The following is a 57,671-nucleotide window of genomic DNA, read 5'->3' on the forward strand; positions in this document are numbered from 1 at the left end:
TCAAAGACATGCGCCGCGCAGCGGTCGCCCGGGCTCACGCCTTCAATGACGAGGTGGTCGTTTCAAAGTGGGGGGCTGCCATGCGGGACGCGATAGAGCGAAAGCTGTGGGCCATGCCGGTCCCTCCGGTTGCAAAGGTCTCCAGCTAGGCACCATCGCCGGCGACTGGACGGCGCCGAAGTCCCATGTGGCTGGACGGCGGCTGACCCCCTCACACGAGCCTGCGCAAAATTTGCGCCTTCCCTGCGTCTCCTCTGGGTCCGCGGTCGATAACATCATCTGGCTGCCTGCCGACAGTTGATGGGAAAGGACCTGCCAGGTTCTTCCTGCAACGTCGTCAGGAGTTGGACGATGGATCACTTCGGGACATGATTCCGGCGAGGGTGATCCCTATTTAAGGGTGTCAGATGCAGACCAAAGGCTTGACCCAAGCGCTTCGGAAGTCCGCTATCGCGGGACTGACGGCGCTCCTGCTCTTCTCCAGCCTCGCGATCGCTCCCGCAGCGGTTGCCTACGATCCTGCGTATGCAGTGCCGACGGGACTGAAGAGCACGGGGCAGACGGATACGACGGTGAGTCTGTCCTGGGACAAGTCGGTGAATTTGCCGCGGTACCGGGTGCAGGTGTACACGAAGCCGGATATGAGCGATGCGGTGTACTACCGGTTCACTGATTCGGCCGTGGTGATTCCCAATCTGGTGAAGAGCACGGAGTACAAGTTCCGGGTGCGGGGGATCAGTGCCGACGGGCTGGTGTCCCTGACGGCGTATTCCGCGGCGGTCACCGCGACGACGGCGGCTGCGCCGGTCTCCACTGCGCCGACGTATGCGGTGCCCACGGGATTGAAGAGCACGGCGCAGACGGATACGACGGTGAGTCTGTCCTGGGACAAGTCGGCGAACGTGCCGCGGTACCGGGTGCAGGTGTACACGAAAGCGGACATGAGTGATGCCGTGTATTACCGGTTCACAGAGTCGTCTGTGGTGATTCCCAATCTGGTGAAGGGCACTCAGTACAAGTTCCGGGTGCGGGGGATCAGTGCCGATGGGCTGGTATCCCTGACGGCGTACTCCGCGGCGATCACCGCGTCCACTGCAGCTGCGCCTGCCTACACCGTGCCGACAGGATTGAAGAGCACGGCGCAGACGGACACGACGGTGAGTCTGTCCTGGGACAAGTCGGCGAATTTGCCGCGGTACCGGGTGCAGGTGTACACGAAAGCGGACATGAGTGATGCCGTGTATTACCGGTTCACAGAGACAGCGGTCGTGATTCCCAATCTGGTGAAGGGCACCCAGTACAAGTTCCGGGTGCGGGGGATCAGTGCCGACGGCCTGGTATCCCTGACGGCGTACTCCGCGGCGGTGACCGCAACTACTGCCGCCGCGCCCGCTGCCGCGTACACGGTGCCGACAGGGCTGCAGGCAACGGCCACGGGTCCGGACTCCATCGCCGTGTCCTGGAACCCCGTGGCCAACGCTCCGGGATACCGGGTCCAGGTGTACAGCAGGTCCGACATGAGCGACTCGATCTACAAGAGGTTCACGGAAGTTTCCGGGACCATGTCCGGGCTGTCCCCCAACACCGCCTATTTCGCACGGGTCAGGGTCATCGGCCCGGCGGGCGAGAACCTCACCGCCTATTCCCCGGCTGTTACGTTCACCACGCCGTCTGTTTCCCCGACGACCCCAACGGCCCCTACGACCCCCACTGGATTCACCGGGACTTCAACCCACCGGACGGTGGACCTGAGCTGGAACCCTGTCCCCAACGCACCGGGTTACCGGCTGGCAGTGGCAACCAAAGCTGATATGTCCGATGCCTCATGGCACCGCTACTATGGAATCAATACTGCGGAAATCCGCGGGCTGAACGCGCTCACCGCCTACTACTTCCAGGTCAGAGTGATTGACGAGGCCGGAACCAGCCTTAGCGCGTATACGCCGGTACTGAGCCTGGCCACCAAAGCGGAGCCGCCGGCCCAGCCCGCACTCAGCAACCCGTTGACGGTGGCAAGCTACAACGTGATGTGTGCCAACTGCGTCGCCGAAAGCGACAGCAACACCAACGCCCTTCCCTGGTCCGAGCGGCGCAGCGCCGTCGTCGAGAACATCAAGTCACGGATGCCGGACATTATCGGCGTCCAGGAGGCTTCCCAAGGCTGGCTGAACGAGCCCGGCCAGACAGGCGGGCTCTCGCAGTTCGAGGATCTTCAGCAGCGACTCAACAATGCCGGAGCCAACTACGCGATCAGCAACAATAAGCGCAACAACTGCATCGACTCCACCACCCCCACCAATTGCGTCTATGCAGACCAGGGCGCCTCTCAGGGGACCCGGATCTTCTATAACGCTGCGACCGTCGAACTCGTCAAGACGGGAAGCAAAGCACTTCCCCTGGCAAGCGTCCCCGAAAACCCCCGGTTCTTTGCCTGGGCAATTGCCAAGCAGAAATCCACGGGAAAACTCTTCTTCTTCGGCGACACACACCTGTCCACCAGTAAGGCCGACGGATTCTACGAGCTCCGGAAGCAGCAGGCGGAAACAATCGTCAGCGTCATCAAGCAGGAGAACTCCGCTGGCCTGCCGGTCCTTATGACCGGCGACTTGAATTCGAGCAAGTGGCAAAAACCGTCCAACGCCCCCTATGACGTCTTCACGAACTTCGGACTCGTCGATCCGCTGGGCAACGACTACTGGGAGGATTTCCCGAGTATGGCGGCCACTGCTGAGAAGCGGATCAACGCGCACCTGGACAGCTGGAACGGTTTTGCGACCCTTGCACCGGGCGTAGGCGACAAGTCAGCAAACGGCTCCTACATCGACTACATCCTGACGTCCAAGATGCGCGTATCCCAGTGGGAAACCGTGGCCAACATCGACAGTGCCGGCAACTTCGCCGGAATCATTCCCTCGGACCACAACATGCTGGTGGCGACGGTGGGGCTTCCCTGACCAGGCCTACAGAGTCTCCGGACAGCTAGAATACCCGGCGTACTCCAGGTTTGAGCTCCATGTCGTAAAAGAGCATATTCATTAGCATAGCGGCGGTGTTCAACGATTTCGGGCTTACATCCGGATGGTCAGAAATCTCTGGATTGATGCAGTTGAAGAAAGCTGCGCGTCCTTGGAGTTTTCCTACGGCTATCTCCTGGATCGCACCATATTGCGGAGACCTTTCGGAGTAAATAACAGCGGTTTTGGTACCTTCAGCACTAGTTTTTGAGTCTGAATCGAGGGCATGATCTATGATGCGGGCAAAGACATCTTGTTTACGCTCGGGAAACACACCGTCGGTGGTAAAGTGCGAATCCTGGTACGTCGATACATAATAATCGTCGGAGATGACCGGATCCACGGCAAGGCACTTGAAGCCTCCGGTCAGGCCGTGGTACAGAGCCCCGGTCCCGCCCTTGGAGGCGCCGTAAAGCACAACATCGCCAAAAGATACCTGGTGGGCTGTGGCCGTTTCGGTGATTAAGCGGCGGATCCTCTCCGTATTATTTGGGTTTCGCACCGTGTTGAGATAAAAAGCGCCGACAACGCCACCAATGTCAGCTATCCGGAGTATGGCGGTATTCGGTGGAACATGCTTCTGTGCAGATCGAAAATTCTGTTCAAAGTAGCGCATCATGCTCGGAGTGTAGATACTCGTGTTCATTGAAGAAAAGATCACCAGGATCCGCATGAAGTTTGACTTCACTGCCGGGAGGGTGAGGGAGTAAATCAGGCCATCCCCGTTTGTCGAGAAATCGCCGTCTTTCACGCGGTGCCATAATTTGGATATAGTGTGGTCCCGGACAAAACGACTGCCGTTTTCCGTAACCCTGTACAGATAGAACCCATTCATTGCCAGATGACTTATCAGTCTTTTAGCAGCCGGGTCCCGCCTGGATATCGTTATCAGGTTTTCTCCCGGCGCCGAGGAGGGGCCGTGATTTACAAGAACGTAACTGGTCGACGGATCGATCGCTGCCGTCCCGTCGATGACCGGACTCAGGTCATCTGCCAGGTCTAGAACAAGGTCATTCAATGAGTCGACTCCTAAGCAGCAAAATAATCAGTCCTTGATTTGTCGCACGCACTCGCGGCACTTTAGATCCAGGTGTCAGGCGAGGCCGCGTATCTTATGAGCGCGTAAGTGCAACCCGCTCGAATTTTTTTATGGCTTCTTTTTGGTACGCATCGTAGTCGAATACGGGCGTCATGAGCCGGCCATCAAGAAAATCGTGCATACCAGCCACAAGCCCTTGAACGCTGTTTTCAACCAACATACCGTGTCCATTCTCAAGCACACTTCTCGGGCCTACAACATCCGTCGAGATGACAGGCTTTCCAAGAATTAGCGCCTCGAGCACCACGAGTCCCTGCCCTTCATAATCAGACGAGAACACGAAGCAGTCGGAACGCTGAAGCGCAGGGAATGGATTGATGCGTAGCCCGGCGAGGAGCACGTTGGACCCCAGCGACAACTCGTCGATCAGGAGCTCCAGGTCTTCCCTTAGTGGGCCATCACCAAGAATTGTGAGTTTGCAGTGGGGATGCGACTTGATCACCTTCGCGAATGCCCGTATGAGCTTGGCGTGACCCTTCTCTGGCGAAAGACGGCCGAGGGTGACGAATTGCGTGGACCCAGCGTCCATCCATTGGTGCAGGTCATCGTCAAGCCGATCAGCGGCGAATTCCTTCGCCTCTGCGGCATTGACCACGTTATTGCAGTAGTCAAAGTTGCGCAGCGGAAGGCCGAACGCTTCCGACAGTTGCCTGACGTTTTCCTCATGGACGCTCTTGGTCACGGACACGAGTTGGTCGTACTTCCGGTAGAGCCGGAACATCGACTCCAGGTAACGGAAACGATGACGCCATTCGCGGTGCATGTCGTTGTGAAGGTAGATGGACTTCTTGGCAGCCGGGTTGGTCGTGTTTGCGAACAGGGCGGCCCAGTACCTTGCGTAGCCCTCGAAGCAGACGACCGAATCAAAGGTCGCGTCTCCGAATATACGGCGGAATTCCCGGTTGAAGGCACCGTTGTAAATGTCCCAGAGTTCAGGAGAAGCGAGATCGCCTGTGGCGTTGAACTTGTCGATCACCCAGCGTTCTTCCGCCGTCATGAGCTGCGTGCCCACCCGTCCAAGGACCTGGACATGTTCGGGATGTTGGGCGAACTTTTCCAGTCGTCGCTCCTCGGACTTGACGCTGGCCGGCTCGACCGCGAGGAACATGCGGGTGCTGGAGGCATCCAGATTGCCGACAAGATTCAGGTAGGAGGTGGTTATGCCGTTTGGGATGAATGAACCCTGATAGAAGAGCACCTTGCGCTTTTGGCTTCGCTCCGGCTGGACGACACAATCAGTCGCATCGAAGAAGAAGAATTCGATCGCTCGCTGCGACGACGATCCGTCTTCCATGGTGCAGAAAGTGTCCCTGCCGCGTCTGTACTTCTCGTCGGGAGATCCGTCTTCCTGAAGGGCGGCGGTCACTTCAGTGAGCAGCCCCGCGGTTTCAGCACACACACGACCGGGCAAGGACTCCAAGTCGAAGTACATCCCACGCTCTGAGGCGTATTCGTCGAGATCGTAGGCAAAGTAGACGATGGGTCGTCCAGTGGCCATGAAATCAAAGAAAATACTGGAGTAGTCGGTGATGAGCACGTCTACTACGGCGAGTAGGTCATTGGTGGGAATATCGTCCGGGACGGCGAACTCGTCCAGGGATCCTGCGGCCCCGGCCGGGGATGTCAGCGCGTGCCCCCGGTAGAGCGGCACACAGTCCAGCGTCGCGAGTTGCTGCATGACGCTTTTGACGTCGACACCGCTCGCTTCCTCGAGCGTGCCAAGGGACCCGCGCCACGTCGGTGCGTAGAGCACCACCTTTTTGTCATCCTCGATCCCCAAATGATGCCGCAGCTCCCGCCTTTGCTGTTCACTGGCCCCAAAGGTGGCGTCCACCCGCGGATAACCCGTGACTGCAAGTTTGCCGGCGAAAATCCCTCTGACGTCATACTTATCTATCAGGCACTCTGCGGTGAACTCGTTCGGGGCAATCATGTGGGTGGTATGCAGGAAGTTCCTGGCGGCATTCCTGTGATCCATGAAGCCATTCTGGATGTCCCGGCCCAAAGTCTTTAGCGGCGTTCCATGCCAGGTGTTCAGATATTTCTGGCCCGAACGTCGAACGAAATAGGGCGGGAAGGTGTTGTTGTTGATCAGGTACGTCGCCGTGGAGAGGTATCGCAGGTAAAGGTCGCAGTCACGGGCGACAAAAATAACATTCGGCCGCCCGGCCAACTCGTACGGGACCCGGTCCTTTTCATTGAGTACCCAGATGTGGGTCCAAGAGTCGAATCGCGGATCCGCCATCATGTTTCGGAAAATCTGCAGTGGATTGCACGAAACAGAATTGCCGTGACTGCTCTCGTACAGCACCGTAGTGGGCGCCAGAGGCAGTGTCTCCAGGTACTCCGTGTAAATCATCGACTGCTTCAGCTCTCTGTTCTTCAGATAAGCAGAGGTATCGACGCCGTGGGCCCGCTTGAATAACCGCGTTTCCAGGTAAGCAGCGCAGGCCGCCTCAAAGTCCCCAAGGTCCTGAAGTGCCCGGCCCAATCTGTAGTAAGCAGTGGGGGAGTGGCTCTCCAACCGCTTGACGCTGGCGTTGAAGGCTTCCGCCGCATGGGAGTGCATGCCGCGAAGCTCCAGGCGTTCCCCGGCTTCAAGGCACCTCTGAGCCGACTGTGATTGCAGAGCTGATTCGAAGCCGTCCAGCAGAAGTCTTTCTTCATACGTGCTGACAGCTTCGCTGTCCCCCACAGCGCCAACGCGGGATTTTGACTTAAGTGTGGCGGCGAAAGCTTTGCACGCTCCTTCGTAGTCTTGTGCCTGCGTGAGGACATAGCCCAAGCGATAGCACCAGTACGAGGGGGCCGGACTGCTCCGAAGAATCGCATATTCGTAGGCGGAAGCAGCCTCCGTCCACTCGGCGAGACGTTCGTGGGCAAAACCCAGGCGGTAGTGCCACTGCGGAACGGTTGGGTCCATGGCTACGGCGGCGCGGAGCGATTCAAGCGCCTCCGGCCACTTGTAAGAACGCATGAGGGCATTGCCGAGCTTGTAGTGCAGTTCAGCGGAAGTTCTCTCATGTCGAAGGGTCTTCGTGAATGCAGCCGCTGCCTCTACCCACCGTCCTCTCTTCTGGAAAAACACTCCCACTCCGAAGACTTTTGCCCCCAGGTCCGTATCAGCGTTGATTGCCCGTTGGTAGGCGCGGCGGGCAATCAACGGCTGTTCGAGGAGCTCCCAGCACCAGCCTGCGCGGAAGTGGAGATCCGCCTGCTCAGGTTTAAGTCGTGCCGCCGCCGCATAGTTTTCGGCGGCTTCGGCGAACCTGTTCATGGAGAACTGAGCATCAGCCAACTGCATAAGCCAGGCAGGATCGTCGCTGTTGGCATGCAGACCGTCATTAAGCGCGTCGAGCCGCTGCCACAAAGGTGCCTTGCCGGCAACGAGTTCCTGGACCCGTTCCCGGTGGCGGCGGCCCTCAGAGCGCCGAATCTCGAGAGCTGCTGCTGCGGCGTCTTCCGCCATCGGCTCTACTTCGGCCAACCGACGCGCCCATCGGGTGCGGCCAGGTTCCAGAGCGAGCGAGGATCTGTACGCCGCCAAGGCGGCGTCGTAGTTTGCCAATTGCTCCTGGACGAATCCAAGGCGGTAGTGCCATGCTGCTACGCCGGGTTCTTGCGCTGTAGCTTCCTGAAGCCGGGTCGCCGATTCCTGATACTGCCCCAGGTGGAAGTGAGCATGCCCCAGACGGAAGGCAAGTTCCGCATCGGCACCGTTTCCGCCGTCGAGCAGTGCTGTGTATACCTCGACGGCGGCCGTCCAGTCTTTCTGCTCCTCAAGAAGAATGCCGTATTCGATTGTTTTGTGCGCGGAACTCATGCTGTTTAGTGCGTCCTAATGTTGTAGCTGCCAGGTGGCAGAGCCGGCTGGTGCCTGGCAATGCGTGCTCAGTTGTAGAGGCCTCGGCCGCTTAGCCCTCCGAGGGCGTCGATGATGATGGGCCCGATTCCAGGGCCAGGGGACGTTCCGCCCCGTCCGGCCACAGCGCATCGAAGACCCGGCTGGTGGCGTCCCCGTCGCAGTACGGCGCGAACATCTTCACGAACGCCGCATACTTGGGCTCGTAACGGCGCGAAACCGACGAGATGTTCTTGATGGACCGCACGACTTGCTCGGTGGTGTTGTGCAGCGGGCCGGGCGCCTTTTCCTCCAGGTCGAAGTAGAAGCCCCGGGTCTCGTCGCGGTACTGGGCGATGTCCGGTGTCAGGAAGATGATCGGTTTGCCGGTCACACAGAAGTCGAACATGACGGATGAGTAATCGTTGACCAGGATGTCCGCGGCCGTGTAGAGGTCGTTGACCTCCGGGTACTCGGTCACGTCAATGACAAACTCGTTGGCCGCCGTCTGCCGCTGGCCGGCAATGTTGTGGTGCCCGCGCAGGAGCAGAACGTAGTCGTCGCCGAGCTGCTGCTGGGCTTTCTCGAAGTCGAGGTACGTGACCATTTCGTATTGCCGCGAGGCGTTTTTGGCGTCGTCGCGCCAGGTGGGTGCATAGAGAATCGCGGTCTTGCCCGCAGGAATGCCGAGCCGGCGGCGGATTTCGGGCCGGTCCTGTTCCATCCGTTCGCGGGTGAGGCTGTCATTGCGGGGATAGCCGTCGGCGACCACACGCCCGTCAAAGCCGAAGCATTTGGCCAGAACGCCGGCGGCGTAGTCGTTCTGCGCCAGCAGTGCATCCCAGTACTCCGCCTCGCGCCACATGAGGTTCCAGTAGGACAGCGAGAAGTTCGTGCGGGCGACGTCGTTGCCCAGCTTCTTCAAGGGTGTTCCGTGCCAGGTCTGGATGTAGACCTGTCCCTCGCGCTTGCGGAAGTAGAACGGGAAGTTGTTGTTGTTGATCAGAATCCTGGACTCGGTCAGGAGCTGGTACCACCGCCGGGAACCAATGAGCACCGGCTCGGCTCCGGCGGGCACCGGCACCGAGAAATCGGCAACAGCCCAATACATGGGCCACAGGCTTCCCCGGCGCTGGAACTCCTCCAGCAGGCGCCGCGGGCTGTCCGTGGCGCGACGTCCGCCGAAGCACATGAACAGGATGGCGTCCCGGAGTTCGGCTTCACCGCCCACCGTTACGGGGGTGCGCAGCCTCTGCTGGCCGAACCGTCCCACCTCATCCGCTGCCAAGGGGGGCCGCAGGTGGATGGTCAGGGCAGCGTTTTTGGGGGTGCGGCTCACGCCGACTTCCACCCGGTCTGCCGCGATCCGCCGGGGCATCTCCGCTTGCAGCCCGGACGACGCCGGGAACCAGTACCCCTGGTGGTCGGCGACCCCCGGGGGGACAAAGCGCACACTGTACGCGCCGGCCTCGGGCATCACTTCCTCGCCGCCCCACGGCTTCCGGGGCAGCAGGAAATCGGCCGTAAAAACGTTGCTCCCGTCGTTGGTCCGCACCGTCAGCGCGACGTCCGTTGCGGGGATGACTGCCTTCCCGCTGGAGAGGACAAAACGGGGAGCGTGGATCACGGGCAGATCCGCAGTGCCCTCGATCCGCAGGGTGCGCTGATCCGCTGACACCTCAACGGAGGAAGCGATAACGCGGGTCCTGCGCTCCTTCAACGTCACAAACCCGTATCCGGTCAGGCCCAGCCTAAGGCTTCGGGTCTGGTCGGACTGGGCTTCGAGCTCCGAGGAACCTTCCGGCCAGGCAACCGGCTGCGGGGTTTTGAAACCGCTGTCCAGCCGCAGCCGCCATTCGTACTCGGCCGTCGCGGCGGCGCCGGCTGCCAGGTCGGGCACATCGATGACGTAGAGCGCCGTGGCGCCATCCACGCCAAGGCAGGTGGCCGTCTCGCGGATGCCGAACTTGGGCGACTCGAGGGAGACCTTTGCGGCCACCGGGGCGGAGTGGGCTTCAACTGTCAGCTTCAGGACCCTTCCCGTCAGTTCCAGTGAGGTGGCAACGTACAGGGGGGTGACCGGGACAAAGGTCAGGCCGGTCGTGGCGGGCCGCATTTCCACGGCCATCCGGGATGAGTCCACCATGGGGCCTACGGGCAGGCTGCCGGTGGAGCCGTTGGCGTCCCGGCGTGTCAGAGGCGCCTCGAAGGTCCTGCCGCCGGCAGTGACAGTCAGCAGCACATGCCACTCCGAGGGGCCGTCGGACCCGAGTCCTTCCAGCATCACAGCCGGGTCAATGATGGTCCGGAATCCGGCGTCGGCGTAGGAGGTCCAGTTGTCATTGGATTCCCAGTCGATGGACGGGTCCGTGTGGCGCTGCACCGCCAACGGGACCGTCTCCCCGCCGTCGGCGTTCACCAGGGACGCCAGGATGGAGAGGTTCCCCTCGACGGGATCCACAGACGAGATGTACGCGTGACCGCCGATTTCCAGCCGGCCGTCAGCCAGCCAGACGAAGTGCGTCATTTTGCTGACAAACCGCAGGTCGATCTCGCGGCAGGGCAGGAGCTCCGGGTCATAATGGGAAAGTTCGACCAAATACTTGGGTTGCGCCAACAGGACGGAGCCGGTGGCCTGGGTGGGGAAGCTGGAGTTGTAGTCGCTGCGGTGGTGGCAGATCCGAACGACGTCCTCCCGCCGGTCTGCAAGGACAGCCGAGAGGATCAGCCGGTTGTGGATTCTGATGCCGTCCCAGTCCAGCTCCAGGCCTTCGCTGAGGCGGCCGACCGTCGTGTGGAGCATCTCCCAGTAGGCCTGATCGGTGCGGGGAACTACTTCGTAGAAGCGGAAGAGTCCGTTGCCCAGTTCATTGGAAAGCACACGCCGAAAGGTCTCCGGGGCCAGGATGGGGCGCAACCCGGCGGCGAGGGACTCAAGCCTGCTGAGACGGTCCTTCAGGTACTGCCCCTGGCAGAGCAGCTCGCGTGCCAGGGGCCGGACGGAGGCGTCCGCGGAGGTGGAAACGACCTTGACGTCGAGGATGTCAAAAGCGTCGGCCCGGGAGTAAAGGGTGGGAACGGCCTCGTACTGCCAGTGCTCCCGCTCGGTTGCGATACCGGCGGTGGCGTAGGTCCAGAAATCCCGCCCGAATACCTTGTTGCCGAGGGCGCCGTCACGCAGAATCCCCGGAAGTTCCGCAACAGTCACGGCCGGCCGAGGTTCTGAATGGATGTCCTGCTGCCACGCCGGCGTGGAGCTGGTTTTGCCCTTGACGATTCCGGTCATACCGACGGCGAAGGACGAGCCGGTCTGACGCAGGGACCGGAACATGGGATCCAGGCTTGCCTTTTCGACGACGTCCCCGGCATTCAGGAACATCAAATAGGGCGCCCGGCTCTGCGCGACGGCGCCGGCACGGGCTGCCTCTTCACGGGAGCCTGCCAGCGCGAGGTACTTGACCCGGCCGTCCCGCTTGGCGAAGTCCCGGACCTGCCCCCGGCCCAGCCCGGCCAGCGAGGTATCCACGACAATCATCTCCATGGCCGCTGGCTCTTGGCCCACCAGGCTGCGCAACGTCACGGCCGGGTCGCCGGCGTCGTCGGTCAGAAGGACGATGACGGCGAGCTGGGGCCGCTGCAGGGGCGCAACGGGCTTCGCCGCGGCGGTTCTCTGGAGCTTTGCCACACTGGCCGGGTGCGCCACCTTGCGGATCTGCTTCCGCTGCTCCGGGGGCAATGCCCGCCACACCCGCCGGAGATTTCTCTCAGCGGCAGCTTTCATCGCAGCTATTGCTTGGCTCTGCTTGGGACCTGGCATTCTTGGATTCGCTTCCCTCGTCTGTATCCAACCGGTGGTTGATGTGTCATTTCTCATTTGCTGCAAGTCAATGGCGGTGCTGGACGCCGTGGGCCGCCGCTACCTGCGTCGTGCCACTGGCCCTACGCATTCCGTCAATAGTGGCACGGCCCCGCGCCCAGACGCCCGCGGGGCCAAGGTCAAAAAGGTTTCCGCAGTACCAGGTCGACGTTCTGGTCCCCGGCCGATCCCATCACTTCAGCGAGGTCGAGGCCCGGCCGGTTCAACACCAGTTCAAGGCTCAAGGCAGCCATGGATGCCGGGGTGTGGATTCCATCGTGAACGACGCTCTCCGGCGCCGAATGGTCCACCAGGGTTGCGGCAATGGATAGTGTGCCGTCGCCGTTGTCCAGGAGTTCAACCACTCTCGATTGCTGCGGATAATCAATGAGCGACGCGGTCGTGATCTCCCAGAAACCGCCCCGGTCAAATTCCGGGGTGTGTGGTGTCACCTGGTGCCTGTGCGTGTGGCCATTCAGCCAGACGACCACGTTCGGAAATCGGGAGATGAGCTGCAGGACGGCTGCGCGGTCCAGGGGAGGCTCGCCGCTGCCCGGCGAACGCGTGTCCTCGTCGAAGTAAGGCAGCGGGTGATGGCTGAACAACACCACGAGACGGTCGTCCACATCCCTTGCGGAGGGGTTGCCCTCCGGATCATAGGACCTCCCGGATACGCCCTCAAGTTGTTCCTCCAGCCACGCCGCCTGTGCAGCGTCCAGCACGGCCTTGGCGCCGCCGTCGGGGCTCGCCGTGTTCAGCATGACGCCGAGAACCTGCGGCGATATGTCAAAGGTGTAGTACGGCTGGCCGTCGGGGCTTTGGCGTAAGCCGGACGCCCCGCCATCGCGCCGGCCGTTCCCCGCTATGGACTCCATGAAGTCCGCCGTGCTGAACTCGCGGCGGAGCTTCGAAGCCTGCACCTGTCGCGACGGCATGGACGCCATGAGGGTCCGGCGTTCGTTCGCGCTGGAGTCCTCGACTGTTTCCCAAAAGTCCAGTTCGTCGATGCCGGGAGGCAGCCGCATGGGAAGCCGGTCGCCGATACGGAGCGTGTCGACGAAGTCGGTTTTCGCGGAGACCGGATCCCCCCCTGAACGCCCGGCTTCGTCGTGGTTTCCGACGCCGACGTACCAGGGAAAGTCGGAGCCCTCCGCGTTTACCGGTCTAATAGCCGCCTCGAGAAGCCCCGGCACTGTGGGATAACCGTGAACAGCTTTCCAGTCATCCCGGGGTGCGAGCGAGGGCTCGGGTTCCGGGTGCCAGATGTGCCGGGACAGTTCGAGGGGGGCCGGTCCGTGATCCTGGACACCCTCGTACCTGTCGGTCGGGTGCGATGTTGCCGGGACGCCCTTGAACACTCCGGCCGCAGCGGACAATTCGCTGAGGGCAAAGGCGTTCGTGAGATCTCCCGTGGTGACGAGGCAATCCAGAGGCCGTTGACTGAGGGGGCCGCGTCCGACGGCGTTGAGCCTCCGGATTGTCGCGTCCAGCACATGGACGGTAAGCAGGTCCTGCGGCCGGAACAACCCCGAGGGCGGAAACCCGTCCGTGAAGTCGAAGTACTGCCAGAAGAAGGACAATCTCCCCGGGTTGGCCGCGTCGAGGACGTGGCTATCCGTCAGGTGCCCAAAAGCAGCCAGCCCCGTCCGCTGGGTGTCGGCACTGCTGGTGCGCTCGCACAGCTCCTCACGGACCTGGGTCGCGAGAGCCGGCCCCAGGGAAAGCCGCCGGTAGGGCAGTTGAGGAACAGGCTGGGGACCGAGGACAACTGTGGCGTCCAGGGTCGTCAGCGGTGACACCGGGGATGATTTCAGGTGCGCACCACCGGCAGGCCCGGAGCCGGCGGTGCCGGTGGAGTCGGACAGCGCCAACAGGGTGGCTCCGGTCGCGCCAGTGAGTGACCACTTGATGGCGTCCCGTCGCGATACTTGGATCCTGCCCTGTTGTCGCACTTGCTGGTGTGGCCCTTTGCTGTTGGGGTCGGCTGGGCAGTGGCGTCACGCACGGTGTCCGCCATACGGGGCCCGGTTGTTCTGCGGGTGCCCCTAGATGCTTGCGTTGGCCCTGACCAGGTCGTCCGGGAAGTCAACTTCGACGGCGTAGAAATCGCTGATGTCCACGGGCGTCCACTTGAGTTCGTCCTGCTTGATGGTCAGTTCGATGGCCTTCTCGAAGTAGTCCTGGTCATCGACTTCAATCAGTCGCTTGAGGAGCTTCTTCTTGTCTTTCGAGCTGACATAGTTGATGCCGACAGCCTCGCCGTGGGCCACGTCGGCGGGGACAATCTTGGACAGGTCCAGGATTTTGCCGTCCGTGTCGGTGGTGTACTTAACTTCCTCGTCCGAAACCGAGGAAATGTCGACGGTGATGAACGACTCGTCGCGCTGGATGTAGGGCAGCAGCATCTCGAGGATATCCGGGTCAAAGACGACGTCGCCGTTCATCCACAACACACCGCCCTTGGCGGAATTCCGGATTGCCTTCAAGAGGCTCTTGGAGGTGTTCGTCTGGTCAAAGTTCTCGTTGTACACAAACGACGCGTTGGGTACGTGTTCGAGGATCATCTCCAGCTTGAAACCGACCGCAATGGTCAGCCGCAGCTTCTTGCCAAACTTGTTCTGCAGATTCTGGACCTGCTGGTGCATGATGGTCCTGCCATCACTGAGTTCCGTCATGGGCTTGGGGTGCGGGCGCGCCAGGCGCGTGCCCATTCCGGCAGCCAGAATTACGGCTTGAATTTTCATTAGTTTTCCTCTTCAACGAGTGTGCTGTGGGACGGGGAGCGGCGAGCCGTAGCATCACTCGAGCGGGCGCCTCGGTCCCGCAATACGGGCCAAGGTGAGCATCCCCCGCAGCCAAGCATAGCCGCTGGACCCCTGCCCACCCAAGAAAGCCAGCAACCTTACGTTAACTCTGTATTAACTTGCCCGAACCCTGCGTTAGCCGGCCAGCCCGTGCCGTCCGGGCGTTGCGGCACTACCCGCCGGCGAACTCGCCGATGCGGGATCCGACGCCGAGAAGCTCTGCAATGGCCGCTACGGTTCTGCCGGCGGCTTCGCCGTCCCCGTAGGGATTGACGGCGTTCGCCATGGCGGCGAAGCGCTCGGGGTCCTTGAGCAAGCGGGTTACCTCGGCAAAAATCCGGTCCTCGTCCGTGCCGATGAGAGCCACGGTCCCTGCCTTGACGGCCTCCGGCCGTTCGGTGTTTTCCCGCATCACCAGCACGGGCTTTCCGAGGCTGGGAGCTTCCTCCTGCACGCCCCCCGAATCCGTGACCACAAAGTGCGCCAGGGACAACAGCCGGGTGAACTCGCCGTAGGGGAGAGGCTCGGTCACAATGACGTTGGCTTTGCCTTCAAGTAACGGCAGCAACGCTTCGCGCACCACGGGATTCTTGTGGGCCGGCAGGACGATCACCAGTTCGCGCTCGGCGTCGGCGATCCGGGCCAGCGCCCGTGCCACGCCGCGCATCGCGTGTCCCTGGTTCTCCCGGCGGTGGGTCGTGACCAGCAGGATTTTCCTGCCGCTGGCCGCCAGGTCCTCGAGCTGCGGGTCGGTGAAGGTGACGGACTTGCCCACGGTGGTGAGGAGGGCGTCTATGACGGAGTTGCCCGTGATGACGACGTCTTCCGGCCTGATTCCCTCCGCAACCAGGTTGCCTTTGCTGACGCTCGTCGGCGCCAGATGGAGGCTTGCGATCTGGCTGGTGAGCTTCCGGTTCGCCTCTTCCGGGAAGGGGGAGCGGAGGTCACCGCTTCGGAGCCCTGCCTCGACATGCACCACCGGAATCCCGTGGTAAAACGCTGCAATCGCGGCAGCGGTGGAGGTCGTGGTGTCGCCCTGGACCACCACGGCATCGGGCCGGGTGTGGGCGAACAGCTTCTCCAGCCCATCGATGGTCCGCGTCAGGATGGCGGACAGGGACTGGCCCTGCTGGAGGATATTGAGGTCGTGGTCGGGAACGATTCCGAAGAGTTCGTTGACCTGGTCCAGCATTTCGCGGTGCTGGCCCGTCACCGTCACGATGCAGCGAAAATGCGGTGAGCTTTCAAGGGCGTTGATCACGGGCGCCATTTTGATGGCCTCGGGCCTGGTGCCGAAGATCGGCATGATGCTGTGCATGGATGTTCCCCCAAGAGACGCGGGCGGTGCGGTTTGGCAAGACTAGTCGACGGGGGCTAGCCCAGGAGCAGGAGGGCGATGATCAATGCGGGCACGGTGACGGCGACGAGGATGACTGCTGCCAGCGCCGTCAGGCGCTTGCGGCGGTAGGCCACTTCCTCGTCGTCGGGGTCCAGCTCGGCAGCACGCTTGGCTGGGGCCGCGCTTCGATGGGCCGGAGGCAGGGGTGCCGCATCCGGAACCAGGAGCGTGTCCGGAATCTCCTTGTGGAAGGCACGCCGCCGCAGGTGGCGGGGGGCTGCTACAGGGCGGGGAGCATCCTCGGCAGGATCATCCAACAGCCGGTCCTCCTCGCCTTGATACATCGTCAGTAGGCTGAGGGTCTCAGCCTGATCGCCTTCAATTCTTACATTCCCGTCCGCTGATCCGTGCATTCCGGCCGCAGGGACGCATCGATCAGGCCCCCGGTTTCAATGACAAACCGCCGCAGCCACTGCCCCGGGCTCAGCGCGGGGTGGGATGCGACCATCTGTACGTCCGCCGTCGTGCACTGCTTCAGCAGCCGTCCGGCCCGGGTGACGTGGTAGCTGGACGTCACGACGCTGACCGACTTCCACCCGTTGGCGTCAGCAAGGTCCGCAATGATGACTGCTTCACTGCGGGTGTCCATGCCACTGGGGCGGAAACAGACCAGTTCGGGGCGGGGGAACGTGGCCGAGTTGCAGATGTCGTCGGCCGCCGCATTGCCCAGGGTGTCCGTATGGGACAGGACCAGCACGGGAACGTTGTGCTCGCGTTGGAGCTTTTGCGCCACCGGCAGGCGTTCGGACGCGGCCCCGCCCAGCATGATCACGGCGTCCGTGCGGTGCACGCCCAAGGGATCCACGTTGACGAACAACTGGACTGCGACCACCAGCCACAGCATCACGGCGCCGGAAGCTGCCGCCAGGGCCCAGCGGAAACGCCGGGGTGCGGCGTTCAGCGCGGGCAGTGGCGGGGGCATGCCTACGAGTCTCGCACGCCCGTGAGGGAGCGGGGAAAACGCGGCCACCGCGGCGTTCCAGGGCAGCTTTGCCAGGCCATCCCGCAACAACCAGCCTCCGCCGTTGTCTGCCCCTCGCGGTAGCGTAGGGCTGTGCCTGAACACGAGACTGTCCCCCCGCCTGGAGCAACGCCGCCTGGAGCGACGCCGCCTGAAGCGACCCCGCCTGAAGCGACCCCGCCTGAAGCGACCCTGACTGAAGCGACCCTGACTGAAGCGCCCCTGACTGAAGCGCCCCTGACTGAAGCGCCCCTGACTGAAGCGCCCCTGCCCAAAGCGCCCCTGCCCAAAGCGCCGCTGACCGTGGCGGAACTTTCCGAATCCCAGCTCCTGGAACGCATTTTCCCGCGCCTGCATTACGGCCAGGAACACAACCCGTCCCTGATCCTGGGCCCGGGCGACGACGCCGCCATCGTGGCCGCCCCGGACGGACGGGCAGTCCTGAGCATCGACACCCAGGTGGCCGACCAGGACTTCCGGCTCGAATGGAACAACGGCTACCGGACCACCGGCTACGACGTCGGCTGGAAGGCAGCCGCGCAGAACCTCAGCGACATCAATGCCATGGGGGCCCGCGCCACGTCCCTCGTCGTCAGCCTCACCATGCCGCCGGAAACCCGGGTCGCCTGGGTCGAGGACTTCGCCGACGGACTCAGCGCCGGCATCCGGGAACTGGGCGCCCCGGACTGTGCCGTGGCCGGCGGCGACCTCGGCCGGGGTCGCGAACTGGCTGTCAGTGTGGCGATTCTCGGCACCCTCGACGGCGGGTCACCCGTGCTGCGCTCCGGCGCCCGGGCGGGGGACACGCTGGCGCTGGCCGGCACCGTGGGCCGTGCCGCGGCGGGTCTCGCGCTGCTGGAATCGGCAACCCCGGTCGAGGCACTGACCAAGGACCAGCGTGCCCTGATGGACACCCAGTGCCGGCCCCGGCCGCCCCTTGCGGGGGGACCGCTGGCCAGAGATTCCGGCGCCACAGCCATGATGGACATTTCCGACGGTCTGGTCCGCGACGGCAACCGGATGGCGTCCGCGAGCCACACCGTCCTGAACCTGGACGCGGCGGTACTGGAGCAACTGGCGGTTCCTCTTCTGCCCGCCGCCGGACTGCTCGGCACTGATCCGATGGCCTGGATCCTGGGCGGCGGGGAGGACCATGGACTGCTGGCCACTTTCCCCCCAGGTCTTCAGCTGCCTCACGGTTTCACTGCGATAGGCTCGGTAGAAGCCTCTGCACCAACGGACAGCACGGGCGTCAAGATAGCGGGCAGGCCCGTTGACACTGTGGGATGGGATCACTTTGCAGACTAAAATTGCCGCCAACGCGCAAGCGATGAAGCGGTGGTTGAGCAAGGCAGAAACGACGCTTGGAAACCACAGCGACCGCCTGAACGCCATCAACATCTTCCCCGTCGCCGACGGCGACACCGGCACAAACCTGTATCTCACGGTGCGCGCCGCCGCCCAGGCACTTCACTGCCTGGATACCGCCGCGATCCCCCAGGTCACCGCCGATTCGTCGGTCCATTCCGTTGGGTCACCGGATCCGGCCCAGAACGACGTCGGCACTGTCCTCGCCCGGGCTGGCCTGGCCGCCATGGAAAAGGCCCGGGGCAACTCCGGCACGCTGTTCGCCGTATTTCTGTGCGCCGCCGCCGAACCCCTCGCCGGCCACCCCCGGCTCAGCGCCCCGCTGCTGGCCGCCGCGCTGAACCGCGCCCAGCTCCGGGCCTGGTCCGCGTTGAGCGACCCGGTTCCCGGCACCATGCTCTCCGTGATGGAAGCCGCCGCCCGCGCCGCGGCCGCCGTGGATTCAGCGCACGACGGCGACGACAGCAACCACACCCTGGGCCTGGCCCTCGATGCCGCCGTGGAAGCCGCCCTCGCGGCCGTGGTCCGCACCGAGGACCAGTTGGAGGCGCTGCACGCCGCCCACGTGGTGGACGCTGGCGGCGTCGGGATGCTGCTGATCCTGGACTGCCTCCGCTCCGCTATCCTCGGCGAGGAACTCCAGGACCAACTGCTGGACGGACTGCACGGCTACGACGTCCAGGACCCGCACATCCACGCCGGCATGCCGCGGGATGAGGGCGTGGAAGTCATGTGCACCATCACCCTGTCACCGCTCGACGCCGCCATGATGCGCCAGCGGCTCGACGAAATGGGCGACTCCGTCATCATGAGCCAGGTCGGCGGGGCGGCCGACGCCGCCGGTGCCTACCGCTGGCGTGTCCACGTCCACGTCCCGCATGCCGAGCCCGCCGTGGCCCTGATCCGTTCCCTCGGCGAACCCTCGGACATCAGCGTCAGCGAGCTTGCTGTGCCTGACGCCGAACCCCTCAACGCCGGTACCCGTGAACCCGCAGGACAGGTCCCCGACGGACATGAACGCTAATCCGGCCCACGCCCAACCGGGCGTCGCCGAACTGGGGCTCGGCCTGGAACGCCGGATCGGCAAGCGCTCCGCGGCGCCCATTGAAAAGCACCTCGGTATCACCACTGTCGGCGGTCTGCTGGACTACTTCCCCCGCCGCTACCTGAACCGCGGCGAACTCACCCCCATCAGCGAGGTTCCGCTCGACGAAGAGGTCACCCTCATCGCCCGGGTGGTCTCCAGCAGCACCCGGGCCATGCGCGCCCGCCGCGGCTCGCTGACCGACGTCGTAATTTCCGACGACTCCGCGTCCCCGGGCACCGGGACGGGCAGCGGCACCCTGAAGGTGAGCTTCTTCAACGGTTTCCGGGCCAAGGCCGAGCTGCAGCCGGGCCGCCGCGCCCTGTTCTCCGGAAAGATCACCCGCTACGGCGGCGCCCTGGGACTGACCAATCCCGACTTCCTGCTGCTGGACGAGGACCCGGACAACGCGAAGGACCCGGAGGAGCTCGCCGCCATGCCCATCCCGGTGTACCCGGCGACCGCCAAGCTGACCAGCTGGTCCATCCATAAGGTCATCACCACGCTGCTGGACACCGCGGACCTGGACGCCCTGCCCGACCCGCTGCCGGCGGAGATCACCGCACGGGAGAAGTTCCTGGCGGTCGCGGAGGCCTACCGGCTCATCCACACCCCGCAGACCCCCGCCGACTGGCAGCGCGCCCGCGACCGCTTCCGCTACCAGGAAGCCCTGGTGCTCCAGTCCGCCCTCGCCCGGCGCCGCGCCCAGCTCGCCGCGGAGGAGGCCACCGCCCGCCGGCCTGCCGCCGAGGGGCTGCTGACCGCCTTTGACCGGCAGCTGCCGTTCACCCTGACCGCAGGCCAGGCCGCCGTCGGGAAGACCCTGGCCGCGGAGCTCGCCGAGGACTCGCCGATGAACCGGCTGCTCCAGGGCGAAGTCGGCTCCGGCAAGACCATCGTGGCCCTGCGCGCCATGCTGCAGGTGGTTGACGCCGGGGGACAGGCCGCCCTGCTGGCCCCCACCGAGGTCCTCGCCGCGCAGCATTTCGAATCCATCCGCCGCACGCTTGGGCCGCTGTCCCGCGACGGCATGCTGGGCGGCTTCGGCCCCGACGCGGTCCAGGTCACGCTGTTGACCGGGTCAATGCCCACCGCGGCCCGGAAACAAGCCATGCTGGACGCCGCCTCCGGAACCGCCGGGATCGTCATCGGCACGCACGCCCTGCTCAGCGACAACGTCTCTTTCTACGACCTCGGCCTGATCGTGGTCGACGAGCAGCACCGCTTCGGCGTCGAACAGCGCGATGTGCTCCGGTCCAAGGCCAGCAAGCCCCCGCACCTGCTGGTCATGACGGCCACCCCCATCCCCAGGACCGTGGCCATGACCGTGTTCGGCGACCTCGAAACGTCCGTCCTCGACGAACTGCCGGCCGGGCGCGCGCCGATCACCACCCATGTCGTCGGGCTCGCGGAGCACCCGGCGTGGGCCTCGCGGATCTGGAGCCGCGCCCGGGAAGAGATCGACGCCGGCCATCAGGTGTACATCGTGTGCCCCAAGATCGGTTCGGACGACGACGGCGATTTCAGTCCCGGCGAGGCCGAACCGTCCGCCGCCGACCTGGACGGCGAGAGCGGGGCGCGCGAGCTGGCCTCCGTGACCGGTGTCGTCGAACTCCTGCGGGACGAACCCGCCCTGTCCGGTGTGCCCGTGGCGCCGTTGCACGGCCGGCAGGACCCGGTCCTGAAGTCCGAAACCATGGCCTCCTTCACCGCCAACCAGACCAAGCTTCTGGTCTCCACCACCGTGATCGAAGTGGGCGTGGACGTTCATAACGCCACCCTGATGGTGATCCTGGATGCGGACCGCTTCGGCATCTCGCAGCTCCACCAGCTGCGCGGCCGGGTGGGCCGCGGCGGGCTGCCGGGCACCTGCCTGCTCGTCACCACGCTGGAACCCGGCCACCCGAGCCGACGCCGGCTCGACGCTGTCGCGGCCACCACCGACGGTTTCGAACTCTCCCAGGAGGACCTCAAGCTGCGCCGTGAAGGCGACATCCTGGGCGCCTCCCAGTCCGGCGGCCGGTCCACGCTGAAGCTGTTGCGGGTCCTTGAACACGAGGACGTGATCGCCCGGGCCCGGCAGGATGCGCAGGCGATCGTGGGCGGTGATCCGTCACTGGGCGCCCACCCCGTCCTCGCCGCGGCGATCGACGAATACCTCAATCCGGAAAAGGAGGCGTTCCTTGAACGCGGCTAACACCATCCATGCATGCAGTGAGGCCCGGCCATGAGCCGCATCATTTCGGGGGCCGCGGGCGGAACCACCCTGGTCAGCGTCCCGGGATCCCTCACCCGGCCCACCACGGACCGGGTCAAGGAGGCGCTTTTCTCGCGGCTGGACGCCTTCGAGGTGATCGCGGACGCCCGCGTGCTGGACCTCTACGCGGGGTCCGGTTCCCTCGGGGTGGAAAGCGCGAGCCGCGGCGCGCTGAGTGTGGACCTGGTGGAATTCGACGGCAAAGCCAGCGAGGTCTGCCAGCGCAACGCGGACCTGGTCAACACGGTGGCCGGGCGCAAGGCCGTCACCGTGCACCGCTCCAAGGTCGACTCGTTCCTTGACCGGACCCAGGAGGCCGTCCGCTGGGACCTCGTCTTCCTCGATCCGCCCTACCCCCTCGACGAACCGGCGCTGGCCGGGGTGCTGGCCAAGCTCCTCCCGCATCTGGCCGAGGGCGCCGTCGTCGTGGTGGAGCGATCATCCCGGACCCCCGAGCCGACCTGGCCGGACGGGATGGAGCGGTTCGCGGAACGGAAGTACGGGGAGACGAAGCTCTGGTTCGCCGAACCCGGCGTGACCCCGGCAGCGGACCCCGACGCGGACCAGGAAGCGGAACCCGACTCTACCTAGGCCGGGAAAGCGTCCAGCGCGACGCCGGAGAGCACCTTCGCGGGGTGTGGCCCGCGGGCGGTGAGCGCCGCGGTCCACACCTCCGGCCAGGGTCCCTGCGTCCCGGTCAGGATGATGTTGCCGGGGTAGCGGCCGCTGAACATGCCGGCCTCGGCAAAGGCGGACACATCGGCGATCGCCCGGCGCAGCGCGGCCACCTGGCTCCGGACCAGCGTGAGCCCGGGTTCATCGCCCACGTTGACGATCAGCACCCCGCGGGGGCTGAGCTTCGCCGCCGCCTCGCGGTAGAAGTCGGTGCAAGCGATGTGCTCCGGTGCCTCCGGCCCGGAGAAGATGTCCAGGATCACGACGTCGAAGCGCAGTTCCGGCGGCAGCTCGGCCAGGGCGTACCGGGCGTCGCCGATGAGCGTGTGCAGCTGCGTGCCTTCGGGCAGCGGGAGCTGCTGCAGCACAAAATCCAGCAATTCCCGTTCCAGCTCCACCGCGTACTGCACCGAGCCCGGCCGGGTGGCCTGGATGTAGCGCGCCAGGGTCAGCGCCCCGGCCCCGAGATGGAGGGCTGTAAGGGGTTCGCCCCATGGTGCCGCGAGATCCACCAGGTGGCCGATCCTGCGCAGGTACTCATAGAAGATGTCCGAGGGGTCCGCCAGATTGACGTGCGACTGTTCCGCCCCGCCAATGCTGAGCACAAAGCCGCCCTCGGTGAAGGCGTCGGGCTCGATCGTGGCGTGCTGGCCGGTGGTGCGCAGGAAGCGCGCAGCGGCAGGCGTGTCCGCCATCAGAGCCTGTCGCGGAGGGTCGCGAGCCGTTCGGCGGCTTCCTGCAACACGTCAATCCGTTTGCAGAACGCGAAGCGCAGCAGGCTCCGCGTGCGTTCGGCGCCCTCCGGGTGGCAGAACACCGGCACCGGAATAGCCGCCACCCCCACCAGGGCGGGCAGCCGGCGGGCCAGTTCGACGGCGTCGGAGATGCCGAGCGGCGCGGTGTCCACGTTGACGAAGTACGTGCCCTGCGACGTGAAGACGTCCAGTCCCGCAGCCCGCAGGCCCTCGCTGAGGATGTCGCGTTTGAGCTGGAGGGTATCGGCGATGCCGGTATAGAACTCATCCGGCAGGCCGAGCCCGGCCGCGATGGCGCTTTGGAACGGAGTGCCGGAGCTGTAGCTCAGGAACTGCTTGATGGTGCGGGCCGCGGAGACCAGATGCTCCGGCCCGCTGAGCCAGCCGATCTTCCAACCGGTGAAGGAAAACGTCTTCCCCGCGGAGGAAATGGTCAGGGTGCGTTCCGCGGCGCCCGGCAGGGTGGCCACCGGGATGTGCCGGGCACCGAAGGTGAGGTGTTCGTAGACTTCGTCGGTGATGATGACGGCGTCGTACCGGATGGCGAGCTCGACGACGCGTTCCAGCACCTCGCGGGGGAACACCGCGCTGGTGGGGTTGTGCGGGTTGTTGACCAGCACCACCTTGGTGCGGCTGGTGAACGCCGCTTCGAGGGCATCCAGGTCCGGCATGAAGTCAGGGGCCAGCAGCGGGGCCGTGACATGGCGGGCACCGGAGAGGCCGATGATGGCGCCGTAGGAGTCATAGAACGGCTCGAAGGTCAGGACCTCATCGCCTGGCCCCACGAGTGCGAGCAGCGACGCGGCGATGGCCTCGGTGGCGCCGGTGGTGACGATGATCTCGGTCTGCGGGTCCGGTTCCAGGCCGTAGAAGCGGTCCTGGTGGAGGGATATCGCCTCGCGCAGCTCAAGGATCCCCTTGCCCGGAGCGTACTGGTTGGCGCCGGCGGCGATGGCGGCCTGTGCGGCCGCCTTGATCTCCACCGGGCCGTCCTCGTCCGGGAAGCCCTGGCCAAGGTTAATGGCGCCGGTCTGCAGCGCGAGGGTGGTCATTTCCTCGAAGATCGTGACGCCGAGGGTGCCGTCGGCGGAGAGCAGGTTGGCGCCGGTCGCGGTCCGCTGCCAGGGGAGCGGCATCCGGGAGTTCATCGGGTGCCCGCCTTCTCGCCCCGGCCGGTGAACTTGTCCATGGTGGAGTAGATCCCGAAGACTTTTCCGCCCACGAAGTCCCAGGCCCGCACCGGCAGCAGGCCGCGCAGGACCTTGCCAAGCTGGGCAGTGGCCGGGGCGATCAGTTGCGGCCGTCCCGCGGTGGTGGCCCGCCAGGCCCGGTCCACGGCGTCCTCCGGCGTCATCAGCGGTGTCAGCAGCGGGCCGCGGGCGCCGTCGAACATTCCGGTGGAGATGTAGCTGGGGCAGAACGTCGTCACGGCGAGGTGGCGGTAGCCCTGCTGTTCGAGTTCGAGCCGCAGCGAGTCGCTCCAGCCGATCACGGCCCACTTGGACGCCGCATAGACGCTCATCCTGGGATTGGACACGGTGCCCGCGGCGGAGGCGATGTTGAGGATCCGGCGCGGCCGGCCGGCGTCGTCCATCATGCCCGGCAGGAACGCACGGGTGACGTACATGGGCGCCAGCGCGTTGATGTCCATGGTCAGGGCAATGTCCCGCTCCGGGGTGTGTTCCCAGAAAAGCGCGCCGCGGACAATTCCGGCGTTGTTGATCAGCAGGGTCAGCGGGCCTTCGGCGCGGCACGCCTCGGCGGCGTCGGCAATCGCCGCGCGGTCGGCGAGATCCACCTGGCGGACGACGGCGCGTGCGCCGAGGGCCGTCACTTCGGCAGCGGTCCCCGCCAGGCCCTCGGCGTCGACGTCCCAGAGAATTACGACGCCGGCGCCCTCGCGGGCCGCTCGGAGGGCGTACAGGCGGCCCATGCCCATGGCGGCTCCTGTCACAAGAACCACGCCCCCGGACACGGTGAAAGGAATGCTCGATGCTGACATTCAGCCATGTTATCCCGGCCTGTGGCAGCAATACGGTAGGTTCGGAGCATGAGACGCGCGGTATGCCCTGGCTCCTTTGACCCCATCCACAATGGCCACCTGGAAGTCATTGCCAGGGCCGCAGGCCTCTTCGACGAGGTGATCGTGGGTGTCTCCACGAACTACGCCAAGAAATACCGCTTTACGCTCGAGGAACGCATCGACATGGCGCAGGAAACACTGGCCTCCCTGCGCGGCATCGTAGTGGAACCGGTGGGCGAGGGGCTCCTCGCCGAGTACTGCCGACAGCGCGGCGTGTCCGCCATCGTCAAGGGGCTTCGGTCCTCCTCCGACTTCGACTACGAACTGCCGATGGCGACGATGAACCGCCAGCTCACCGGCGTCGAGACGGTCTTCCTGCCCGCCGAGAGCCACTACCTCCACCTGTCCTCCACCCTGATCAAGGAAGTGTTCACGCTGGGCGGCAATGTGTCCGATTTCGTGCCCCGCTCGGTGCTGAAACGGCTGCACTCCGGCGAGCCGGAACAGGACCAGCCGCGCAGAGGGTAAGCTTGATCGGTACTCGGCGGCCTGCTGCCGGTTGCGCGGCCCGAATCTAAAGCGGCGTGCGGTGTGAACCGCAGGTGTGCCCCCGGTTTGAGTCCGTCCGGAAGATCAGGCTAGGATGGTACGTCGGTCATATGTTCAACAGGAGTTCTCATTAAACGAGATGCTAGTTCGCCCTTGGCGTTCGACGTCAAGGACCTCGGACGCAGTCCGGGAAGCATGCGGACGCTGACAGAACATGTACCCGCACCGAGTGATCTTGGTGTGGCGCTCATTGGCGTGCAGGAAGGCTCGGATGTCGAGCTGGATCTGCGGCTGGAGGCCGTACACGAAGGAATTCTGGTATCAGGAACCGCAAACGTCGAAGTTACTGGCGAGTGCGGCCGATGCCTGGATCCCCTTGCGTATGACCTCGAGGTCAATGTGCAAGAACTTTTCTTCTACGGGGACGCTGAGTTCTCGGATGAAGAAGACGAAGAAGAGCAACGTCGAGTCGAGCACGATCTGATCGATCTTGAGCCGGTGTTGCGGGACGCAGTTGTAACCATGCTGCCGTTCCAGCCGGTGTGCCGGGAAGACTGCCAGGGCCTTTGCTCCGAATGTGGAGTTCGCCTGGAAGACGAGCCGGGGCATCACCACGAGGTGGTAGATCCTCGCTGGGCTGCCCTAGCTGACTTGGCTAAGCCTGACCGGCAAAACTGATTTGTAAGTGTTGGACTAGAGAGAAATGAGTTAGCCGTGGCTGTCCCGAAGCGGAAAATGTCTCGCTCGAATACCCGCGCCCGCCGCTCCCAGTGGAAGGCAACCGCCCCCCACCTGGTGAAGACTGTCGAGAACGGTCAGGTCACGTACAGCCTGCCGCACCAGGCAAAGGTCGTTACCGACTCGGCTGGCACCGCGCTGTTCCTTGAATACAAGGGCCGCAAGGTCGCAGACGTCTAATCCGCCAACTGGCTGAATAAGATGTCTTCAACTGAAGAGCTTTTGAAGCGTCTCGGTGTCACTATTGACGCCGGGACGCTTCGTCTTGCGCTCACACACCGTTCCTACGCCTACGAAAACGGCGGCATCCCCACCAACGAACGGCTCGAGTTCCTGGGCGACTCCATTCTGGGGTTCTCGGTAACCGACGCGTTGTACCGTGACAACCCCACGCTGCCCGAAGGGGACCTGGCCAAGCGCCGCTCCGCCGTCGTCAGCACCCGTGCCCTCGCGGGCATCGGCCGCAGCATCGGCCTGGGTGAATACATCTACCTCGGGCAGGGCGAAAAGCTCACCGAGGGCAAAAACAAGGCGTCCATCCTTGCGGACACCATGGAGGCGCTGATCGGCGCCACCTATGTCTCCAATGACATTGAGACGGCGCGACAGCTGGTCATGCGCCTGATTGGGCCGCTGCTCAAGGACGCTGCCGCGCTCGGCGCCGGCACCGACTGGAAGACAAGCATCCAGGAGCTGGCGGCCAGCCGGCAGCTCGGGACGATCAACTACGCCGTGGAGGGCTCCGGGCCGGACCACGCCCGGACCTTTGAGGCCATTCTGCGGATCGGCGGCAACGACTACGGCAGCGGCTCGGGCAACTCCAAAAAGGAAGCCGAGCAGGAGGCCGCCGCGGACGCCTGGCGCAGGCTGTCGGCGCCGTCGGCCGCCGCGTCGGAGGCGCCGGAGCCCGCCGCTGGCCCCGAAGCACAGCAGCTGCAGTCCCAGACCGGCGCCTAGGCACGCACCGTGCCTGAACTGCCCGAGGTCGAAGTTGTCCGCCGTGGCCTGGTGAGCTGGGTGTTGGGCCGGACCATCACCGCCGTTGAGGTGCTGGATCCGCGCTCCGTCCGCCGGCACGCGCTCGGCCCGGAGGACTTCGCCGGCAACCTCGAAGGCGCCCGCGTCCTGGACGTGGTCCGGCGGGGAAAGTTCCTCTGGCTTCCGCTGGCGGACACTCCAGCAGCTGATCCCGGCGGCCCCAGTGGGCCCGCCGCCGGTTCTCCTGTGCCCGCCGTGGCCCTGATGGCCCACCTGGGCATGTCGGGACAGCTGCTGATGCAGGACTCCTCCGTTGCCGACGAGAAGCATTTGAAGGTGCGGCTGCACCTCAGCCCCGCTGAGGGCATGCCCGAACAGCTCCGGTTCGTGGACCAGCGCATCTTCGGCGGACTCTTCCTCACCTCACTGATCCCCACGGCAGACGGCGCTCCCGGCGGGCTCGCCGAGACGCCGCTGCCGCTGATCGCCGAGGAAGCCGCCCACATCGCGCGCGACCCGCTGGACCCGTACTTCTCCTTCGACCACTTCTACCGCCGCCTTCGGACCCGCAAAACAGGCCTCAAACGCGCCCTGCTTGACCAGGGGCTCATCTCGGGAATCGGCAACATCTACGCCGACGAGGCACTCTGGAAGGCCCGGCTGCACTTCGCCCGCCCGACGGACACGCTCCGGCGGGCGGAGGCCGGGCGCGTCCTCGACGCCGCGCGGGAGGTCATGACCGACGCCCTGGCGGCCGGCGGCACCAGCTTCGACTCGCTGTATGTCAACGTCAACGGGGCCTCGGGCTACTTCGACCGCTCGCTCAACGCCTACGGCCGCGAGGGCAAAGAGTGCAAGCGCTGCGCTGCCGCCGGCCTGGTCAGCGTGATGAGGCGGGACCAGTTCATGAACCGCTCCTCCTACTCCTGCCCGGTCTGCCAGCCCCGGCCACGCAACGGACGCTGGTAGTGGACGCCCACAAAACAGGTAGTGCTACTCCTTTCCGAACCGTGCATCACGCTGAAAGACTGTGGCGATGGGCGCTAGGGATTTGGGAACCGCGGTTGCAGTGGACGCGTTTACGCGGGCTCCGGGCATCCGGTGAGAGCCAAACGGCTGGTCATCGCGGGGGTGGGCGTGGCTGCGATCCTCGGGGGCACCTCCCTGGTGCTGGACCAGATGACGGCAGGACCGACCATAAACTCGAGCTTGGCGGCACCGGATGCCAGCATGCCCCCGGGCGCCGCCGTGGGGACCGGTCCGGGCGGCACTGACGCAGCGAGCGCCCCGGCAGCGGGCGGGGGCGCGGCCATGCCGGACGGCGGGGCCGCCGCCGGCGGCTCAGCCCCGGCACCCGGGGGGCGTGAAGTCCTGCCGCCCGTCAAGGAGTCGCCCCCCGGGTTGCCGGTGCCCTCGCCTCCGGTTCCCCTCATCAGCCTGCCCTTGCCCGCGACGGCATCATCCCAAGGGACGATCGTGGACGGCTTCCCCGGGGACGTGATCCCCTTTCCGGAAGGAACGACTGTCGTCTCGACGGCGGTTTCCGCGGCGGACGGATCCCTGCAGGTCTCCGCCGACTGCATCGTGGCTTTGACCCAGGACTCCGTGGCGGGGCACTTCCAGCAGGTGCTGGGCGGCCTGAAGTTTTGGTCTGAACCCGTACCCGCCGCGGAAGGACAGCGCTCCGTCCGGTTCAGCCGGGGCGCTGATTCCGTGACCCTCACTGCCTCAACCACGGGGACGGGGAGCACGCGGTTCATGCTTCTGGGGAATCTGCACGCGGCGGCTGGCGGGTAGCGCCGTGTACATCTCCATGTCAGACCGCAGCGGCGGCAGGAAGGACCTGGAGCCGCAGGCCACAGGCACTGCCGGGCCGCCGAAGACGCCGTTCCGTCTTTCCCCGGTCATTCTCTGGCTGGGAGTGGTGAGCATGCTCACCGATGTGTCGTCGGAGTCCGTGTCCGCCATCCTGCCCCTGTACATCACCGGGTTCCTGGGCCTGTCCGTCATTGCGTTCGGAATTCTCGATGGAATCAACCAGGGCGCAAGCGCCATCGTCCGGATCGCCGCCGGTTATGCGTCCGACCGCATCGGCCGCCCCAAACAGGTGGCCCTGGCAGGCTACGGCCTTTCCATGGTGGCCCGGATCGGCCTCCTGTTCGCCAGCGGGTTCTGGGCCCTGGCCGCCGTCGTGACGGCCGACCGGATCGGCAAGGGCATCCGGACGGCCCCGCGCGATGCTTTGATCGCGGTGTCAGCCCAGCCGGAATACCTGGCGCGGCATTTCGGCGTGCACCGGATGCTGGACAACATCGGGGCGGCGGGCGGTCCGCTGCTGGCTTTTTTCATCCTGATGCTGATGCCCAACGGATACGGCACCGTCTTTGTTTTCTCGCTGGCCTTCGCAACAATCGGTGTCGCTGTGCTCGCACTCCTGGTCCCGAACCTGAAAACCCGGAAACCGGGCGGCGCGGCGCCGGACAGCAAGACCGGGCCGGTGCCCGGATTCCGCTGGCGCCTCCTGCGTGAGCCCGGCCTGGGCCGGCTCCTGGTCGCCGCCGGCATCCTGGGCCTGCTCACGGTGGGGGACGGTTTCATTTACCTTGTGCTGCAGGACAGGGACTCCTTTGCCGTGCAGTGGTTCCCGCTGCTGTACGTGGGCACGAACGTGGTGTTCCTGATCCTCGCCGTTCCGCTGGGCCGTCTCGCGGACCGCTGGGGCAAAGCGCGGGTCTTTATTGCCGGGCACGTCGCCCTCCTTGCCTGTTACCTGCTGGCTGCGGCACCGGTCGGGGGACTCGGACCCACCGTGGCCTGCCTGGTGCTGCTCGGAGTGTTTTACGCCGCGACCGATGGGGTGCTGGCGGCGCTGGCGAGCCAACTGGCCCCGCCGGACAAACTCGCCACGGGCCTCGGCGCCGCCCAAACAGTGGTGGCGCTGAGCCGGATGGCCGGTTCCATCGGCTTTGGTGTCCTGTGGTTCGCGCTGGGTCCCGCCGGGGCGATGGTGGTGGTGGGAAGCTGCCTCGCCGCCGGCGTGGTGGCGTCCTGGGTCATCCTTCGCGGCGTCCTGCGGCAGAGGCCGGCAGCTTGACCGCCGCCGCCGGAAGCAGAGTACGGTGGGGAATTCTGCTGGTCGTCACGGCTCTGGTCGTCGTCGCCGCCGGAGCCTACGCCGCGGCTGCGTTCCAGCGCTTCCAAGAGAGCAAGACGTCGGTATCGACGGCGCGGGTAGCGTCCGGCGTCGCGGTGCCGGCGAAGGGCTCTGTCCTGTTCCGCAACACGGCGCCCGGCCAGGGTTACGGCATGGTCGGCACCGTCCCGCTGTCGGAGCCGGCCGGAGAGCGGTCTTTGGCCGGGGTAGCCTGCGACCGGGTGTACGGCACGATGCAGAACATCGTCTGTCTGAAGACCAGCCGCGGTCTCGTGACCAGCTTCGACGCCGTCCTGCTGAAACCGGACTGGCAGCCGGCCAGGAGCTGGGCTGTACCGGGCATTCCCAGCCGCACCCGGTTGAGCGCGGACGGCTCCCTGGTGGCCACCACGGTGTTTGTCACGGGGCACTCGTACGGCAGCGGGGGCTTTTCCACGGAGACGTCCATCACCGCGGCGCAGGGCAGCGGCGGAACCGGGAACCTGGAGGACTTCGCCCTCCTGGTCAACGGCACCCGCATCACCGCGGCCGACCGCAACATCTGGGGTGTGACGTTCGCGCCGGGCCAAAGCGACGCGTTCTACGCGACGGCGGCGTCATCGGGCCGCATCTGGCTTGTGAAGGGGAGCCTTTCGGCGCGCACCCTCACGGCAATCCACGACGGCGTGGAGTGCCCGTCGATCTCTCCCGACGGCACCCGGATCGCGTACAAGAAGAACACCGGCAGCGCGTTGGCCGCGCACTGGCGTGTCGCGGTCCTGGACCTGGCCAGCGGGAAGGAAACCGTGTTGTCCGAGCCGCGGAGCGTGGATGACCAGATTGAATGGCGTGACGACCAGACACTGCTCTACGGACTGGCCCGCGACGGTGCCGCCGGCGACAGCGATATCTGGCAGATCACGGTGGATCCTGCGTCCCGTTCGTCCGTCTATATCGAACATGCCTGGTCTCCGTCAGTGCTGCGCTGACGGGCAGTCACCGCCCTGGATCCTACGCCTCGAGCCCTGGCTGCCCGTCGGTTGCTCCACAACTGCCCTTATCAGGGCCGCCAAAGGGCCGTGGCGGTGCAACGGATGCAGATCACGGGGAGCCAGGGGTGAAGACGACATCAACGAAGTAGTTGGTGGAGTTCCAGGAATTCGTTGGCACCGAGCCGCCGGAGCCGTACTGGTACAGGCCGTTCTGCGGGCCCGGCGCCGTCAGGACACCGTTGATCCAGGGTTCGGCGAAGAACGCCGCGGTGTAGGGATAGTTGCCGTTCGGAGCCAGGTATGACACAACGTAGCCCTGTCCCGGCTCGAGCGCGGCGGGGGCAGACAGCGACGCCGTCTGCCAGCCGGTGGCTGTCTCGTTCGTGAACGTCACCTGGGCAAGTCTCTGTCCGGCGGCCGTCCACAGCGAACCGACGTGCGTTCCGGTGTTGCCGGCGCCCTTGTAGAACCTGATGCCCGTGGCACTGCCGGCCACCGAGACGGAGAAAGCGGTGCCGAGCTCAATGGATGAATTGTCCCCGGTCGCTGCCGGCGTGGCCGGGAGCAGGGATCCGAACAGTGTCTGGTCGGCGCCCGACTGACCGGCCGTAGTGAACTCCCAGCTGAGCGGCGCCAGCACGGCGCCCTGGACGGAGACCACATTGCTGACGCTGGCGGTGAGGACGGCCGCCGCCGGCAGTGGCGCTGCCGGCGAGAAGGTGATCGTCCTGGCGTCCGCCGACAGGGCGGAGGAGCCGGCGACGGCGGCGCCGTCGGCGGACAAACCAAAGCTGAAGCCGGTCCGGAGCGGCTCCGAGAATGTCACCGACGGTTTCGAATTCAGCGGGAAGCCCTCGGAGTCCGCCGCCGGCACCTGCGCCGTCACGCTGAGCGGCGGCACCGACGCAACAAAGTCCACGTCCACGAGATAGCTTGCACTCGAGGAGGATGCCGGGAAATCGCCGCTGTACGTGAACGCCCCGGCGCCGGGTGCCGTCCGCAGCGGACCGCTGGTGACGCCGGTAGTGAAACCGCCCGGTGTCGCCGAATAGACCCCGGTGGGGGTGCGGTAGGCGGCCACGTAGTCGGTGTTCGCGGCAATGTCCACGGGCTGGCTGAAGGAGGCCGTCTGCCACCCGGCGGAGGATTCCCCGGTGAAGGTGACTGACGCCAGCTGCTGGCCGGCCGCGGTGTACAGCCCCCCGGTGTGGGTGCCGGTATTGCCCGCGGATTTGTAGAAGCGGATGCCCGTGATCTGGCCGGGACTATCGGCGGCGAAGCGGACGCCCAGGGTCAGCGGCACTCCGTCATTGAAGTCCGGAGCGCCCGGCGTCACGGTGTCCTGGTACAGCGAGCACGGGCAGACGCCGTCGGGCCGCGGAGGCGGAACGGTCGTGAAGGCCCACGTACCCCCGTCGCTGAGTGTCTGCCCGGTGGCCGAGGTGGCGGTCAAGGTGGCCGTGTAGCTGGTCGCGGGGTCCAGGGGTGCCGCGGGCGTGAAGGTGACCCGCCCCGTGGGCCCGTCATAGCTGGCAGTGCCTGGGACATCGACGGAACCGGGACCGGTCAACGTCATCACCGCACCCGACCCCGCCGGCGGCTTGGACAGGGCGGCGGAGACCGTGGCGTCCAGGGCGACGCTGGACGAGCCGGGAAGCGGAGTCTGTGCCCCGGCCGCGAACGGCGGATCCGGATACTGCATCACCACATCCACCAGGTAGCTGGCGCTGGAACGGTTGCCCGGGAAATCGTTCGTGTAGGAGTAGGCCCCGGCGTCGGCCGCTGTTCTCAGGTTCCCGACGCTCAACCCGGATCCGAAGCCGTTGACGGTCGCGGAGTAGGCTCCGGTGGTGCTCTTGTAGGCCATGACGTATTCGGTGTTCGCCGTGATGGCAACCGGCTGGTTGAAGTTGGCCGTCTGCCAGCCGGAGGTGCTCTCGTTTGCGAAGGTGACAGTGGCGAGTTGCTGCCCGGACGCAGTGAACAGGGTTCCGGTGTGCGTGCCGGTATTCCCCGCTGACTTGTAGAAGCGGACGCCGGTCACGGTCCCCACCGCGGTGCTGGAGAAGCGGACGCCAAGCGTCAGCGGCACACCGTCCCGGGCCTCCTGGATCCCCGGGACGACGGCGTCATCGTAGAGGCTGCAGGGGCAGCTCCCGGGGACCGGCGGCGAGACCACGGTGGTAAAGGACCACGACGCACCGCTGGTCAACATGCCGCCGCTCGCGTCTGCGGCGTTGAGCGTCGCAGTGTAAGTGGTGCCCAGGTCCAGGCCGGCGGCAGGGGTGAAGGTGACCTTCCGCGTGGCGGGGTCATAGCCGGTGGTGCCCGCGACGGCCGTACCGTTGGCCGTGAGCGTCAAGTCCACGCTGGAATCCGTCACGGCTTTGGAGAACACCGCCCCGACTGTTGTGGCCTGCGGGACGCTCGACGAACCGTCCAGCGGCCAGTGCCCGGACGCCGTCAGCTCTGAGGTGTCGACTGTGTCGAACAGGGCATCGACGAAGTAGTTGCCGTTGCTGAAACTGTTCGAGGGAAACGAACCCGGTACGGCGTAAACGCCGGCCGGGGGGCTGCCGAATCCGCCAGCCACGGTCAAGGGCGGGTCGGTCAGGCCAAAGCTCGCCCACTGGTATTCCTTGCTGGCGTAGTGGCCGTTCGGAGCCGTGTAGGAGATGACGTACTTCTGTCCGGCGGCGACGGGAACCGGCTGGCTGAAGCGGACTTCCTGCCAGCCTGATGCCGTTTCCGCCGTGAACGTGGCCGTCGCGAGCCGCTGGCCGGCGGAACTCCAGAGCGACCCGCTGTGGGTTCCGGTATTGGCGGTGCTCTTGTAGAAGCGCGCCCCGGTGATGAAACCGTCCACGCTGGGCGTGATGTTCATCCCCAGCTCGTAGGCCCCGCCGTCCTGGGAATCCGGCACCGCGGGTACCTGCTGCCCGAAGACGGAGTAAGGCCCGGTGAGCTGGAGCTGACGGGTGGACGGTGCACCGATGTTGGCGCTGTCATCGACGGCGCGCACCTGGATGCCGGCCGTGGCGAGGCCTTTCTGGATATAGGTGTAAGTCCAGTTCTGCCTGCCCTGGGCAGGGTGCCAGCTGCTTCCGCCGTCGGTGGACACTTCAACCCCGGCCACGATGCCGCCGGTGTCGCTGGCCGTGCCGGACACTGTGACGGACGTGCCGTGCGGAACGGTGGTTCCCGCGGCAGGGGAGGAGATTGTCACGGTCGGGCCCGCCGTGTCGCTGCTTGCCGACGCGGCTGACAGCGCCGTGTCGCGGGTGGCGGGCTGGGCACCCATGTCCGCCAGGAGATTGATTTGCGCCTGCTGCATCCGCGGATCCGCGGCCGCGCCGTCGCCGTCGTGCTCTTTGTCCAGGCCCCATGTCCACTGGACCGTGCCCGCGGAGAACACCAGCGCCCCGCTGCCGGCACGGTACAAGGTCGTGTTGTGGGTGGTGGTCCCCGGCTGCACGGTGTTGCCGAAATCCTGCAGATACTGCGGCGTCGTCCCCGTCGTGGTGGACAGCCGGATCAGCCCGGCGGGCCTGAACCCGTTGTCCAGGTCCTCGTTGGATTCATAGCCCACCGTGTGCGGCGCCAGCTGCGCGGAGCCGCCGGCGGGGAGCGTCGCCAGGGAGGTGTTGCGCCAGAGACGCGCTTTTCCCTCGGCAGCACTGACCGTGATGGGCAGATCTGTGTAGTTGGACACATACATCGTCCCGGTCAACGCGTTTTCGGGGAGGCCGCCGCCGTTGGCTTGGGCGGCGTACCTCGGGTCGCGCCAGGTGCCGGTCCACTCCGTGCTGGGGTCGATCTTGGCGTTGGCCCAGGTCTCCTTGTAGGACGTGATGGTGCGGCCGGCCGCTCCGTCGACCGGCGAGGGTTCCATCCGGGTCCGCCAGTACACTTCGTTGCCGGAGAGGAACTGCAGGTTCACGCCGGCGTCGCGGGCGGCCTCCACATTGGCCCGCTGGGCGCCGGACCAGTATTCGTCGTGGCCCACGGACAGGAATACCTTGTGGTTGAGGAGCTGGGCGCCGTTCCGGTCGGTGTCCACCCCGCTGATGTAGCTGACGTCGTAGCCGTTCTTCTCCAGGAACCGGACCAGGGGGTACTCGTTGCTGAAGTAGAAGTCACGGCCGCCCATGGCGCCGCGCGTGTTCACCGGACGGTTGTAGCTGATCTTGTAGGCCCGGCCGTTCTGGGCGCCCTGGTAGAAATCCGAGCCGCCGTAATCGTTGTAGGCCTGCCACGATGTGTCGGAGGTCTGGAACAGGACGTCGGAGTGGCTGCCGTCGGAGCGGACCACAAAGGTGATGTGGCTGCGGCTGCCGTTGTCCGGCCGTGCCAGCAGGGCCACATACACGCCGGAGACGGCCGTCGCGGGAACCTGCCACGTCGCGGACACCGCCCACGTCCCGCAATCGTAGAGTTCCGTGGTGACGTCGGAGAGGCACTGGGGTTGTGTTTGCCGCAGGGCGGCCGGTGTGACGTCGGCGATTTTGCGGGCGCCGAGTCCCTGGTACCACCCGGTCCGGTAGATGCCGATCGTATAGCTGGCCGCGTTGGTGTCCACCTTGAAGCTGATGGGCTGGCCGGGATTGACGCTGATCCCGGTGGAGAATCCCTGGATGTCGGCGTCGCCCGCGCCGGTTATGTCCCACTCCGAGGGCGGCGCCCCTGGCTTCGAGTTTTCACAGGCCACAGCGTTCAGGAGCGGCGAGCAGGGATCCGCAGCGCTGGCCGCCGGCAGGAGACCCGCCGGCACGGTAACCGGCAACAGCGCCGCAACCAGGGCGATGGCCAGCGGAATGACGACTCGCTTGAGCGTTTTCAGCGGGCGGGCGGCTGAGGAAACGGGCATCTGAACTCCTGAGTGAGTGCGCTGTCGCGGTCTCGGGCCGGCGCATCGTGCCCCGGCCCGTGCCGCCACCCCCCGGCGCAGCCAACCACGGTATTCAGTTGTCCCCAAAGCCGGAACTGCGAGTCTTACGCCCCCTGCGCCAGTGGTGGAGCACAGCATCAACTGCGCTCTGCCACGCCGGGCCGGTGTGAGACCACCGGCCCGAGCAGCGTCAAGCAACTCCTAGCCGTGATCCTAGGTTTGCATGCGGAAAGGCAGCAAAGGTTTTCCTTGGGAAAAGCCTAAATCCGCTGATTTTGGCGCGGTGACGGTAGATTTAGGACAGGAACAGCCGTTTCCGCCAGCCAGGAGATCCGAAACACCTTGCACCTCAAAAGCCTGACCGTCCGGGGATTCAAGTCCTTCGCTTCGGCGACGACTTTCGAATTCGAGCCAGGTGTCACCGCCGTGGTCGGACCCAACGGCTCGGGCAAATCCAATGTGGTGGACGCCCTGGCCTGGGTGATGGGCGAACAGGGTGCCAAGACCCTCCGCGGCGGCAAGATGGAGGACGTGATCTTCGCGGGCACGTCCGGGCGTCCGCCGCTGGGCCGCGCCCACGTCTCACTCACCATTGACAACAGCGACGGCGCCCTGCCGATCGAGTACAGCGAAGTCACGATTTCCCGCACGCTGTTCCGCACCGGTGGCTCGGAGTACGCCATCAACGGAGCCGGCTGCCGGCTCCTGGACATCCAGGAACTCCTCTCCGACTCGGGCCTGGGCCGGGAAATGCACGTGATCGTGGGGCAGGGGCAGCTGGACAAGGTGCTGCACGCCACCCCGGAGGACCGTCGGGGTTTCATCGAAGAAGCCGCCGGCATCCTCAAGCACCGCCGCCGCAAGGAAAAGACGGTCCGCAAGCTCGAAGCCATGCAGGCGAACCTTGCCCGGCTCAGCGACCTCACCGGCGAAATCCGCCGGCAGCTCACGCCGCTGGGCAAACAGGCCGAGGTGGCACGCCGGGCCCAGACCGTCCAGTTCGAGGTCCGTGACGCGCGTTCCCGCCTCCTCGCGGACGACCTGGTCCAGCTGCAGCAGGCACTGGCGCAGGATGTCGCGGACGAGAGCGCACTCAAGGCACGCCGCGGCGTCGTCGGGCAGGAACTGGAACTCGGCAGGCAGCGGCAGGCCAGCCTCGAACAGCTCGCCGCCGAGGCCACGCCTAAACTCATCGCCGCCCGCGACACCTGGTACCAGCTCTCCGCCGGGCGGGAACGGCTGCGCTCGCTGGGGTCGCTGGCCGGGGAACGCCGCCGGCTGCTGGGGGCCTCCGACGACGTCCCTGATTCCGGCCGCGACCCCGAGCAGCTCGACCGGCAGGCAGCCCGGGTACGGGAGGAACAAGCCGGGCTGGAGCGCCAGATCGTGGGCCGTAGCAGCGCCCTGGACGCCGCCACCGCAGCCAAGCAGGACGCCGAAAACGCCGCCGCCGCCGAGGAGAAGCGGCTCGCGTCCTTGCTTCGCGCCGCCGCGGACCGCCGCGAAGGCCTGGCCAAACTGGCCGGGCAGGTGGGTGCCGCCCGCTCCCGGGTCGAGTCCGCGCAGGCGGAACTCGGCCGGCTCCGCGATTCCCTCAAGGCAGGGGAGGAGCGCCGCAGGCAGGCCCACAGCGAGTTCACCGCACTCGAATCCCAGGTTGCCGGCGTTGAGGACGGCGAGGAGAGCCTCGATGCGGAGTACGAGGACGCCAGTGCCGCCCTCGACGCTATCGTTGCCGAGATCGACGCGCTCACGGCGGCCGAACGCGACGGCGAACGGGAACGCGGTGCCCTCCTGGCCCGACGCGACGCCCTCCAGCTCGGACTGAACCGCAAGGACGGCCCGGCCCACGTCCTCGGCGCGGGGCTCCCCGGGGTGCTCGGCGCGCTGGCGTCCATGATCACGGTGGAACCCGGCTTCGAGGCCGCCATCGCGGCGGCCCTGGGCGCCTCCTCCGACGCCGTCGTGGTGCAGGACAGCGAGGCTGCGGCCGCCGCCGTGCAGCGGCTGAAGGACGACGACGCCGGCCGGGCAGCCCTGCTGCTGGCAGCCGCTGCCAACGACGCCCGTCCCGCGTCCGGGGGCCAGCTCCCCGCGGGCGGCCGGTGGGCCTGCCAGCTCGTCACGGCCTCCGGCACCGACGAGGTTGCCGCCCGGCTGCCGCTGCCCGGACTTCTGGCGGGCATCGCCGTCGTCGAGGGCCTGGACGCCGCGGCCGAACTGGTGGCGGAGCGCCCGGAACTGACTGCCGTGACCCGGGCCGGGGATGTGCTGACCGCGCTGACGGTCAGCGGGGGCTCCGCGAAGGCGCCCTCGCTGATCGAAGTGCAGGCCGCCGTCGACGACGCCTCCTCCCGGCTGGCCGCGGTCACCGCCGGACTGGAACGCCAGCGCTTCGCCCTCGCCGCAGCCCGGGCCCGGCGGGCCGAGGCGAAGGACCGTGCCGACGCCGCCCTGGAGAAACTCCACGATTCGGATGCCCGGCTGGCGGCCGTCGCCGAACGCCTGGGGCACCTGAACTCCGTGCTGCGCAGCGCCGTCGGCGAAAGCGAGCGGCTCGCCGCCTCCCTGGCCAAAGCCGAGGCCAACATCGGCAGCGAACAGGTTGCGCTGGAAGCCGTGGCGGCACGGCTTGCCGCCGCCCAGGAAGCGCCGGCGGAGGAAGAACCCTCCCCGGAACACCGGGATGCCCTCGCCCTGGCCGCGTCGCTGGCCCGCAGCGCCGAAATGGAGGCCCGGCTCGGCCTGCGCAGCGCCGAGGAACAGCTCTCGGCCACGCGCAACCGGGCGTCGTCGCTGGAACGCGCCGCAGCCACGGAGCGGCGCGCCCGCGAGGAAGCGGCCGAACGGGCACGCCGCCGCAGGCTGCAGGCCAAACGGGCCGCGGCCGTCTCCGCCGCCGTCGCCCGGGTGATCGGCTTCCTCGACGGCTCCGTCGAACTCGCCCGGCAGGAGCGGGACAGCGCCGAGGAACGCAAGGAACAGATGGACGCCGGGCTGTCCGCCCTGCGCAGCAGCAATGATGCCCTCGCCCGCGAACTGGCAGAACTGACCGACTCGGTGCACCGCGATGAACTGGCCCGCGCCCAGCAGCGCCTCCGGATCGAAGCCCTTGAGCTCAGGAGTGTCGAGGAGCTGGGGCTGACCGCCGACCAGCTGGTCGCGGATTTCGGACCGGACCAGCCCGTTCCCGTACCCGCCGCCGAGGCGTCGGCGGACAAATGGGCTGCCCTCCGCGCCCCGGTGGACGAGGACGGCCGCGAGATCCTGGCCGGCAAGCCCTTCGTCCGCGAGGAGCAGGAGAAACGGCTTAAGCGTGCGGAACGGGACCTGTCGGCCCTGGGCCGGGTCAACCCCCTGGCACTGGAGGAATTCGCCGCCCTCGAGGAACGCCACCAGTTCCTCAGCACCCAGCTCGAAGACCTCAAGTCCAGCCGCAAGGACCTGCTGGACATTATCAAGGAGGTTGATGAGCGCGTCCAAAAGGTTTTCGCCGAGGCTTTCGAAGACACCTCGGCGCAGTTCGTCAGGATCTTCGCGCGGCTGTTTCCCGGCGGCGAGGGCCGGCTGGTCCTCACCGACCCCTCGGACATGCTCACCACCGGCATCGAGGTTGAGGCGCGTCCGGCCGGCAAGAAAATCAAGCGGCTCTCGCTGCTCTCGGGCGGCGAACGGTCCCTGACCGCCGTGGCCCTGCTGGTGGCGATCTTCAAGGCCCGGCCCTCACCGTTCTATGTGATGGACGAGGTGGAGGCAGCCCTGGACGACACCAACCTGGGCCGGCTCATCACCATCTTCGAGGAGCTGCGCGAATCCAGCCAGCTCATCATCATCACGCACCAGAAACGCACCATGGAAGTTGCCGACGCCCTGTACGGCGTCACCATGCGCGGCGACGGCGTCTCCACCGTCATCAGCCAGCGCCTCGGCGCCCAGGTCTGAGGCCTGTCGGCGGCCCTTTTCAGGCTCCGCGACGGCTTTCCGGTTTGTGAGAAGCTAGGGGAGTGAACGACATCCTCCCCATTCTTCTGCCCATTCTCGCCGCCCTGGTGGTCCTCGGTGCACTCATTCCGGTCCTGATGAAGACCCGGAAGAACATCACCAACTACCCCGGGAAGCGTGACGAGAACGATCCCGTGGCGCCCGGTGCCGGCGGCGGAACACTCCTCGAGGACCGCCCCGCGCCGACGCGTGACCGTACGGCACCGGACTCCGGTGGCCTCGAGGCGACGGAAACAGTCGAAGTCCCGGACAACGTGGCCGGCCTGGAAATCGTTCCGGTCGAAACGCCGCTGCCGGTGGCCGGCCGCCTGATCCGCCTGCGCGAACGCCTCGTCAGGTCCAACAACATCCTCGGCAAGGGCCTGCTGGCACTGCTGTCCGCGGACAAGATCGATGAAAACGTCTGGGACGAGGTGGAGGAAACCCTCCTGCTCGCCGACCTCGGCACCGAGCCGACCCTGCAGCTCGTGGACGCGCTCCGCGAACGCGTCAAGGTCCTGGGCACCCGCTCCCCGGAGCAGGTCAAGGCCCTGCTGCGCGAGGAACTCATCAAGCTGGTGGACCCGACGATGGACCGCAGCCTGCGGGTCGAACGCCACGCCGACAAACCCGCCGTCGTGCTTGTGGTGGGCGTCAACGGCGTCGGCAAGACCACCACGGTGGGCAAGCTCGCCCGCGTGCTTGTCGCCGAGGACAAGGACGTGCTGCTCGGTGCGGCGGACACCTTCCGCGCCGCCGCCGCCGAGCAGCTCGCCACCTGGGGCCAGCGTGTCGGCGTCCCGACGGTGAAGTCCGACGTCGATGGTGCGGACCCGGCGTCGGTCGCCTACGAAGCGGTCAAGGCCGGCATCGACCAGGAAGTCGACGTCGTGATGATCGACACCGCTGGACGCCTGCAGAACAAGACCGGCCTGATGGACGAGCTCGGCAAGGTCAAGCGTGTCATTGAGAAGCTCGCCGAGGTGGACGAGGTGCTCCTGGTCCTGGACGCCACGACCGGGCAGAACGGCCTGAACCAGGCGCGGGTCTTCGCCGAAGTCGTGAACGTCACCGGCATCGTCCTGACCAAGCTGGACGGCACGGCCAAGGGTGGCATCGTGGTGGCCATCCAGAAGTCGCTCGGCGTCCCGGTCAAGCTGATCGGCCTCGGCGAGGGCGCGGACGACCTCGCCCCGTTCGACGCTGAAAGCTTCGTCGACGCCATCCTGAACTAGCCCCACCGCAGCCGCGCCTTAAACCCGACTGGCTCCCAGCTGGTGTCGCCCCGGACATACCGGAACGACATCAACTGGGAGCCAGCTGTGTAGGTGCTGCCTAGTGCTTGAAGTTCAGCACGGTCACCGTGCCGGCCGTCAGCTTGAACGTCTGCGTCTGAGAGCCGTAGGCGAAACCCTCCACCGTGGCGCGGTCCGCGAGCGGAATCGGCTCGGACTTGGCACCGTCGATCACCGTGCTGTCCTCGGCCCCGTAGCTGGGCCCGGTCATTTGGGTCATGGTTCCGGTCAGCGCCCGCGCGGGCAGCTTGAGGGTGACCTCCGTCTGCGCCGCCTTCTCCGGGTCGTTCTCGTTGACCATTACAACGGTGGTGCTGCCGTCAGCGTTCTGCAGGGCGTAGCTGAACATCAGGCCGCCGCCCTTTGCGTCCAGCTTCATGAACTTGCCGGCCTCCAGCTCGGCAACCATGGAAATACCGAAGAAGTTCGCCCGCCCGGAGACCTCGCCGTTCGGCCTGAGATACGGGCCGCCGGTGCAGACAGCGGACATGGGGGGACCACCCTTGCAGGTCAGCATCGAGCTGTGGAAGCCGATCCGGGTGATGCCCAGCTGTGCGGCGTTGAGCGCGTAATCAGCCGTCCAAAGGGCGGAGGCGTGGGTGCGGGAGGTTTCATTGGAGCCGGGGCAGGCTGCAATCCCCGTCTCGGGAAGCCAGGTTTCAATGCCTGCCGCCTGGCCGGCCTCCAGGGCTGCCTGCTGGTAGTCGTCGGCACGGTCATGCATCAGCCGGCTCATCACGTTGGCGATGGTCGGCGAACTCTTGGGGTCGCCTCCGTCGCAGCTGTGCAGCGGGTAATTGTGGAAGGACAGGATCTTCTTCTGCGGGATGTCGGCATCGATGAACGGCTGCCACCATTTTTGGTCGTAGGCGCCCGGGCCGGAGATGGGCACGTTCGGGGCCACCGCGTTAATCGCGTTGGCATAGGCCTTGAGTTCCTCCACGTACTGCCCGGTGCTGTAGCCACCGGGGCGGACACCATTGGCCCCATAGCCGTTGGGCTCGTTGCCGACGGTGATGCTCAGCAGCCGCGGGCCGAAGATCTCTGCCGCGTGCCTGGCCATGTCGGCGGCGCGCGTCGGGTCGTAGTGGCCCAGGTCCACGGTCAGGCTGACAGTCGCATCTGCAGCTTCCAGCAGGGTGTTCAGCCGTGCCAGATCCGCCGGGCCCACAGCCCGGACCGGGTGTGCTGCATCTCCGCGGTAGCCGGTGGACGGGACGGCCTCGTTGGTCGATGTCCAGAAGAACCGGCGGTCAACGGCGTTGCCACCGAAACGGAGCACCGGCTGGTCGGCTTCCTGCAGCAGTTTCACCGTCGAGGCGTTGCTGCTGCTCAGCGCGGGATCGGCGAGGTCGGTCGCTTCGAGTGAGATGCCGACCAGGCCCTTGGTCAGCGAGGTGCCGACCAGGTCCTTCGAGACGCTGACTTCGAGCGGTTCCACCGCTTCCAGGGGCGAGCCGGCGGGCGGGCCCGGCTGCTTGTAGTACGTGACGGCAGGAGCCGGCGGCAATGCCGCCTCCGGCGCGGCGGGGGCGGCCTCCGAGCTCGCGGCGGGAGCCGCAGTGTCTCCTCCGGCGCCCGGCCCGAGGAAAAACACCAGCGACGCCAGTACGGCAATGACCGCGAGCACTGAGATCACGACGGCGGGACGGAGATTCTTGCGCCTGGCCCCGGCCACATTCTCCGGCCTGTTGCCGGCGGTGTGTTCGGGCGAACGTTCAGTGGGTGGCATGTAAAGACTTCTCCAGCTTCTGGGTGGGAACTCCCAACAGCCTAACGAAGTCCGCCGGTGCAGTTCGACGCGGGGCGGGCAACGGTCACACCCGGGTGGGGTCAGGCGCTGCGCGTCGCCGGCCGGTGGAATGTCTCCCGGGCCAGCAGCCAGCCCGCGGCAGCCGCGACCAGGACGCCGCCGGTGACGCCGAAGGCCCAGCCGTAGCCCAGCCGGTCTGCGAGGAGCCCGGCAAGGACCGGCCCGATGATCGCCCCGCTGTCGGCGGTCATCTGGAAGATGGCCAGTACCCGCCCGCCGGAGCGCTCGTTGCCAATCACGTCCGCCATGGCCGCCTGCTGCGCGGGACCGAGCAGCCCGGAACCGATGCCGGCGACAGCCGTCGCCACGAGGAACCAGAGCAGCTCGTGCGTGAAGCCGATGGCTGCCGTTGCGGTTCCGGTGACCAACAGTCCGGAGATCATCATGGGTTTCCGGCCCAGGCTGTCCGCGAGTCTGCCGGAGAACGTCAGCGCCACCGCGTTGGCCGCGGCGAACATGGCCAGGGCCCAGCCCGCCGATTCCGGTCCCGCGTTCAGGGCGGCGACGGCGAAGAGCGGCACCGTGGCCATCCGGACGCCGAAGGTCGCCCAGCCGTTCGCGAAGCTGGAAAACAGCCCCGCCCGGTACGCGCTGTCCCGCAGTGCCTCGCGCAGCTCCATCGCCGGCGCCGTGCTCCCGTCCGGGCGGGAGGCCGCGGGCACATGGCTGAGCTGGGTCTGCACCACGAGGGCCGCCAGAACAAGGGCGGCCGCGTAGACGAGGAACGGAACACGCAGGCCGAAGCCGGCCAGCAGCCCGCCCACAACGGGCCCGAAGACATTGCCGATGAGGAACGCCGAGGCATAGGCACCCGACACCCGTCCGCGGCTTTCCGGCGGCGCCAGCCGGACCACCAGGGCCATCGAGGCCACCGTGAACATCACCGAGCCGGCACCGCCGAGGCCGCGGAAGATCAGCAGTTGCCAGTAGTCCTGGGCGAAGGCACACGCCGCCGTCGACGCCGCAACAATCAACAGCCCGGCCACGTAGACCGGCCGTTCCCCGAGCCGCACAATCAGCGCGCCTCCCGCGGGGGCGAACACGAGCCGCATGAACGCGAAGATGCTCACGATCACGGCGGCCGCCGTCGCGCCGACGTCGAAAGTGGTGGCGAACTGGGGGAGGACCGGCGCCACGAGACCGAAGCCGAGGGCGATGAGGAAGGCAGCCACCAACATCACCTTGATGTCCCGGGGCAGCACCGCCTTGCCGTTGGTCCGGGGACCGGCCTGTGGCGGGGATCCCGCGCGGCGGGGGGTCTTACTCATGGCGGTGGCTTCCTGGCGATACGGGCGGGGGGGAGCGGATGTTGGACCGCGTGAAACATAACCGTAACAAGAAGGATTTGCACCATTTACTTCCGGGAGGTTCTTGTAACAACCCGGCAATCTAAATCCTCTGCCGGCGAAACACGCCGCCGACAAACTCTTCTTAGAACGCAAACCGCGTTGAGGCACGCGGAGAACTCCGCAACATCTTTAGATCGCATCCAAGCAAGGGAGGACGTGCACCATGGAACTTACCGCAGGTCACGTATGGCTGATGGTGGCAGCAGCACTCGTGCTGTTCATGACACCAGGACTAGCATTTTTCTACGGCGGCATGACGCGCGCCAAGGCCGCACTGAACATGATGATGATGAGTTTCATCTCCATCGGCATGGTCGGTGTGGTCTGGGTGCTCTGGGGCGCCTCGATGAGCTCCGGCGAGGGCTTCATGCAGATGGTTGGAAACCCGTTCGCGACCTTCGGTCTGGAGGGCATCGACACGCCTGACGGACTCATCAAGGTCGGCTACGCAGCCACCTTCGCCATCATCACCGTCGCCCTGATCAGCGGCGCCATCGCTGACCGCGCCAAGTTCGGCGCCTGGTCCGTGTTCGTCCCGGTCTGGGTCACCCTGGTCTACTGCCCGCTGGCCTACATGGTCTGGGGCGGCGGGCTGTTCGGCCCGGAAGGCGCAATCGGCCAGGCCCTCGGCCCGGCGATTGACTTCGCCGGCGGCACCGTTGTCCACATCAACGCCGGTGTTGCCGCGCTGATCCTCGTGCTGATCATCGGCAACCGGAAGGGCTTCGGCAAGGACCCCAACCACCGCCCGCACAACATCCCGTTCGTTATGCTCGGTGCTGCGATCCTGTGGTTCGGCTGGTTCGGCTTCAACGGCGGCGCAGCGACGACGGCAGAACAGGGCGGCCTGATCTGGGTCAACACCCTGGCAGCCCCCGCCGCGGCAATGCTCGGCTGGCTCATCACGGAGCGTATCCGCGACGGTCACCCGACCTCGCTCGGCGCGGCCTCCGGTGTGGTCGCCGGCCTCGTCGCCATCACCCCGGCCTGCGCCAACGTCAGCCCGATCGGTGCCCTGGGCCTCGGCCTGATCGCCGGTGCGGCTTCCGCCCTGGCCGTCGGCCTCAAGTTCCGCTGGGGCTTTGACGACTCGCTCGACGTCGTCGGTGTCCACCTCGTCTCCGGCATCATCGGCACCGTGGCTCTGGGCTTCATCGCCCTCCCGGCCGACGGTGTTGGCGGCGGCCTGTTCTACGGCGGCGGACTCACCCAGCTGTGGGCCCAGCTCGCAGCGGCCGGTATTGCCATCGCCTACTCCGCAGCGATGACCGCAATCATCGCCTTCGCCATCCACAAGACCATGGGCTTCCGGGTTTCCCAGGAGCAGGAAGTCGTGGGCGTGGACCTTAGCCTGCACGCCGAAACCGCCTACGAATTCGGCGTCGGCGGCCACGGTGGAAGCTTCACCCCGCTGCACGAACTCATCACCGGCAAGGCCCAGGGCGAAGCCCCGGCCGCCGGGACGGTGGACGCGACGTCCAACGGTAAGAAGACCGCAGCAGCAGGTAAGGAAAGTGTGGAGGCATGAAACTGATCACAGCAATCGTCCGGCCCGAAAAGCTCGATACCATTCGCGAAGGCCTTGAAGCCTACGGGGTGCAGGGCCTCACCGTCAGCGCGGCCAGCGGCTACGGCCGGCAGCGGGGATACACCGAGGTGTACCGCGGCGCCGAGTACAACGTGGATCTGCTGCCCAAGATCCGGGTAGAGGTCCTGGCCACCGACGAACAGGCCGACGACATCCTCGATGTCATCATCGCCAGCTCGAACACGGGCCGGGCCGGTGACGGCAAGGTTTGGACGATGGATGTGTTCGAAGCAGTGCGGGTCCGCACCGGAGAACGCGGTTCGGCCGCTATCTAGAGGCGCCGCCTGGAACAAACAGCACAGCAAGCGGGCTGGGAACCTGAAAGGGTGCCCGGCCCGCTTTTGTGTGCGCCCCTCCGCCCACGGCAGCGGCGGTCAGGCCCGCCAGCCGTCCGGCCCGGCGCTCCCGGCGGCGTAGTCCTCCAGCGGTGCGCTGTCCCGGGCCCAGGCTTTGAGGACGGGCTCCAGGATCCGCCAGCAGTCCTCCGCGGTGTCGGCACGGACGGAGAGCAGGGGATCGCCGGTCAGGACACCCTCCAGGACCTCCCCGTACGGCAGCAGCTCGGAGGCGCAGAGCTCGGACTTGAGGGTGGCACGGTCCAGGCTGAGGACATCGCCGGGGCCGTTCACATCGACGTCGAATTCCAGCGTGTCCGGACCGAAACCGATCCTCAGCTGGTTGGGGGAGTCCACCCCGGTGAAGCCCTTCGGCAGGTGCGGCACCGGCCGGAACGTCACCACGGCTTCCTTGCGTTTGACGCCCAGGGCCTTGCCGGAGCGCAGGATGAAGGGGACGCCCTGCCAGCGCCAGTTGTCGATCTGCACCTCCACCTCGGCGAGCGTTTCGGTGCCCCGGGCAGGGTCGACGCCGTCCTCCCTGGCGTAATCCGGGACCTTCCGGCCGTCGATCGATCCCGCGGTGTACCGGGCGCGGCGTGTGCTCCTGGCGTAGGGTGCCTTGATGCTGCTGGCCCGCAGCACCGTCGCCACGGCGTCGCGGAGGTCCCGCTCGTCCACTGAGGCCGGCGGTTCGAGCGCCATCAGGGCCATGATCTGCAACAGGTGGCTCTGGATCATGTCGCGGAGGGCGCCGGCGCCGTCGTAGTACCGGGCGCGGCCCTCCAGCGCGAGGTCCTCGTCAAAGACAATCTCGACCTTTTCGATGTGCTCGCGGTTCCATACCGGCTCCAGGAAGGTATTGGCGAAGCGCAGCCCCAGGATGTTCAGCACCGTCGCCTTACCCAGGAAGTGGTCCACCCGGTGGATGTGGTCCTCCGGGACCAGGGCCGACAAGGCGTCGTTCAGGTGCCGGGCGGACGCCTCGCTGGAACCGAACGGCTTCTCCATGACCAGCCGGGTCCCGGCCGGCACCTGGCCGGGGGCCAGGGTCTCGCAGGCCAGCTGGCTGACGCGCGGCGGCAGCGCGAAGTAGATGGCGACGGGCCCCTCCAGCCGGGCCAGCAGGCCGGCCAGCTGCCCGTCGGCCGTGACATCGAGCTGGTGGTAGGCGGTGGTTTCGCGGATCCGCTTCAGCTCCTGCCGGCCGTAGGCCTCGGCCTGGGAGTTGGCGTCGGCGAAGGACTCGTCGATGCGCTCCAGCCACTGGCCGGGGGTCCACGCATCCGAGCCGGCGCCCACCAGGGTCAGGCCGTCGGCGCGTCCCCGGGACACGAGCCGGGCCAGCCCCGGCAGCAGCAGCCTGCCGGTGAGGTCGCCCGAGGCGCCGAGGATGAGCAGGGTTTTTACGGTTGTTTGGCTGGTCACCTAAGCCAGCATGCCATCTTGAAGGCGGGTCTTGGTACCCTAGATAGTCGAGTCCCGTTGTCGAGGCAGTTCGTTCCGGCGAACATCAGTCGCGACGCTGGCGTGCCGGACCGGCCGCCATCTGTAGATCCACTGAAAGAAGTGCACGGCGCGTGTTCAATTCACTCTCTGACCGGTTGACAGCAACCTTCAAGAATCTCCGTGGCAAGGGCCGCCTGACCGAGGCGGACGTTGACGCCACAGTCCGCGAGATCCGGCGTGCCCTCCTGGACGCCGACGTCGCCGTGCCCGTGGTCCGCGAGTTCACCGGCCGCGTGCGCGAGCGCGCCCTCGGCGCCGAAGTCTCCGCCGCCCTGAACCCCGGCCAGCAGATCGTGAAGATCGTCAATGAGGAGCTCGTCGAGATCCTCGGCGGCGAGACCCGCCGGATCCGCCTCGCCAAGTCCGGGCCGACCATCATCATGCTTGCCGGCCTCCAGGGCGCCGGCAAGACCACCCTGGCCGGCAAGCTCTCCAAGTACCTTAAGGCGCAGGGCCACAGCCCCCTCCTGGTGGCCTGCGACCTGCAGCGTCCCAACGCCGTGACCCAGCTTCAGGTGGTCGGCAAGCGCGCCGGCGTGCCCGTTTTCGCCCCGCACCCGGGAGCCACCTCCACCGAACTTGAGCACCCGGCCGGCGACCCGGTCTCGGTCGCCCGGGCCGGCGTCGAGGAAGCCCGCCGCACGTTGCACGACGTCGTGATCGTCGACACCGCCGGCCGGACCGGCGTGGATGCCGAGATGATGGAACAGGCGCGCCAGATCCGCCGCGCCATCGTTCCCAACGAAGTGCTGTTCGTGGTCGACGCCATGATCGGCCAGGACGCCGTCAACACGGCCATGGCTTTCGACGAGGGCGTCAACTTCACCGGCATCGTGCTCTCCAAGCTCGACGGCGACGCCCGCGGCGGCGCCGCGCTCTCCGTCTCCTCCGTCACGGGCAAGCCCGTGATGTTCGCGTCCACCGGTGAAGGACTGGACGACTTCGAACTCTTCCACCCGGACCGTATGGCCTCGCGCATCCTCGACCTTGGTGACGTGCTCACCCTGATTGAGCAGGCGGAGAAGTCCTGGGACAAGGACGAGGCTGCCCGGATGGCGAAGAAGTTCGCCGACCAGGAAGACTTCACCCTGGATGACTTCCTCGCCCAGATGCAGCAGATCCGCAACATGGGTTCCATGAAGAAGATGCTGATGATGATGCCCGGGGCGCAGAACATCCGGCAGCAGCTCGAGCAGTTCGACGAGCGTGAGATCGACCGCGTCGAGGCGATCGTGCGTTCCATGACGCCGCATGAACGCGTCGCCCCGAAAATCATCAACGGTTCCCGCCGGGCCCGGATTGCCCGCGGCTCCGGTGTGCACGTCTCCGAGGTCAACGGCCTGCTGGAGCGTTTCGCCCAGGCCCAGAAGATGATGAAGAAGATGGCTGCCGGCGGCGGCATGCCCGGAATGCCGGGGATGCCCGGCATGGGCGGCGGAGGGGCCCGCAAGGGTGCCAAGAGCGCACCCAAGAAGAAGGCCCGCTCCGGCAACCCGGCCAAGGCCGCCCAGGAGCTTAAGGATGCCCAGGCCCGGCGGGCCGAGGGCGCCAAGGCCCTTCCGACCGGTGCCGCGTTCGGCCAGCAGGGCGGCGACTTCGATCCCTCCCAGCTGAACCTGCCCAAGGGCTTCGACAAGTTCCTCGGCGGCGGCAAATAGGCCCTGCCGGCCCAGATGTCGCCGGCCCGTTGCCGGGCCGGTGTCATAGGGTTAGATCATGTTCAAGCAGCGCGTAGTCTTCGTCCACGGGGCGGGCAGCTTCGGTGCTGCGGCGTGGCCGAAACAGCACGGGATGGCGCTGAACTACGACGCGCTGTTCCTGCGCCGGCACGGGTATGACCCCGTTGCGGAACCGCTGGAAACCGACTTCGCCGCCGACGCCGCCATCGTCCTCCGTGCCCTGGCCGACGACGGCCGCGGCGAGGCCGGCGGCCACGTCGTCGCGCACTCACAGGGAGCCATCTCCGCGATGCTGGCCGCCGTCGAACGGCCGGACCTGGTGCATTCGCTGACCCTCGTGGAACCGGCCTGCCTCTCGCTCACCGCGGAACTGCCGGCGACGGCGGCGCACCGTGCCTTGATGCAGCCGCTCTTCGAGGTCCGCCACCACCTCAGCGATGAGGATTTCCACCGCGAATTCGTCCGCCGGGTGTTCGCCGCCCATACCCCGGCCCAAGCGACCCTTGGCGCCCCCAGCCCGGAAGACCAGCGGGAGGCGCGCCGCCTGCGCCTGCAGGTTCCGCCCTGGGAGGCCCCGCTGCAGATTGTCCCCGGCGTCCCCACTTTGGTCCTGACCGGCGGCTGGGAGCCGCTGTATGAGGAGATCGCGGGCTACCTGCGTGAGACCGGCGCCCTGCACCGCACCGCGGCGGGCGGGCACCGGCCGCAGGACTCAGCAGAGGGGAACCGGCTCATCCGGGCGTTCATCGCCGGCGTCGGCCGGCAGCAGCACGCCCACGCCTCCTAGCCGCCGGGGCCGCCCACGGCAGGCGCCGGCAGGTAGACCTTTCCGCCCGAGGCGATGAATTCGTTGCTCTTTTCCCGCATCCCGGCTGCCAGCACGGACTGCGGGTCCGCGGAACCGTATTCGTCCCGGATGTCCTGGCTGATCCGCATGGAGCAGAACCTGGGCCCGCACATCGAGCAGAAATGTGCCGTCTTGGCCGGCTCCGCGGGGAGCGTCTCATCGTGGAACGCCTCGGCCGTCACCGGGTCCAGGGACAGCGCGAACTGGTCCCGCCAGCGGAACTCAAACCGTGCCTTGGACAGGGCATCGTCGCGTTCATGAGCACCGGCGTGGCCCTTGGCCAGATCGGCGGCGTGGGCGGCGATCTTGTAGGTGATCACGCCGGTCTTGACGTCGTCCTTGTTGGGCAGTCCCAGGTGTTCCTTGGGGGTGACGTAGCAAAGCATGGCTGTTCCATGGCGGGCAATCTCGGTGGCGCCGATCGCCGAGGTGATGTGGTCATAGCCGGGGGCAATATCAGTGACCAGCGGACCCAGTGTGTAGAACGGGGCGCCCTTGCAGAGTTCCTGCTGGCGCTCGACGTTTTCCCGGACGAGGTGGAACGGCACATGCCCGGGGCCCTCCACCATGACCTGGACATCCAAATCCCAGGCCCGCTGCGTGAGCTCGGCCAGGGTGTCCAGCTCGGCGAACTGCGCCGCGTCGTTGGCATCCGCCGTCGAGCCGGGCCGCAGCCCGTCACCGAGGGAGAACGCGACGTCGTAGCGGGCGAAGATCCTGCACAGCTCATCGAAGTGGGTGTAGAGGAAGTTCTCCTGGTGGTGGGCCAGGCACCAGCCGGCCATGATCGCTCCGCCGCGGGACACGATGCCGGTGACCCGGTTGGCCGTCAGCGGCACATAGCGCAGCAGCACTCCGGCGTGGATGGTCATGTAGTCCACACCCTGCTCGCACTGCTCGACCACGGTGTCCCGGAAAATCTCCCACGTCAGGGCGTTGGCCTCGCCGTTGACCTTTTCCAGTGCCTGGTAGATCGGGACCGTCCCGATGGGCACGGGGGAGTTGCGGATGATCCATTCGCGGGTGGTGTGGATGTCGTCCCCGGTGGAGAGGTCCATAACGGTATCCGCGCCCCAGTGGGTGGCCCATTGGAGCTTGTCGACTTCCTCCGCGATGGAGCTGGTCACGGCCGAGTTGCCGATGTTGGCGTTGATTTTCACCAGGAACGCCTTGCCGATGATCATCGGCTCGGATTCGGGGTGGTTGACGTTGCTGGGGATGATGGCGCGGCCCGCCGCCACCTCGGAGCGGACCAGTTCGACGTCGCAGTTCTCGCGCAGCGCGACGAACCGCATCTCCTGCGTGATCGCCCCGTCCCGCGCGTACCGCATCTGCGTGACCGTCGTGCCGTCGACGGCGCGGCGCGGCACCGGGCGGGCGCCCCTCCACTCGGCCGACGCCGCACCACGGCGGACCGCGGACTTGCCGTCGTCGAGCAGCTCCCGTTCCCGGCCGGCGTAGGGTTCGGTGTCCGCCCTGGCCTCAATCCAGGGGGCACGGAACGGCTCCAGCCCGCGGACCGGTTCACTCCCGGGGCCCGCGGTGCGGTACACGCGGAACGGGGCGTTGGCGGCGCCGCCGGGGGAGTCGGCCAGCGCGATTTCGGTCACCGGGACGCGGATGCCGTGGTCGGCGTCCGTGATGAAAGCCAGGGAGTGGGACTTCAGCGATTGCGTGGTTGTCGCCTGGACAGCCTGACTGCGGACAGGGCTGTGCTGGGTTAATTGGGTATTCACGAAAATACTCACTTCCTTCGCCGGCATTACCCGGACAGGTTCAACGGTCGCAGGCTGCATCAGCCCGATCTCAGCCCCTGCAAGGGCACCCGTGTGGTCGTAGACGAAGCTACCACAGGCCGTCCGGAGGGCCGCCGCGTGTGACGCCGCCCGGTCAGGCCGAGGCTTAGGCTTGAAGCCATGACCAGCATCATCGAGTTCACCGGCCCCATTCTCACCGCGGCGGACCAGGAACGCCGCGGGCTCTGGTCGGTGGACGGGTTGCTGACCTTCGACCGTCCGGCCGCCGCACCGGACCTCGTGCTGGACGGCTGGGTCATCCCCGGGCTCGTCGACGCGCACTGCCACATCGGCCTCGGCCCCGGCGGGGACGTGACCGGGCAGCAGGCGGAGCAACAGGCCCGGGCGGACCGCGACGCCGGCACCCTGCTGGTCCGCGACGCCGGCGCCGTGCACGACACCCGCTGGCTCCAGCGGCGCGCCGACCTGCCGCGCATCATCCGTGCAGGCCGGCATATCGCCAGGACGCGGCGTTACCTGCGGGGCTTCGCCGTCGAGGTTGAACCCGATGGCCTGGTCGAGGCCGTGCGCAAGCAGGCGCGCGCCGGCGACGGCTGGGTGAAGCTCGTGGGGGACTGGATCGACCGCGACGCCGGCGACCTGGCCGCGAGCTTCCCGGCCGGAACGCTGAAAGACGCCGTCGCTGCCGCCCACGATGAGGGCGCCCGCGTGACGGCACACTGCTTCGCCGAGGACACCCTCGATGACATGCTCGACGCCGGGACCGACTGCATCGAGCACGCCACGGGCCTGCTCCCCAGGCACCTGCCGCGGTTCGTCGAACAGGGCGTGCCGATCGTGCCCACGCTCATCAACATCGCCACGTTCCCGGACATCGCCGCGCAGGCCCAGGCGAAGTTCCCCCGGTACGCGGCGCACATGCGCTCCCTGTGGGAGCGCCGGGCGGAACGCGTCCTGGCAGCCTTCGAGGCCGGCGTTACGATCTACGCCGGGACGGACGCCGGCAGCGTCATCCAACACGGGCGCATCGTTGACGAACTCCAGGCGCTGCACGCGGCCGGGCTCCCCGCCGCGGCGGCCCTCGGCGCCGGCGCCTGGGCCGCCAGGGAGTGGCTCGGGGCGGACGGGATCACCGACGGCGCCAGCGCCGATGTCCTGGTCTGCGCCGAGGATCCGCGCCGCAACCTGGCCACCCTCCAGAACCTCAAGGGCATCGTGCTGCGCGGAGAACTGGTCCGCTAGAACCTTCGCGCTCCATTAGGAATAAATTGAAGCTTCAAGTAATTTATATCTATGAAGGGTCATCGACGGACGGTGGCCGCCGAAGCATCGGAGCGATCACATGACTGCAGAAACCAGCACCCAGGATCTTCTTCCCGCCGAACTCGCCATGGGCACCGTGATGCTCAAGGTCGGCGACATGAAGCTTATGACGGACTACTACCAGCGCGCCCTCGGCCTCGACGTCGTGGCCGAGCAGGACGGCGGGCTCTACCTCGGACGCAAGCGGAAGCCGCTGGTCCACCTGGCACCGGCCCCCGGGCTGAACCTGCCCGCCCGCGGCGAGGCAGGTCTCTTCCACACGGCGCTGCTGTTTGAGGACCAGTCCTCGCTGGCAGCCACCGTCGCCAGTGCGGCACAGTTCGAGCCGCAGTCCTTTACCGGCAGCGCCGACCACCTCGTCAGCGAGGCCTTCTATTTCAATGACCCCGAAGGCAACGGCATCGAGCTCTACTGGGACCGGCCCCGCGACGCCTGGTCCTGGGACGGCAAGAACGTGGTGATGGACAGCCTGGCCCTGCCCCCGCAGCGCTACCTCGAGCAGCACCTCACCGAGGCGTCGCTGGCCGGCCAGCGCGAGGCCGATGCCGGCGTCGGGCATGTCCACCTGCAGGTCGGCGACGTCCAGTCCGCCCAGGACTTCTATGTCGGAACCCTCGGGTTCGAAAAGACGGCGGGCTGGCACGGGCAGGCCCTGTTCGTCTCGGCCGGCGGCTACCACCACCACATGGCCATGAACGTCTGGAACAGCCGCGGCGCCGGCCCCCGCCGCGACACCCTGGGCCTGGGCGAGGTGCTGATCGAGGTACCGGCCGGGGACGACGTCGGCGCCCTCGCTGACCGCCTCAAGACCGCCGGGGTCCAATCCCACCACACCGGAGCCGAGCTGCGCTTCGAAGACCCGTGGCGCAACCGCATCCGCGTCGCCGTTCGCTGAGGGCCTGCTCGGTCCCGGCGTCGCAGCCCGTCCTCTGCTGGGCCCCGGTTTCAGGGACATGTCCAGCGCAGGCGGCAGCGGATGGACATAGTGACCATATGTCCATCCGTGCAGGTCAGGGGAGGGCATGTCCACCGGGCCAGGCCGGATCAGGTCGGGTCAGGCAGAGCGCGACCGGGTTGGCGGAGGACATGTCCACTCTCCGCTGAAAGCACCACGGAGCATGTCCTCCGGTCGTGGCCAGGAGCGGACATAGTGGCTAAATGTCCATTGGTCGCGGTCAGGGGAGGGCATGTCCGGTCTGAGCGCCTGCCGGGCTGGAGCGGCTAGGCTGAAGTGACGCCAAAAAGCAGCGGCCCAGCGCCGCCGGACAGCTAAGGACAAGCTCCATGGGATTCACCGAAGTCTTTGTTTCCACCCACGATGAAGCCCTTAAGCGTGCTGCCGCCCTCGACGGCGGGGCCGCCGCGGCCGCCGGTGCCGTCCGGATAGCGAACATCACCGACTTCGAAATCGAGCGCCTGGGCGACCTGGCCGGCACCGCCGTCCACGCCTCCGGTGCCGACTACGAGCTCGCCATGGTGGATGTCGCCAGCGACTCCCTGCTCGGGGTGCCGCCGGCGATGGTCCGTGCCCTGGCCGAGCTGCTCAGCTACGAGACCGAGGGTGAGGGCAACGTCCTGGACGACGTCGCCGAAAGTTGGGCCGCCGAAGAGGACATGCCCTTCGGTGCGGAGCAGTCCGCCCGTTACGTCCGGCAGCTCGCCGAACTGGCCGCCCAGGTCGATCCCGCCAGCAAATCCGGCCTCTACGTCTGGACCTCCTGACCCGATTCGGCCCCTGAATGGACCCGTTGCGGGTGTCAAGTCGAATTCCCGGCGCTGATCTGGCACAATAAACAGGTACTCGATCTGCGTGGCCCCTCTCTCCGCGTCCGGATCTTGTCCTTTTAGAACCCCCTAGTACGGCCCGCCCCACGGGTGCAGAACGCCGGGCTCGACCCCGTTTCAGAAACAGGAGTGACCACAACAGTGGCCGTAAAGATTCGCCTTAAGCGCTTTGGCAAGATGCGCGCACCGTACTACCGCATCGTCGTCATGGACGCACGCTCCAAGCGTGACGGCCGTGCCATCGAAGAGATCGGCAAGTACCACCCGACCGAAGAGCCCTCGTACATCGAGGTCGACACGGACCGTGCCCAGTACTGGCTCGGCGTCGGCGCACAGCCGTCCGAGCAGGTTGCCGCGATCCTCAAGATCACCGGTGACTGGCAGAAGTTCAAGGGTCTCCCGGGCCAGGAGGGCACCTTGAAGACCAAGGCTCCCAAGGCTGCCTTCGTTACCCCGGAAAAGGGTTCCGTGATCATCCCGGAAGCCATCACCAAGAAGGCCAAGAAGGACGATGCAGCCGAGGCTCCCGCCGACGCCGAAGCAGAGACCACCGAGGCTGAGTAAATTGCTGGCAGAAGCGCTCGAACACCTCGTCCGCGGGATCGTTGACAGTCCTGACGATGTCAAGGTCAGTGCGAAGAACAACCGCCGCGGGGACACCCTCGAAGTGCGCGTTCATCAGGACGACCTCGGACGGGTGATCGGCCGCCAGGGCCGCACCGCACGCGCTTTGCGCACTGTGGTTGCAGCACTGGCGGACGGCGAGCCGGTCAGGGTCGACGTCGTCGACACCGACCGCCGCCGGTAACGCTTCCAGCAACACTTGTCTTGAGTCCGGCCCCTTCACCAGATAATGGTGGAGGGGCCGGACTGTTTTCCCCCGCAGATCCCCCAACACCAACCCCGAACAGAGGAACAGATGCAGCTTCAGGTGGCACGAATCGGCAAGCCCCACGGCATCCGCGGCGAAGTGACCGTCCAAGTGCTCACCGATGCGCCCGGCGACCGCTTCGTTCCGGGAACCCAGTTCGTGGTGGAGCCTGCCTCGGCCGGCCCGCTCACCATCATCAGCGCCCGCTGGAACAAGGACATCCTGCTGCTCGCCTTCGAGGAGATCGAGACCCGTAACGAGGCGGAGACCCTCCGCGGGGCCAAGCTGTTCATCGAAACCGAGGAACTCGACGACGATGACGACGACGAGGGCTGGTACGAGCACGAGCTTGAAGGCCTGGAGGTCCGCGTCGGTGACCAGGTGGTCGGCAAGGTTTCCGGCCTGCACACCCTCCCGGTCCAGGACCTGCTCGTCGTCACCGCGACGGACGGCAAGGAAATCCTGATCCCCTTCGTGGAGCAGATCGTCCCCGAGGTCAACGTCGGTGAGGGCTACGTGCTGCTCACCCCGCCGCCGGGACTCTTCGAGGTCAACGCCGAGGACGAGGCCAAGCCCGGGGACAAGCCGGCTGGCGACAAGCCGGCGTCCGCAGCGGCCGGCAGCGCCGAAGACCGCGCCGACACCGGGGACAACGCCTAAATGAGGGTCGACGTCGTCAGCATCTTCCCGGAGTATCTGGCGCCGCTGGAGCTCTCCCTGATTGGTAAGGCGCGCCAGGACGGGCTGCTGGAGCTCAACGTCCACGACCTCAGGGGCTTCACCACGGACCGTCACCGGACCGTGGATGACACCCCGTACGGCGGCGGCGCGGGCATGGTCATGAAACCCGAGCCCTGGGCCCAGGCCCTGGCAGCCGTCGCGGCGGACCGCCCCAGCAGTTCTGGTCCGGAGCGGGCCGACAGGCCGGTGCTGATTGTGCCGTCACCGGCGGGGGAGCGGTTCACCCAGGCCACCGCCCACGAACTCGCCGGGGAAGATCGGCTGGTGTTTGCCTGCGGGCGTTATGAAGGCATCGATGAGCGCGTGATGGAATGGGCGGCCGGGCACTTCACGGTGCGGCCCATGAGCCTGGGCGACTACGTCCTCAACGGCGGCGAAGTGGCG

Annotated in this window: 43 protein-coding genes and 1 riboswitch (2 of these 44 only partly in view); of the genes, 27 read left to right on the forward strand and 16 right to left on the reverse strand. The window is 66.4% G+C overall.

Annotation, left to right across the window (positions count from 1 at the left end; translation table 11 throughout):
* Together ABIB29_RS03740 and ABIB29_RS03745 are read left to right on the forward strand one after the other, a co-directional pair.
* On the forward strand, positions 1–149 hold the final stretch of the coding sequence (locus ABIB29_RS03740) for a glycosyltransferase (protein WP_354170134.1). It extends 1,369 nt beyond the left edge of the window; the window shows 149 of its 1,518 coding nt (coding positions 1,370–1,518); the start codon falls outside the window, past its left edge; the stop codon is at positions 147–149.
* A gap of 273 nt (positions 150–422) precedes the next feature.
* Complete coding sequence (locus ABIB29_RS03745) at positions 423–2,954, forward strand: fibronectin type III domain-containing protein (RefSeq protein ID WP_354170136.1); 2,532 nt, start codon at positions 423–425, stop codon at positions 2,952–2,954.
* Between the two features lie 25 nt (positions 2,955–2,979).
* On the opposite strand, the gene ABIB29_RS03750 is transcribed toward ABIB29_RS03745, so the two are convergent.
* The 8 genes from ABIB29_RS03750 to ABIB29_RS03785 form a co-directional block, all read right to left on the reverse strand.
* Positions 2,980–4,032, reverse strand: coding sequence for an XcbB/CpsF family capsular polysaccharide biosynthesis protein (locus ABIB29_RS03750; protein WP_354170138.1), 1,053 nt, complete (start codon positions 4,030–4,032; stop codon positions 2,980–2,982).
* Positions 4,033–4,126: 94 nt separating this feature from the next.
* Positions 4,127–7,936: a CDP-glycerol glycerophosphotransferase family protein gene (locus tag ABIB29_RS03755; protein ID WP_354170140.1), complete on the reverse strand. Its 3,810-nt coding sequence runs from the start codon at positions 7,934–7,936 to the stop codon at positions 4,127–4,129.
* A gap of 91 nt (positions 7,937–8,027) precedes the next feature.
* Positions 8,028–11,735, reverse strand: a complete 3,708-nt coding sequence (locus tag ABIB29_RS03760) for a CDP-glycerol glycerophosphotransferase family protein (RefSeq protein WP_354170142.1) — start codon at positions 11,733–11,735, stop codon at positions 8,028–8,030.
* A gap of 215 nt (positions 11,736–11,950) precedes the next feature.
* Positions 11,951–13,681 (reverse strand): TIGR03767 family metallophosphoesterase, encoded by a 1,731-nt coding sequence (locus ABIB29_RS03765; RefSeq protein WP_354170144.1) that lies wholly within the window; start codon positions 13,679–13,681, stop codon positions 11,951–11,953.
* Positions 13,682–13,855: 174 nt separating this feature from the next.
* Positions 13,856–14,554 carry a phosphocholine cytidylyltransferase family protein gene (locus tag ABIB29_RS03770; protein WP_354170146.1) on the reverse strand — a complete coding sequence of 233 codons (699 nt, stop codon included), beginning with the start codon at positions 14,552–14,554 and terminating at the stop codon, positions 13,856–13,858.
* A gap of 232 nt (positions 14,555–14,786) precedes the next feature.
* The gene (wecB, locus tag ABIB29_RS03775) at positions 14,787–15,932 is read right to left on the reverse strand and encodes a non-hydrolyzing UDP-N-acetylglucosamine 2-epimerase (RefSeq protein WP_354170148.1); all 1,146 of its coding nucleotides are present in this window, start codon (positions 15,930–15,932) and stop codon (positions 14,787–14,789) included.
* A gap of 56 nt (positions 15,933–15,988) precedes the next feature.
* On the reverse strand, positions 15,989–16,297 hold the full coding sequence (locus ABIB29_RS03780) for a hypothetical protein (protein WP_354170150.1): 309 nt from the start codon (positions 16,295–16,297) through the stop codon (positions 15,989–15,991).
* A 41-nt stretch (positions 16,298–16,338) separates the two neighbouring features.
* A complete protein-coding gene (locus ABIB29_RS03785; protein ID WP_354170152.1) occupies positions 16,339–16,935 on the reverse strand; it encodes a YdcF family protein in 597 nt (198 codons plus the stop codon).
* A 336-nt stretch (positions 16,936–17,271) separates the two neighbouring features.
* Here ABIB29_RS03785 and thiL point away from each other — a divergent pair, with 336 nt between their 5' ends.
* From thiL to rsmD, 4 genes are read left to right on the forward strand one after another with little or no spacing between them, the layout of a single operon-like run.
* Entirely contained in the window at positions 17,272–18,282 is a 1,011-nt protein-coding gene (gene thiL / locus ABIB29_RS03790; protein WP_502915543.1) for a thiamine-phosphate kinase, read from the forward strand.
* Positions 18,283–18,304: 22 nt separating this feature from the next.
* On the forward strand, positions 18,305–19,366 hold the full coding sequence (locus ABIB29_RS03795) for a DAK2 domain-containing protein (protein ID WP_354170311.1): 1,062 nt from the start codon (positions 18,305–18,307) through the stop codon (positions 19,364–19,366).
* Positions 19,356–21,623: an ATP-dependent DNA helicase RecG gene (locus tag ABIB29_RS03800; protein ID WP_354170154.1), complete on the forward strand. Its 2,268-nt coding sequence runs from the start codon at positions 19,356–19,358 to the stop codon at positions 21,621–21,623. The genes ABIB29_RS03795 and ABIB29_RS03800 overlap by 11 nt, the downstream gene beginning before the upstream one ends.
* 30 nt (positions 21,624–21,653) lie before the next feature.
* Positions 21,654–22,274: a 16S rRNA (guanine(966)-N(2))-methyltransferase RsmD gene (rsmD, locus tag ABIB29_RS03805; protein WP_354170156.1), complete on the forward strand. Its 621-nt coding sequence runs from the start codon at positions 21,654–21,656 to the stop codon at positions 22,272–22,274.
* Here the strand turns inward: rsmD and ABIB29_RS03810 are convergent.
* The 3 genes from ABIB29_RS03810 to ABIB29_RS03820 are packed head-to-tail and all read right to left on the reverse strand — an operon-like array spanning position 22,271 to position 25,115.
* The gene (locus tag ABIB29_RS03810) at positions 22,271–23,053 is read right to left on the reverse strand and encodes a spermidine synthase (RefSeq protein WP_354170158.1); all 783 of its coding nucleotides are present in this window, start codon (positions 23,051–23,053) and stop codon (positions 22,271–22,273) included. The two genes, rsmD and ABIB29_RS03810, sit on opposite strands and share 4 nt — an antisense overlap.
* The gene (locus tag ABIB29_RS03815; protein ID WP_354170160.1) at positions 23,053–24,261 is read right to left on the reverse strand and encodes an aminotransferase class I/II-fold pyridoxal phosphate-dependent enzyme; all 1,209 of its coding nucleotides are present in this window, start codon (positions 24,259–24,261) and stop codon (positions 23,053–23,055) included. Before ABIB29_RS03815 ends, ABIB29_RS03810 begins: the two co-directional genes overlap by 1 nt.
* On the reverse strand, positions 24,258–25,115 hold the full coding sequence (locus ABIB29_RS03820; protein ID WP_354170162.1) for an SDR family NAD(P)-dependent oxidoreductase: 858 nt from the start codon (positions 25,113–25,115) through the stop codon (positions 24,258–24,260). Before ABIB29_RS03820 ends, ABIB29_RS03815 begins: the two co-directional genes overlap by 4 nt.
* A gap of 48 nt (positions 25,116–25,163) precedes the next feature.
* Here ABIB29_RS03820 and coaD point away from each other — a divergent pair, with 48 nt between their 5' ends.
* The 8 genes from coaD (at position 25,164) to ABIB29_RS03860 (ending at position 31,523) form a co-directional block, all read left to right on the forward strand.
* Positions 25,164–25,664, forward strand: a complete 501-nt coding sequence (coaD, locus tag ABIB29_RS03825; RefSeq protein WP_354170164.1) for a pantetheine-phosphate adenylyltransferase — start codon at positions 25,164–25,166, stop codon at positions 25,662–25,664.
* 174 nt (positions 25,665–25,838) lie between these two features.
* Positions 25,839–26,363 (forward strand): YceD family protein, encoded by a 525-nt coding sequence (locus tag ABIB29_RS03830; protein WP_354170166.1) that lies wholly within the window; start codon positions 25,839–25,841, stop codon positions 26,361–26,363.
* Between the two features lie 36 nt (positions 26,364–26,399).
* On the forward strand, positions 26,400–26,603 hold the full coding sequence (gene rpmF, locus ABIB29_RS03835; protein ID WP_009356569.1) for a 50S ribosomal protein L32: 204 nt from the start codon (positions 26,400–26,402) through the stop codon (positions 26,601–26,603).
* A gap of 21 nt (positions 26,604–26,624) precedes the next feature.
* Entirely contained in the window at positions 26,625–27,380 is a 756-nt protein-coding gene (rnc, locus tag ABIB29_RS03840) for a ribonuclease III (protein ID WP_354170168.1), read from the forward strand.
* Positions 27,381–27,389: 9 nt separating this feature from the next.
* Complete coding sequence (mutM, locus tag ABIB29_RS03845; protein WP_354170170.1) at positions 27,390–28,370, forward strand: bifunctional DNA-formamidopyrimidine glycosylase/DNA-(apurinic or apyrimidinic site) lyase; 981 nt, start codon at positions 27,390–27,392, stop codon at positions 28,368–28,370.
* A 132-nt stretch (positions 28,371–28,502) separates the two neighbouring features.
* Positions 28,503–29,198 carry a hypothetical protein gene (locus ABIB29_RS03850; RefSeq protein WP_354170172.1) on the forward strand — a complete coding sequence of 232 codons (696 nt, stop codon included), beginning with the start codon at positions 28,503–28,505 and terminating at the stop codon, positions 29,196–29,198.
* Between the two features lie 16 nt (positions 29,199–29,214).
* Positions 29,215–30,495, forward strand: a complete 1,281-nt coding sequence (locus tag ABIB29_RS03855; protein ID WP_354170174.1) for an MFS transporter — start codon at positions 29,215–29,217, stop codon at positions 30,493–30,495.
* Positions 30,492–31,523: a TolB family protein gene (locus tag ABIB29_RS03860; RefSeq protein WP_354170176.1), complete on the forward strand. Its 1,032-nt coding sequence runs from the start codon at positions 30,492–30,494 to the stop codon at positions 31,521–31,523. The genes ABIB29_RS03855 and ABIB29_RS03860 overlap by 4 nt, the downstream gene beginning before the upstream one ends.
* 112 nt (positions 31,524–31,635) lie before the next feature.
* Here the strand turns inward: ABIB29_RS03860 and ABIB29_RS03865 are convergent, their stop codons facing one another.
* Positions 31,636–36,393, reverse strand: coding sequence for a DUF4082 domain-containing protein (locus tag ABIB29_RS03865; RefSeq protein ID WP_354170178.1), 4,758 nt, complete (start codon positions 36,391–36,393; stop codon positions 31,636–31,638).
* A 363-nt stretch (positions 36,394–36,756) separates the two neighbouring features.
* Between ABIB29_RS03865 and smc the strand changes: the two genes are divergently transcribed.
* Both smc and ftsY read left to right on the forward strand, forming a co-directional pair.
* The gene (gene smc / locus ABIB29_RS03870; protein WP_354170180.1) at positions 36,757–40,356 is read left to right on the forward strand and encodes a chromosome segregation protein SMC; all 3,600 of its coding nucleotides are present in this window, start codon (positions 36,757–36,759) and stop codon (positions 40,354–40,356) included.
* 62 nt (positions 40,357–40,418) lie between these two features.
* On the forward strand, positions 40,419–41,630 hold the full coding sequence (gene ftsY / locus ABIB29_RS03875) for a signal recognition particle-docking protein FtsY (protein ID WP_354170182.1): 1,212 nt from the start codon (positions 40,419–40,421) through the stop codon (positions 41,628–41,630).
* A 100-nt stretch (positions 41,631–41,730) separates the two neighbouring features.
* Here ftsY and ABIB29_RS03880 read toward each other — a convergent pair whose 3' ends face one another.
* Together ABIB29_RS03880 and ABIB29_RS03885 are read right to left on the reverse strand one after the other, a co-directional pair.
* Positions 41,731–43,422 carry a hypothetical protein gene (locus tag ABIB29_RS03880; RefSeq protein WP_354170184.1) on the reverse strand — a complete coding sequence of 564 codons (1,692 nt, stop codon included), beginning with the start codon at positions 43,420–43,422 and terminating at the stop codon, positions 41,731–41,733.
* Between the two features lie 101 nt (positions 43,423–43,523).
* Entirely contained in the window at positions 43,524–44,771 is a 1,248-nt protein-coding gene (locus tag ABIB29_RS03885; RefSeq protein ID WP_354170186.1) for an MFS transporter, read from the reverse strand.
* 244 nt (positions 44,772–45,015) lie between these two features.
* Here ABIB29_RS03885 and ABIB29_RS03890 point away from each other — a divergent pair, with 244 nt between their 5' ends.
* Complete coding sequence (locus ABIB29_RS03890; RefSeq protein WP_354170188.1) at positions 45,016–46,380, forward strand: ammonium transporter; 1,365 nt, start codon at positions 45,016–45,018, stop codon at positions 46,378–46,380.
* The gene (locus ABIB29_RS03895; RefSeq protein ID WP_024366371.1) at positions 46,377–46,715 is read left to right on the forward strand and encodes a P-II family nitrogen regulator; all 339 of its coding nucleotides are present in this window, start codon (positions 46,377–46,379) and stop codon (positions 46,713–46,715) included. Before ABIB29_RS03890 ends, ABIB29_RS03895 begins: the two co-directional genes overlap by 4 nt.
* A 99-nt stretch (positions 46,716–46,814) precedes the next feature.
* On the opposite strand, the gene ABIB29_RS03900 is transcribed toward ABIB29_RS03895, so the two are convergent.
* Positions 46,815–48,203, reverse strand: a complete 1,389-nt coding sequence (locus tag ABIB29_RS03900) for a glucose-6-phosphate dehydrogenase (protein WP_354170191.1) — start codon at positions 48,201–48,203, stop codon at positions 46,815–46,817.
* Positions 48,204–48,355: 152 nt separating this feature from the next.
* Here ABIB29_RS03900 and ffh point away from each other — a divergent pair, with 152 nt between their 5' ends.
* Positions 48,356–49,942, forward strand: coding sequence for a signal recognition particle protein (ffh, locus tag ABIB29_RS03905; protein WP_354170193.1), 1,587 nt, complete (start codon positions 48,356–48,358; stop codon positions 49,940–49,942).
* 58 nt (positions 49,943–50,000) lie between these two features.
* Complete coding sequence (locus ABIB29_RS03910) at positions 50,001–50,750, forward strand: alpha/beta fold hydrolase (protein ID WP_354170195.1); 750 nt, start codon at positions 50,001–50,003, stop codon at positions 50,748–50,750.
* On the opposite strand, the gene thiC is transcribed toward ABIB29_RS03910, so the two are convergent.
* On the reverse strand, positions 50,747–52,546 hold the full coding sequence (thiC, locus tag ABIB29_RS03915; protein WP_354170197.1) for a phosphomethylpyrimidine synthase ThiC: 1,800 nt from the start codon (positions 52,544–52,546) through the stop codon (positions 50,747–50,749). The genes ABIB29_RS03910 and thiC overlap by 4 nt on opposite strands.
* Positions 52,542–52,649: riboswitch (TPP riboswitch) on the reverse strand. (Overlaps the previous gene by 5 nt.)
* Before the next feature lie 77 nt (positions 52,650–52,726).
* On the opposite strand from thiC, the gene ABIB29_RS03920 reads away from it, so the two are divergent.
* The 7 genes from ABIB29_RS03920 to trmD form a co-directional block, all read left to right on the forward strand.
* The gene (locus ABIB29_RS03920) at positions 52,727–53,809 is read left to right on the forward strand and encodes an amidohydrolase family protein (protein ID WP_354170199.1); all 1,083 of its coding nucleotides are present in this window, start codon (positions 52,727–52,729) and stop codon (positions 53,807–53,809) included.
* Positions 53,810–53,909: 100 nt separating this feature from the next.
* A complete protein-coding gene (locus ABIB29_RS03925; protein ID WP_354170201.1) occupies positions 53,910–54,785 on the forward strand; it encodes a VOC family protein in 876 nt (291 codons plus the stop codon).
* 389 nt (positions 54,786–55,174) lie between these two features.
* The gene (locus ABIB29_RS03930) at positions 55,175–55,612 is read left to right on the forward strand and encodes a hypothetical protein (RefSeq protein ID WP_354170203.1); all 438 of its coding nucleotides are present in this window, start codon (positions 55,175–55,177) and stop codon (positions 55,610–55,612) included.
* 204 nt (positions 55,613–55,816) lie between these two features.
* Positions 55,817–56,239 carry a 30S ribosomal protein S16 gene (gene rpsP / locus ABIB29_RS03935; RefSeq protein ID WP_024366590.1) on the forward strand — a complete coding sequence of 141 codons (423 nt, stop codon included), beginning with the start codon at positions 55,817–55,819 and terminating at the stop codon, positions 56,237–56,239.
* A 1-nt stretch (position 56,240) separates the two neighbouring features.
* A complete protein-coding gene (locus tag ABIB29_RS03940) occupies positions 56,241–56,483 on the forward strand; it encodes an RNA-binding protein (protein WP_224046810.1) in 243 nt (80 codons plus the stop codon).
* A 111-nt stretch (positions 56,484–56,594) separates the two neighbouring features.
* The gene (gene rimM, locus ABIB29_RS03945) at positions 56,595–57,206 is read left to right on the forward strand and encodes a ribosome maturation factor RimM (RefSeq protein ID WP_354170205.1); all 612 of its coding nucleotides are present in this window, start codon (positions 56,595–56,597) and stop codon (positions 57,204–57,206) included.
* Positions 57,207–57,671, forward strand: partial view of a tRNA (guanosine(37)-N1)-methyltransferase TrmD gene (trmD, locus tag ABIB29_RS03950; protein WP_354170207.1) — the 5' portion only. It continues 360 nt past the right edge of the window; the window shows 465 of its 825 coding nt (coding positions 1–465); it begins with the start codon at positions 57,207–57,209; the stop codon falls past the right edge of the window.

Source organism: Arthrobacter sp. UYEF36, assembly GCF_040547025.1.
Classification (GTDB): Bacteria; Actinomycetota; Actinomycetes; order Actinomycetales; family Micrococcaceae; genus Arthrobacter.

What these genes read in the sequence shown, in the direction of transcription:
- ABIB29_RS03755 (WP_354170140.1), bottom strand. Translation starts at nt 7,936, where the DNA reads ATGAGTTCCGCGCACAAAACAATCGAATACGGCATTCTTCTTGAGGAG.
- ABIB29_RS03760 (WP_354170142.1), bottom strand. Translation starts at nt 11,735, where the DNA reads ATGAAAGCTGCCGCTGAGAGAAATCTCCGGCGGGTGTGGCGGGCATTG.
- ABIB29_RS03770 (WP_354170146.1), bottom strand. Translation starts at nt 14,554, where the DNA reads ATGAAAATTCAAGCCGTAATTCTGGCTGCCGGAATGGGCACGCGCCTG.
- wecB (WP_354170148.1), bottom strand. Translation starts at nt 15,932, where the DNA reads ATGCACAGCATCATGCCGATCTTCGGCACCAGGCCCGAGGCCATCAAA.
- ABIB29_RS03780 (WP_354170150.1), bottom strand. Translation starts at nt 16,297, where the DNA reads ATGTATCAAGGCGAGGAGGACCGGCTGTTGGATGATCCTGCCGAGGAT.
- ABIB29_RS03785 (WP_354170152.1), bottom strand. Translation starts at nt 16,935, where the DNA reads ATGCCCCCGCCACTGCCCGCGCTGAACGCCGCACCCCGGCGTTTCCGC.
- ABIB29_RS03795 (WP_354170311.1), top strand. Translation starts at nt 18,305, where the DNA reads ATGAAGCGGTGGTTGAGCAAGGCAGAAACGACGCTTGGAAACCACAGC.
- ABIB29_RS03800 (WP_354170154.1), top strand. Translation starts at nt 19,356, where the DNA reads ATGAACGCTAATCCGGCCCACGCCCAACCGGGCGTCGCCGAACTGGGG.
- rsmD (WP_354170156.1), top strand. Translation starts at nt 21,654, where the DNA reads ATGAGCCGCATCATTTCGGGGGCCGCGGGCGGAACCACCCTGGTCAGC.
- ABIB29_RS03810 (WP_354170158.1), bottom strand. Translation starts at nt 23,053, where the DNA reads ATGGCGGACACGCCTGCCGCTGCGCGCTTCCTGCGCACCACCGGCCAG.
- ABIB29_RS03815 (WP_354170160.1), bottom strand. Translation starts at nt 24,261, where the DNA reads ATGAACTCCCGGATGCCGCTCCCCTGGCAGCGGACCGCGACCGGCGCC.
- ABIB29_RS03820 (WP_354170162.1), bottom strand. Translation starts at nt 25,115, where the DNA reads ATGTCAGCATCGAGCATTCCTTTCACCGTGTCCGGGGGCGTGGTTCTT.
- coaD (WP_354170164.1), top strand. Translation starts at nt 25,164, where the DNA reads ATGAGACGCGCGGTATGCCCTGGCTCCTTTGACCCCATCCACAATGGC.
- rnc (WP_354170168.1), top strand. Translation starts at nt 26,625, where the DNA reads ATGTCTTCAACTGAAGAGCTTTTGAAGCGTCTCGGTGTCACTATTGAC.
- ABIB29_RS03855 (WP_354170174.1), top strand. Translation starts at nt 29,215, where the DNA reads ATGTCAGACCGCAGCGGCGGCAGGAAGGACCTGGAGCCGCAGGCCACA.
- ABIB29_RS03865 (WP_354170178.1), bottom strand. Translation starts at nt 36,393, where the DNA reads ATGCCCGTTTCCTCAGCCGCCCGCCCGCTGAAAACGCTCAAGCGAGTC.
- ABIB29_RS03880 (WP_354170184.1), bottom strand. Translation starts at nt 43,422, where the DNA reads ATGCCACCCACTGAACGTTCGCCCGAACACACCGCCGGCAACAGGCCG.
- ABIB29_RS03885 (WP_354170186.1), bottom strand. Translation starts at nt 44,771, where the DNA reads ATGAGTAAGACCCCCCGCCGCGCGGGATCCCCGCCACAGGCCGGTCCC.
- ABIB29_RS03890 (WP_354170188.1), top strand. Translation starts at nt 45,016, where the DNA reads ATGGAACTTACCGCAGGTCACGTATGGCTGATGGTGGCAGCAGCACTC.
- ABIB29_RS03895 (WP_024366371.1), top strand. Translation starts at nt 46,377, where the DNA reads ATGAAACTGATCACAGCAATCGTCCGGCCCGAAAAGCTCGATACCATT.
- ABIB29_RS03910 (WP_354170195.1), top strand. Translation starts at nt 50,001, where the DNA reads ATGTTCAAGCAGCGCGTAGTCTTCGTCCACGGGGCGGGCAGCTTCGGT.
- ABIB29_RS03920 (WP_354170199.1), top strand. Translation starts at nt 52,727, where the DNA reads ATGACCAGCATCATCGAGTTCACCGGCCCCATTCTCACCGCGGCGGAC.
- ABIB29_RS03925 (WP_354170201.1), top strand. Translation starts at nt 53,910, where the DNA reads ATGACTGCAGAAACCAGCACCCAGGATCTTCTTCCCGCCGAACTCGCC.
- ABIB29_RS03930 (WP_354170203.1), top strand. Translation starts at nt 55,175, where the DNA reads ATGGGATTCACCGAAGTCTTTGTTTCCACCCACGATGAAGCCCTTAAG.
- rimM (WP_354170205.1), top strand. Translation starts at nt 56,595, where the DNA reads ATGCAGCTTCAGGTGGCACGAATCGGCAAGCCCCACGGCATCCGCGGC.